We start from the raw sequence: 57,460 nt of genomic DNA, 5'->3' as shown, positions 1-57,460 counted from the left end.
GAGGTGGTCCATCTGCCGAACCGGGTCGGCCACCACCCCGAACTGCGGTCCGCCGTGGACCTGTTGGCCCAGGAGCTGGACGAACGGCGGCCGGGGGCCTGCCTGGCGCTGCCGAGCCTGCTCGATCTGCTGCTGATCTACATGGTGCGGGCGTGGATGAGCGAGGCGGAGACGGGCAGTTGGCCGTCGGTCCTGAACGACCCGGTGACGACCGCCGCGCTACGGGCCCTGCACTCCGACCCGGCCGCGCCCTGGACCAACGACCGGCTGGCCGCGGCCGCGGGCGTGTCCCGGGCCACGCTGGCCCGCCGGTTCACCGCGCTGGTGGGGCGGGCGCCGATGGCGTATCTGACGTGGTGGCGGCTGACGTTGGCGGCGACCCGGCTGCGGGACACGGACGCCTCGCTGGCGACGGTGGCCCGGGAGGCGGGGTACGGCAGTCCGTACGCGCTGTCGCACGCGTTCAGCCGGGAGTTCGGGGTGACTCCGGGGAAGTATCGGGGGGCGGTGCGGGAAGACGCCCCCGCCTAGCCGTCGTCCGTTCCTTTTCGCCGCCCGTACCTATTCGCCGTCCGGGTCGTCGTACTCCTCCGCGAGCCGCAGCCCGAGGTCCGACTCCCATTCCAGGGCCCACAGCCGCAGTTCCGCGATCTCCGCCGCGCCGAGCCCATGGGCGGCGAACTCCTCGTCGCTCACCCAGACCACGCTCTCCAGCCGGTCCCGCAGCCCGAAGAGGTCGAAGTCCGTTCCCTCGTCCGCGAGCGCCAACTGCTCCAGCTCGATCACGGAGTAGTGGCGGCCGGCGGCGTACACGTCGATCACATCGCCCGGCAGACCCCGGTCGCCGAGCGCGCGCACGCTCAGGAGCGCGAGGCCGGCGTCCGTAACGTCGCTCACAGCCGGTCGACGTCCAGGTTCGCCATCGCCGCCTTCGCCACCTCGCGGCCGCGGGCCGTGAAGTCTCCATCGCCGGGGTAGGTGATCGTGAGGCGGTACATGTCACCGGCGGTGGTCTTGTAGTAGAAGATCTGCACCTCACAGGGCAGGGGATTCTGGCTGTCGTCGGTCACACAGGTGATCGTGTTCGTGGCGGAGGGCTTGCCCCGGTACGTGCCGGTCGGCTTCGGGGCGGTCTTCGCGCCCTTCGCGATATCGAGGTCGCTGCTGCCGCTCTCCTTGAACTCGCCGTTGTCGTCGTACATCTGGGCGGCGGCCGAGTCCTTGATCTCGCCGAGGGTGTCCTCGGACTTCTTGTCGAGGGCCAGCCCGATCGAGATGCTGCCGCTCGGGTCGGTGTACGTGATCCAGTGGCCCTTGTCGGTCTTGCGGTCGGGCAGCCCGGGCCGGTATTTGGCGGGGACCGCGAGCGTCGCCTCGACGTCCGCCACGTGATGCTTCTTCCAGCCGTCCGGGAGCGTCCCCGACCCGGCGAAGGGGTTGGCCATCACCAGGTACGCCGCCACCGCCGCCGCGACGAGCCCCGCACCGAACCCGATCCACACCTTGCGGCCGGGCCGGCGCGCGCCGCCGGGTCTCTCGACGTAACGCACCTCCTGCGTCGGCACCGGTGCCGGCGGGTTCGCCACCGATTCGAGTACGGCGCGTACCTGGACGGCGTTCGGGCGGTGCGCCGCGTCCTTGGCCAGGAGGCCGGTGATGAGGTCGGCGAGCGGGCCCGGCGCCGAAGCCGGCGGCGCGGGCGTGGCGTTGAGGACCGACTGCAGGGTGGCGGGGGTGTTGCTGCGGCGGAACGGGGAGACGCCCTCCGTCGCCGCGTACAGGACCACGCCGAGGGACCACAGGTCGGAGGCGGGGCCGGGGCGTTGGCCCAACACCCGCTCCGGCGCGATGTATTCGGGCGAGCCGACGAAGCCGCCGGTGTCGGTCAGGTTGGTCTCGCCCTCGATCTGGGCGATGCCGAAGTCGGTCAGCACGACCCGGTCGTAGCGGCCGAGCAGCACGTTGTCCGGCTTGACGTCACGGTGCAGGACGCCCGCCGCGTGCGCGGCTTCGAGAGCGCCGAGCACCTGGAGTCCGATCCGGGCCGCGTCCCGCGCGTCGAGGGTGCCCTCCTGCAACACATCGCCCAGCGAACGGCCGGTCACCAGCTCCATCACGATCCACGGGCGGCCGTCTACGACGGCCACATCGTGCACGTTCACCACGGCCGGGTGGTCGAGCCGGGCCGCCGCGCGGGCCTCGCGGCGCATCCGCTCGAACGCGTTGTCACGTTCGCGTTCGGGAAGGTGGTCCGGCACACGGGGTTCCTTGACGGCGACCTCGCGGTCCACCGTCTCGTCCTTGGCGCGCCACACCGTGCCCATACCGCCGTGCCCGAGCTTGCCGAGCAGGCGGTAGCGCCCGGCGATCAGGCGTCCGGTGCCGGGTTCCGTAGCGGGCCCCGGGATCTGCGGCTGCTGCTGCGGCGGCTGCGGTCGCGATGACTGCGGCGGTTGCGGTCGCGGCGGTTGCAGAACAAAACTCGTCGTGTCGTCGGACTGGCCGCCCTGTCCCCCATTGCTGCTCATGGGTCCATCCATATCGCGACGACCACTCCCGCATCCACCTTTACATCGGTTATTGGGTCGGTCCGAAGGTGTCCAGCGCGACGTCGAAGTACTCCTTCGCCTCCCGCACCTTCCCGACCGGCGCCGACACCCACACGTCGTACATCCGCCCGTCCTGCTCCCAGCACATGTCGTACGTGTGCCGGGGTCCCTCCGCCGCGCTGAAGCCGTTCCAGGTGAACTCCCAGAGCGCGGCGGGGTGTCCGTAGTGGGTGGTGTCGGTGACCTTGCCGTCGTGGTAACCGGGGTTCGTGGCCGCGCCCTTGGCCGCCGCGCTCTTCATCACCGCGAGCGGGCCGCCCGTCTCGGGGTCGGACATCTTGATGCCGAGGCGGAAGGTCTGCCCCGGTGACATGTAGAAGATGCGCTCGCCCTGCGGTACGCGCACGAAGTCCTCCGGTACGGCGAGCGAGAAGCCGTCGGGGTCGCGGGCGACACGGTAACCGGAGGGCGCGGAGGGGGTGTTGGCGGTCGCCGAAGGCGTAGGGGTGGATGACGGTGTGTCTGCGCTCGTCGAGGTCAACGGCGCCGAACTCACCGGCGAGGCGCCCCCCGTGCCCCCGTCCCCATCCCCCCGCATCAACAGCGCCGCCGCCGACACCCCCGCCCCCGCCATCGCCGCGACCAGCAACGCGGCCACGAGCACACCGCGCGTGGACCGCCGGGGGGACTGCTGCTCCGCCGTAGGGGAAGGCGAGGGGGTCGGTGGTGACGTCAACTTCGGCCGGGGGACGTCCTGTTGGGTCGGCGTGTAGCCGGGCGCCGGCCGCCCCTCATGGCCGGACTCCGCGCTCGGTGTGCGCCCGGTGTCCAGGAAGGCGCGCAGCATCCGCTCCGCCTCCGCCGCCTCCAGCCGCCGTTCCGGATCGCGTTCGAGCAGTCCTCGTACGACGGGAAGCAGTGGCCGGGCCTGCTCGGGCGGGCGGATCTCGTCGAAGACGACCGCGTGCAGGATGCCGCCCAACGAGTCGCGGCGGAACGGCGATTCACCGCTCAGCACCGTGCACAGCAGCGCGCCCAGAGACCACAGGTCGGAGGCCGGGCCGGTCCGCGCGCCCGACATCCGCTCCGGCGCGGTGTACTCGGGCGAGCCGACGAACGCCCCGTTCTCGGTGAGTGTGGTGGCGCCCGCGACCTGCGCGATACCGAAGTCGGTGAGGACCACGCGCTCTCCGGCCGCCTCCAGCAGGACGTTGGCGGGCTTGATGTCACGGTGCAGGACGCCCGCCGCGTGCGCCGTACGCAGCGCGCCGAGCAGGGCGACCCCGATCCGGGCCGCCTCGGTGGCGTCGACCGGGCCACGGCCGGCGATCCGGTCGGCGAGGGAGCCGCCGTCGAGCAACTCCATGACGATGTACGGCTGTTCGTCCTGTTCGACGACGTCGTGCACGACGATGATGTGCGGGTGCGTCAACTGCGCGACCGCCCGCGCCTCGCGCAGGGTGCGGTCCCGCTGCCGGCGGGCCTCCTCCTCGGAGAGGGAGTCGTCCTGGGCGATCTCCTTCACGGCCACCTGCCGCCCGAGGAGTTGATCGGTCGCCCGCCACACGATGCCCATGCCACCGCGCCCGAGCCGCTTCTCCAGCCGGTAACGCCCGGCGATCACCCGGACGTTGTCCCCCTCGGTCCCCATGCGCACCATCATGACGCACCCGGAAGCGGTCAGCCCGAGTCCGGACTCCAGCTCTGCAGGACCGACTTGAACTGTTTGCTCGTCGTCGCCCAGTCCGCGGCCGGACTGGACATGTAGATCGCGTACTCGATCCCGTCACGGGACATGTACGTCTCCTCGATGGCCCGGCGCGGCCCCGGGTAGGGCGTGTCCTTCGCCTGCGCGGTCCAGGTGTAGTCCCACAGGGAGCCCGGACGGTCGCGGTAGGTGTTCGTCTCCAGGGTCACCCGGTTGTAGGCGACGAGGCGTTGGAGCTGCACTTCGAGGTCGAGCTGGTGGGCGTTCGCGGTGGGGAAGTCCGGGGAGGTGTCGATGGCTATCCGGATGAAGTGCTTCTCGTTGTCCGGCGAGTAGTCGACCTGCTTGATGCCGTCGGAGTCGCCGTAGACCTTCCGCACCCAGCCCTTGGGGAGCGATACGTCGAAGCCCCACGGGTCGTGGTAGACCCGCCAGTTGGCGGGATCCGAGTCCTGTGGTGTGGCGGCGTTCGAAGTGGGGGTCGGCGAGGAGGACGCGGACGAGGCGCTGCCCTGGCCCTGAACCTGGTCCCGGTCCTGGTTCCACTTCTGCAGCCCCAGCGCCGTACCGCCGCCGACCAGCGCCGCGAGGACGACCACCAGGACGACCGAACGGAACCGGCGGCGCTTCGGCGGAGCCGGCGCGAGGGCCGAGAGGGAGACGGGCGGTGTGTTCTGGTACGTGGACCCCGTCGCCGACGGGTACGGCGTCGCACCCGTGCCGGGTGTGTCCTGGGTGAACCCGCCCTGGCGCGAACCCACTTGCTGGGTCGGCAGCCACTCCTCCGCCGACCGCGGACGCCGCCCCTCGGCCGCCTGCGCGAGCATGTGCTCGGCCTGGTCCACGTCCGGCCGCAGGGCCGGGTCCTTGTTCAGCAGCGCGGAGATGACGGGCGCGAGCGCACCGGCGTACCGAGGTTCGCCGGCGTCCTCCTCGACCACGGCCTGCATGGTGGACAGCGGCGAGGTGCGGCGGAACGGCGAGCGGCCCTCGACGGCCGTGAAGAGCGTGGCGCCCAGCGCCCACAGGTCCGAGGACGGACCCGGGTCGGCGCCTCGGACGCGCTCGGGAGCGAGGTAGTCGACGGAGCCGACGACCTCTCCGGTGCGCGTGATGGTCGAGTCGCCCTCGATCTGCGCGATGCCGAAGTCGGTGAGCAGCACCCGCCCGTCCTGCCCGAGCAGTACGTTGCCGGGCTTGACGTCACGGTGCAGGACGCCGGCGGCGTGCGCGGCGCGCAGCGCACGCAGCACCCACAGGCCGATGCGGGCGGCCTCGGCCGGCTCGACGCGGCCACGCTCCTTGACCTCGTCGGCCAGCGAGTTGCCCTCGACCAGCTCCATGACGATCCATGGGCGGCCGTCGTGTTCGAGTACGTCGTGGACGGTGACGACGGCGGAGTGGTTGATCCGCGCGGCGGCGCGCGCCTCGGCGCGGGTGCGCGCCAGGAGTCTCGGCTGGTCGCTCTCGGACACGTAGAGCGCGGCGGTCAACTCCTTGATGGCGACGACCCGGTGGAGCACCTCGTCGTGCGCACGCCACACTCGGCCCATGCCGCCGCTGCCGATCGATTCGGCCAGCCGATAGCGCCCCGCCAGGAGCAGGCCCTGCATCTGATTCACGTTTCCCCGCAATGCTCTTGACAGGCTCAGCGTAAGGAACGGGCCTCCGGCAGGGAACCATCGGGGTACCACGGAGACAGCACTGTGACTGTTGTCGCTTTTACGGCCAAACATGAACCGCCGGACTCCGGCGCGCCGCCTGTACGGGTCACCCGGTGTACTGATAGGTCGACGACGCCTGCTCGTACAGCCGTGTCACCTCGTCCCGTTGGGCCTCCGGGCCGCGTACCTGCACGATGTGGTACCGGCCGTCGATGAGGAACGCCATGTTGCGTACGAACAGGTCACCGCCCGAGCTGTCCGTCCAGGTGAACTGCCCCTCGGCCATGGTCTTTCCGCCGACCGTGATGGTCCGCAGCCCGGTGGCCGTGGCCCAACTGGAGGCGCGGTAGGGCGCCAACTCGCGCTCCTTGTCCCGCTGGTACACCATCGGATCGCTGCCATTGGTCGAGGCGCTGTCCCGCCCCGGCACGACGATCAGCTCGAAACCGCCGTGCGAGTAGACGACTTGGCCGCTGCCGTTCTTCGGCGTACGGGTCCAGCCCTTGGCCACGGCGATCCGGAACCCTTCGGGGTCCTTGCGCAGCACGAAGCCGTCGGCGACGTCCGAGCCGGTCGAGCCGGTCTGCGTAGCGGTCGAACCAGCGGGCTTGGAAGGGGTGTTGGAGGCGGCGGGCGAGGTCTGGTCGGGCTGCGGCTGACTGCTCGCCTCGGCCGAGGACTGGCTGGGCGCGGGACTGACGTCCCCCGCGGCCCCCGTCCGGTCCCCCTGCCCCGCGCCGGTGTCCTGACCGGACTTGGGCAGGAAGAGCATCGCGTACGCGACCGCCCCGGCCAGCAGGAGCAGGATGAGGATCAGCAGGGTCCGGCCCAGTCGGCGCGGGGACCCGGTGACCTCCTGCTTGGCCCGCTTGTGCCGCCCGTGCGGACTGGTCGCGGGCAGCCCGGCCCGCCGCCTGCGCACCAGCTCGCCGCGCCGCCGGACGATCGGCAGCCGCCTCGGGTCGGTCGGCGGGGTGGCGACGACATGGGCACCGGCCTCGGGCTCGGGCGCCGAGCGCACCAACGAGCGCAGCCAGCCCCGCAGTTCCTCGAAGTTGAGCCGCTCGGTCGGGTCCTGCCGCAACAGCGACTCCACGACCGGCCGCAGCGGCCCGCACTCCTCCGCGAAGGCGGGCGGCTCCGCGCACACGAGCTGCACCAGCTCGGCGGTCGACTCCTCGGGATAGGGCGCGTGCCCCTGTACGGCCCGGAAGAGCAGCGCGCCGAGCGCCCACAGGTCGGTGGCCGGCCCGATCGGCGCGGCCAACTGCCAGTTCTCGTGCACCGGTACGGCCTGCTCGGGCGACCAGCGCTCGGTGACGGGCCCCACTACCGTCATCCGCACCTGGCGCGCCCGCTCGGCGGCCAACGCGGTGGCGGGCCCACGGCGCACAGGAGCACCGGCGGCGGCCAGCTCGTCCCAACGGGCGGGCGGATGCGGAGAGTTACCGGCAACCGGGGTGGGCGGCACCGGCCCGTCGAGGCGAGGGGTGACGACGGGCGGCACGACCGGCTGACCCGCGGTCGTGAACGCGCCGTAGGCCGGGGCACCCGGGCCGGCCTGCGACGGTACGGCGCCGCCGCCCGCCGGCTGAGGAGCCGTCCGGTCGCCCTGCGCCGCCGGAATCGCGCCAGGGACACCGGGGCGCGGCGCCGCCCCGTGCCAGGCGGCGGTGTTGCGGACGCCGTAGGGGTCGGCGATCTGCCCCGGAGGCGTACTGCTGGAGGTGTGCTCCACACCGTTGCCCGCGTACGGCAGCTCGGCCGTGCCGTGCTCGCCCTCGGCGGCGGGCCGGGCACCGGGCAGCGCCGGACGCCCCGTCTGCTGGGCCTCCTGCACTCGGGCGGCGGCTCGCGCACCCGCCCGGTACGCGGCGATCGCACCGGCCCGCGCGGCCCGGATGTCACCGCCGCCGTCCGGCTCCCTGCGGGCCAGCGCGGCGGAGGCCCCGCCCCCGCCCGCGTTCTCCACACCGACCCCGGGCAGCCCTCCGGCGGCCCGCGCCTCGATCGCGGCCCGCCGAGCGGCCTCGGGGTCCGCCCCGGTCGGGCCTACGGCAGCGGCGGCCGCACCGGCACCGGGTCCGCCCCGCGCACCGCCGAACCCGATCGCCCCGCCACCGGCTCCACCGCCACGGGAATCACCGGGGACGGCGGGAACCGTGGAACCGCCGGGGGCGATGGAACCGCCCGGAGCCGGAGAGACCGCGGGGACGGCGGCCCCGTCCTCGCCGTCCTGGGCCGGCACCGGGTCGTAGCCGCACAGTGCCTCCTCGGCCGCGCCCACCGCGAGCCCGGTCAGCATCACCCGGCCGTCGTCGCAGACCAGTACCGTGCGCGCGGTGATGTTCCGGTGCACCCAGCCGTGCGCGTGCAGCACCCGCAGCGCCGTCAGCACATCGGCGGCGACCTCGGCCGCCCGGTACGGCGACAACGGCTTCTCGGCGAGCAGCGCGGACAACGGCTGGGCGGACACCAGTTCGCTCACTATCCACAGCGAACCGCCCTCGGCGAACACGTCGAAGACCTGGTCCAGCCGGGGATGGTCGGGGATCCGCGCCGCGGCCTGCGCGGCCTCGACCGCACGCCGTACCGCCGGATCGCTCGGCCGCCGGGTCGCCGTCCGCGCGGCGGCCGGCCGCCGCGCCCCGCGGTCGCGCGCCGTGAACCCGTCGGGCAGTCCGTCCTCGCCGAGCACCTCCGCCTCGACGACCTCCGGCAACGGCACCTGGCGTACCAGGACTTCCTGTCCGCTGTAGGTGTCGAAGGCCCGGGTCTCGGTGAGTTCGTACTCGTCGGACGGCGGCAGCGGCAGGCGGTAGCGGTCGGCGAGTACCCGACCCGCATAGTCGTCCACGTTGCCTCCCCCGGCCGCCCGGTTGGTCAATTCCGTTCGCCTTGCGGCCCGTTCCGCCCACATACCTGGATGCGTACGGTCCGCGACCATTCACGATACGTGCCGGAGGCAACCCGCAAAGAGGGGTTGACGGATCTGGCACGTCAAACCCGAACCCGCTCGCCCTACGACTTCGGTTCGAACGTCTTTGTCAGTGTCGCCCAGGTGTCCTTGCGCAGTTCGGTGCCCCAATTGGCAGCTTTCGCGGTGTACATGAGCGCATATCCGAGATGACTGTTGACGACGAACCCGCGGTCGATCGTGCGGTACTTCGTCCCGCCGTCCTCATAGGTGAACTCCCAGTCGGCCGCGTTCCAGCCCCGGTAGTCCACCCCCGCTATTCGGATCCGCGTGTACCCGGAGCGCGTCATGTACTGCTCCTGGTTCTTCCAGTCCGCCACCGGATCACCCTTCGGCGTACTGGTCCAGGCGATCAGCAGCTTCTGCCCGTCGGGGCCGGCCAGCCGGACTCCCGCGGAGTCCGTCGACTGGTACGACCATCCGGCGGGCAGGCCTATGGAGAACCCCTGACTCCCCTGGTACGTCTTCACGACCGCGGCACCGTCCGAGGAACCGTCCGTCTCGTCACCGCTCCCGCCGGACGCGTTCGTCCCGGACGACGAGGTGTTGCCCGAAGCCGAAGCCGACGCCGACGCCTTCGTCGAGGAGTCGGCCTGCGCACCGCCGGTACTCGCCGTGTCGCCGTCGTCCTTCTTGGTGTCGGTCCCGGCACTCGCGCTCGCGCTGGCACTGGCGACCGCCTTGCCGCCACTGTCCTTCTTCGACCCCTTCGAGCCGCTGTCGTCGTCGCCGAGCGTGAACGCCAGCACGACACCGAGCACCGCGAGCACGACGACGACCGCGATGATCACCAGCGTCCGCTTCGGCACCACGTCGGTGAGCGGCGCCCTCGGCACGGGCCGCGGCGGCAGATCCGGCGGCGTCATCACGGGCCACCCGGAACTCCGCCCACCGGCGGCCGATTTGGCCTCCCGCGCACCCACCTCGTGCGTCGCACCCAGGTCCTTGGTCCCCGAGTCCTTGCTCCCCGAATCCCGCACACCCAGATCGCGCGTACCCGCGTCCGCCGCACCGGCCTTCGCCCCCGAGGCGGCCGGCGTCCCGGCCCGGGTCGCCGCACCGGCAGCCGCACCCGACCTGGCCGAAGGCACCCCCGGCGTCCGAGGCTCGGCAACAGGCGCGGAACCCGCCGCGCCCTTCTTGCTGCCGGAGCCACCGGCCCCGGCAGCGCCCGCGCCCGTGCCACCAGGCTTGGCGGGAGCGGAAGTTGAGGCCGCCGCACCGGACCCGGAGGCTGCCCCGGAAACCGAACCCGAATCCGCAGCCGTTCCCGCGGCCGCCGAAGCGGCCGCACCGGCCGCCCCCGCACTGCCCGCGGCCTTCCGCATGGACCGCAGCGCCCCGCGCAACCGCTCGGCTCCCGCCGAACTCCCCGCGCTCGCGCCACCACTTCCACTGCCGCTCTTCTTGCCGCCGCCCCCGCCGGAACCCGGCTGCGCGGGCAACGGCACAACCCGGGTCGCGTCCGCCGGCGGCTCCGGCTCGGCCGCCTTCGGCTCGGGCGCGTGGATCACCGCGTTGAGCATCGCCCGGGCACCCGCGTCGTCGAGCCGCTGGGCGGGGTCCTTGTTCAGCAGGCCGTAGATGACGTCCTTCAACGGCCCGGCGTTCTTCGGCTCCTCCAACGGCTCGGTCATCACCGCGGTGAGCGTGGCGATCGCGGAACCCTTGTCGTACGGCGGCGCTCCCTCGACCGCCGCGTACAACAACCCGCCGAGCGACCACAGGTCGGCCGCCGGACCCGGCTTGTGCCCGCGGGCCCGCTCCGGGGAGATGTACGAGGGCGCGCCGACGAGCATGCCGGTGGAGGTGATCGACGGGTCGCCCTCGACCTGCGCGATACCGAAGTCGGTGAGCACGACCCGGCCGTCCTCGGCGATCAGCACGTTCGACGGCTTCACGTCGCGGTGCAGGATGCCCTCGCGGTGCGCGGACCGCAGGACGTCGAGGATCGCGAGCCCGACCTCGGCCGCGCGCCGGGGTTCGAGCAGACCGTCCTCCCGGATGGCCTCGGCGAGCGACTTGCCCTCGACCAACTCCATGACGATCCACGGCCGGTCGTCCTCGTCGACGACGTCGTAGACCGTGACCGCGCTGGTGTTACGGATCCGCGCGATGGCCTTGGCCTCGCGCAGGGTCCGGGTGATCAGCCGCCGTTTCTCGTCGTCGTCGATGCTGGACGGGAACCGCAGTTCCTTGACGGCGACCGTCCGGCCCAGGGTTTCGTCCTCGGCACGCCACACCGTGCCCATGCCGCCGCGGCCGAGCACTTCTCCCAACCGGTACCGCCCGGCGAGAAGACGCTCGTTCTTGTCCTGACGAGTGTCCTGACGGGATGTCCCCGCCCGCTCCGCCTCCGACATGCGTCCCCTCATGCAACCCGCCCTGACAGAGCCTCCATTGTCCCCCACCGAACAAGTGCCCAACGCCCAGGGGGCCTCTCCCCGGGCACCGAGGTCACATCCCCTCGTATATCCGCCGCAGGTCACACAGCCAACTCCGGCAGGATGATCCGCGAGAACGGAGGACCGCGATGCCCACTCCTCGGACACTCCTGGCGATTCCGGTGTCCCTGGCCCTCCTCTGCCTGTCGCCGACCGCCTCCCACGCCCGCCCGGCGCGAGCCACGAACGCCCTGGTCACGCTGCTGGTCACCCGGGGCAGAGCCCCCGGAGCGGCACTACTGGCCCGCGACGGGACGGGCCCCGGCACCGCGCGGGCCTGGACGGACCGTGCACCGGACCGGACGGACTACGCACAGGCCGGGACGGGCATCGGCCGGGCCGACCACTTCCGCGCCGGCAGCATCACGAAGACCTTCATCGCGACGGTGATCCTCCAACTGGCCGCCGAACACCGGCTGTCCCTGTCCGACACGGTGGAACAGCACCTGCCGGGCCTGGTGCGCGGAGCGGGCAACGACGGGCGCGCGCTGACCCTCCGCTCCCTGCTCACCCACACCAGCGGCCTGTACGACTTCACCGCGGTCACCCGGGGCACGATCCCCGTCTCTCCCCTTCAAGCCGTCCGTATCGCCCTCACCCACCCTCCGGCCGATCGCGGCCGCTTCTCCTACTCGAACACCAACTACGTCCTGCTCGGCCTGGTCATCCGGCAGGTCACCGGCCACTCGTACGCCACCGAGGCCGAGCGCCGCATCCTCGCTCCGCTGCGTCTGACGGGCACCTCCTTCCCGGGCTCCCGCACCACACTTCCCGCACCGCACGGCCGCGCCTACGCCGCCGACGGCTCCGACGTCACCGATCTCGACCCGCGGGTGGCCGGGGCCGCGGGCGAGTTGGTGACCACGCTCGCCGATCTGGACCGCTTCTACTCGGCCCTGCTCAGCGGTGAACTCCTGCCCCCGCGCTGGCTGCGCGAGATGCTCGACACCCGGACCGCACACGGCTCGTACGGCATGGGTCTGTTTCCGGTGAAGCTCCCGTGCGGCACCACGGTGTGGGGGCACAACGGCCGGATCTCCGGCAGCTACGTGCGCACCGCGGCCACCGTCGACGGTCGTCATGTCCTCACCTTCCGGGTGAACACGAGCGAGCTGGCAGACCCCGGTCTCGAACCCGCGCTGCTCTCCGCCGAGTTCTGCCCCCGCACCTCGTAGAACGGCCGGGTTCCGGACAAAGATCCCAGCTCACGACACTCGTTCGAGTGAAGCCGACCGGGATGCGCGGCGGAACCCGGGGCGGAACCCGGGGCGGCTTACAGCGGCGCGATGTCCGGCGCCCCCAACCGCGCCGCGTCCGCCGTCAGGTCGTCGGGCTGGAGCTGCGACTCCCGCTCGGCCTCCACGCGCTTCTCGTAGTGCTCGACCTCGCGCTCGATCTGGTCCTTGTCCCAGCCGAGTACCGGCGCCATCAACTCGGCGGCCTCACGGGCGCTGCGCGTGCCCCGGTCGAAGGTCTCGATCGAGATGCGGGTGCGGCGGGTCAGCACGTCGTCCAGGTGCCGTGCGCCCTCGTGCGAGGCGGCGTAGACGATCTCGGCGCGCAGATAGTCGTCGGCGGCCTGGAGAGGTTCGCCCAGCGTCGGGTCCTTGGCGATGAGGTCGAGTACCTCCTCCGCCATCGACCCGAAGCGGTTCAACAGGTGCTCCACGCGCACCACATGAATGCCGGTCCGGGCGGCGATCCGCGCTCGCGCGTTCCACAGCGCCCGGTAGCCCTCCGCGCCGAGCAGCGGGACGTCCTCGGTCACGCACTCGGCGACCCGCATGTCGAGCCCGTGCACCGCCTCGTCCACGGCGTCCTTGGCCATCACCCGGTACGTCGTGTACTTGCCGCCCGCCACGACGACGAGCCCCGGCACCGGATGCGCGACGGTGTGCTCGCGGGACAGCTTGCTGGTGGCGTCCGACTCACCGGCCAGCAGCGGGCGCAGCCCCGCGTACACGCCCTGCACGTCGTCCCTGGTCAACGGCACCGCGAGCACCGAGTTCACATGCTCCAGCAGATAGTCGATGTCGGCGCTGGACGCGGCCGGGTGAGCCTTGTCGAGGTCCCAGTCGGTGTCGGTGGTGCCGACGATCCAGTGCCGGCCCCAGGGGATGACGAACAGCACGGACTTCTCGGTGCGCAGGATCAGCCCGCTGGAGGAGTTGATGCGGTCCTTGGGGACGACCAGGTGGATGCCCTTGGAGGCCCTGACGTGGAACTGTCCGCGCTCCCCGACCAAAGCCTGGGTGTCGTCGGTCCACACACCCGTGGCGTTCACGATCTGCTTGGCGCGGACCTCGTACTCGCCGCCCGCCGCGACGTCCTCCACCCGGGCGCCGACCACCCGCTCGCCCTCGCGCAGGAAGCCGGTCACGCGCGCGCGGTTGGCGACTTTCGCGCCGTACGACGACGCCGTGCGCACCAGGGTCGCCACATAACGGGCGTCGTCCATCTGGGCGTCGTAGTACTGCAACGCCCCGACCAGGGCGTCCTTCTTCAACGCGGGTGCCACGCGCAGGGCGTGACGGCGGCTCAGGTGACGGTGGGTGGGCAGGCCCCGGCCATGGGCGCGGGCCATGGACATCGCGTCGTAGAGCGCGACGCCCGAGCCGGCGTACAGGCGCTCCCAGCCCTTGTGCTGGAGCGGGTACAGGAACGCCACCGGCTTCACCAGGTGCGGGGCGAGCCGCTCCAGGAGCAGGCCGCGCTCCTTGAGGGCCTCGCGGACGAGGGCGAAGTCGAGCATCTCCAGATAGCGCAGGCCGCCATGGATGAGCTTGCTCGACCTGCTCGATGTGCCGGACGCCCAGTCGCGTGCCTCGACCAGTCCCGTGGACAGGCCGCGTGTCACGGCGTCCAGGGCGGTGCCCGCGCCGACCACGCCACCGCCCACGACGAGCACGTCCAGCTCGCGCTCGGCCATTCCCGCCAGTGCCTCGGCTCGCTGCGCCGGACCCAGTGTCGCTGTCCTCACCGCTGCCTCCCGCTATCGGTAGCGCCGGCCGCACCCGTTCGGCGAAGCCCGGTTCGATTCCCTCCTGCCCAAATTCTGACCGGGTTGCCCGACTTCAGCCACCACTCGCCCCCAGCCTGTGGACAACAATCACAGGACTGCCGAAAAACGCAGCCGTCCAATCCCGCATAACGGTCATATTTACTCCTAGTCTGACATTGCGCTCGCTCGTTCTGTCCACAGGGCTTGCGCACCTGTCCCGCTTCGGTTACTGGGAAGGACGGCCCACGCCATGCCCGCAGATCTCGCCGTCATCGGACTCGGTCCTCTCGGCCTGCCCCTGGCCCAGGCCGCTGTCGCCGCCGGCATCGCCACGGCCGGCTTCAAGACCGGCCCTGAGGCCGGCTCCCTCAGCCCCGCCGAACTGCGCCGGATGCTCTCGGGGGGTTTCCGGCCGGCCACGAACCCCGCCGAGCTGGGCCGCGTACGCACCGCCGTGATCTGCGCGCCGACGCCCAGGGACGCGGACGGCGGCCTCGACCTCAGCCAGGTGGAGACAGCCGCCCGCACCCTCGCGACGCACCTGCGCCCGCACACCACGGTGATCCTGGAGTCACCGGTGCACCCCGGCACCACGGAGGACTTCCTCCGCCCGCTCCTCGAAGAGGGATCGGGCCTCCGCGCGGGCCGCGATTTCCACCTCGCCTACTCCCCCAGCCGAGTCGACCCCGGCAACCGCGACTTCACCCCGGCCAGCACCCCGAAGGTGATCGGCGGCCTGACCCCGGCCTGCACCGAGTCCGCCGCCGCCTTCTACGGCCGTCTCACCGACAAGGTGGTACGCGCGCGTGGCCTGCGCGAAGCGGAGACCGTGCAGCTCCTGGAGACCAACTTCCGGCACGTCAACATCGCCCTCGTCAACGAAATGGCCGTCCTGTGCCACGACTTGGGCGTCGACCTCTGGGACGTCATCCGCTGCGCGGAGACCAAGCCGTTCGGCTTCCAGGCCTTCCGCCCCGGCCCCGGCGTCGGCGGCCACGCCGTCCCCCAGGACCTGTCGGCCCACGGCGGCCGCCCGCTCCGCATGGTCGAACTCGCCCAGCAGGTCAACAACCAGATGCCCCGCTACGTCATCCAGCGCGCCGCCACGCTCCTCAACGAACACGGCAAGTCCGCCCGCGGGGCCCGCGTCCTCCTCCTCGGCGTCACCTACAAGGCCGACCTCGCCGACCAACAGGCCACCCCCGCCCAGGAGATCGCGATCCGCCTGATGGAACTCGGCGCCTCCGTCAGCTACCACGACCCCCACATCCCGTCCTGGAGCGTCCTCGACCGCCCGGTCCCCCGCGCGGACTCCCTCTACGAGGCGGCGGCCGACGCCGACCTGACGATCCTGCTCCAGCAGCACCGGACGTACGACCTCCAGGGCCTGTCGGTGAAGGCACAGTTGCTGCTGGACACGCGGGGGGCTACGCCTACGGGGGCGGCGCACCGGTTGTGAAAGGGGGCGCGCGGGGTGGGTGAGCCTCGGGAGCTGGTGGCGTGGGGCATTCCGCGCCGGTACCTTTGGAACAGGTGGGACCCACCGCAGGGGTCACTGCGGCGGGCTCGTGGATGGACGATGGACTGCCTGCCCCTGGTTGGTGCAGGGACGACCGCTCACCTTCCCGCCAACAAGGTGGAGCCCGCCACAGTGGTCGCTGCAGCGGGCTCCGAGCTGGTTCACGGGTGTCCGCCCCTAATCCTTCTGGGGGCGGCCGCTCACCAGCTGTTGATCCACAAGATGCACCTCCTCCGGAACTTCACCAGCCGAAGCCAAGTTCGATCCCAGCGGGTGGGCTTGCGGTGACGACCCATGGGTGCGCCCCCTTCCACGACGCCACCCATTGACCCGGTAGGCAGCACGTCGGAACTCGGGCCGGGCCCCGAGAGCCCGGGTCCGGAACCTTGTCCCTGGAAGGGGGCGACCCAGAGGACTGGGCCGCCGATCAAGGACACTATCGGCCCGACACGGCCATCGGACGCGCATTCGCCCCGAACGCAACCGTGCGCCCCGCAGTCTCAACACGCGCCCCACCAGCCCCACTTGGGCACATGAAAAGGCCCGGACCACCCAGGTCCGGGCCCTTCGAGAAGTCGTACGCCTACCGCTTGTGCTGTGAGTCCGCCACCGTCACCTCGACGCGCTGGAACTCCTTCAGCTCGCTGTAACCGGTCGTCGCCATCGCGCGGCGCAGGGCGCCGAAGATGTTCATCGAGCCGTCGGGGATGTGGGACGGGCCGGTGAGGATCTCCTCGATGGTGCCGACCGTGCCGAGGTCGACCTTCTTGCCGCGCGGGAGTTCCTCGTTGACCGCTTCCATGCCCCAGTGGTGGCCCTTGCCGGGGCCGTCCGTGGCGCGGGCCAGCGGGGAGCCCATCATCACGGCGTCCGCGCCGCAGGCGATCGCCTTGGGGAGGTCGCCGGACCAGCCGACACCGCCGTCGGCGATCACGTGGACGTAGCGGCCGCCGGACTCGTCCATGTAGTCGCGGCGGGCCGCCGCCACGTCCGCGACCGCGGTCGCCATCGGGACCTGGATGCCCAGCACGTTGCGCGTGGTGTGCGCCGCGCCGCCGCCGAAGCCGACGAGCACGCCGGCCGCGCCCGTGCGCATCAGGTGCAGGGCCGCGGTGTACGTGGCGCAGCCGCCGACGATCACCGGGACGTCCAGCTCGTAGATGAACTGCTTCAGGTTCAGCGGCTCGTGCGAGCCGGAGACGTGCTCGGCCGAGACCGTCGTACCGCGGATGACGAAGATGTCCACGCCCGCGTCGACGACGGCCTTGGAGAACTGGGCCGTGCGCTGCGGCGAGAGCGCGGCGGCGGTGACCACGCCCGAGTCGCGCACCTCCTTGATGCGCTGGCCGATCAGCTCCTCCTTGATGGGAGCCGCGTAGATCTCCTGGAGGCGGCGGGTCGCGGCGTCCGCGTCCAGCTCGGTGATCTCGTCGAGCAGCGGCTGCGGGTCCTCGTACCGCGTCCAGAGGCCTTCGAGGTTGAGCACGCCGAGGCCGCCCAGCTCTCCGATGCGGATCGCGGTGGCCGGGGAGACGACCGAGTCCATGGGGGCGGCCAGGAAGGGCAGCTCGAAGCGGTAGGCGTCGATCTGCCAGGCGATCGAGACCTCCTTCGGGTCCCGCGTACGGCGGCTGGGGACGACGGCGATGTCGTCGAAGGCGTACGCCCGGCGGCCGCGCTTGCCGCGCCCGATCTCGATCTCAGTCACGTGTGTGGCCTTTCCTTCTGCGTCTCAGCGTCTACCAGTATCGCCGACGAGCACGACGAGGGCGGCCCCGGTGCACCCGGGGCCGCCCTCGTGCAGACCTCGTGACTACTTGTTGCGGCTGTAGTTCGGCGCCTCGACCGTCATCTGGATGTCGTGCGGGTGGCTCTCCTTGAGGCCCGCGGAGGTGATCCGTACGAAGCGGCCCTTGGTCTCCATCTCCTCGATGGTGGCCGCGCCCACATAGCCCATGGTCTGGCGCAGACCGCCGACGAGCTGGTGCAGCACGTTGGCCAGCGGGCCGCGGTAGGGCACCTGGCCCTCGATGCCCTCGGGCACGAGCTTGTCGTCGGAGGCGACCTCGGCCTGGAAGTAGCGGTCCTTCGAGTACGACCGCCCCTGGCCGCGGGACTGCATCGCGCCGAGCGAGCCCATGCCGCGGTACGACTTGAACTGCTTGCCGTTGATGAACTGCAGCTCGCCCGGCGACTCCTCGCAGCCCGCGAGCAGGCTGCCCAGCATCACGGTGTCGGCGCCGGCGGCGAGCGCCTTGCCGATGTCGCCGGAGTACTGGAGGCCGCCGTCACCGATCAGCGGGACGCCGACCGCGCGGGCGGCGAGGGACGCCTCGTAGATGGCGGTGACCTGCGGGACACCGATACCGGCGACCACGCGGGTGGTGCAGATCGAGCCGGGGCCGACGCCGACCTTGATGCCGTCGACACCGGCGTCGATCAGGGCCTGGGCGCCGTCGCGGGTGGCTACGTTGCCGCCGATGATGTCGACGCCGACGCTCGACTTGATCTTCGCCATCCAGTTGAGGGCGTTGCTGTTGTGGCCGTGCGAGGTGTCGACGACCAGGAAGTCCACCCCTGCCTCGGCGAGGGCCTGGGCGCGCTCCAGCGCCTCGGGGCTGGCGCCGACGGCGGCGCCGACGATGAGGCGGCCCTCGCCGTCCTTGGCGGCGTTCGGGTACTGCTCGGCCTTGACGAAGTCCTTGACCGTGATGAGGCCCTTGAGGACGCCCGCGTCGTCGACCAGGGGCAGCTTCTCGATCTTGTGGCGGCGCAGCAGCTGCATGGCGTCGGCGCCGGAGATGCCGACCTTGCCGGTGACCAGGGGCATCGGGGTCATGACCTCGCGCACCTGACGGGAGCGGTCGGTCTCGAAGGCCATGTCGCGGTTGGTGACGATGCCGAGCAGCTTGCCGTTGCCGTCCGTCACCGGGACGCCGCTGATGCGGAACTTGGCGCACAGCGCGTCGGCCTCGGCGAGCGTGGCGTCCGGGTGCACGGTGATCGGGTCGGTGACCATGCCGGACTCGGAGCGCTTCACGAGGTCGACCTGGTTGACCTGGTCCTCGACGGACAGGTTGCGGTGCAGGACACCGACACCGCCCTGGCGGGCCATCGCGATCGCCATCCGGGACTCGGTCACCTTGTCCATCGCCGCGGAGAGCAGCGGGATGTTGACCCGGACGTTGCGCGAGATGCGGGACGAGGTGTCGACCGCGTTCGGAAGCACGTCGGACGCGCCCGGCAGCAGCAGCACGTCGTCGTAGGTCAGCCCTAGTGTCGCGAATTTGGCGGGCACTCCGTCGACGTTGGCAGTCATGACACCTTCCCCAAATGGCCTTGATCGGTGCGGATGTCCATGCTAACGGGAAGCAGGGGTCGCGAATTCCACGATTCGACGGCCATGCCCGGCTCCGGGCTTCGTATGTTCGTACGGAACCGGGCGCGGCTGTTCAAAAGAGGCGCGGCGCGTACAGCCGTTACTGCTCGGCCAGTGCCCGCAGGCGGCTCAGCGCCCGGTGTTGGGCGACCCGGACCGCGCCGGGTGACATTCCCAACATCTGGCCGGTCTCCTCCGCCGTAAGGCCCACGGCGATGCGCAGCAGAAGCAGTTCGCGCTGGTTCTCCGGCAGGTTGGCCATGAGTTTCTTGGCCCATTCGGCGTCGCTGCTGAGCAGGGCGCGCTCCTCGGGGCCTAGGGAGTCGTCCGGCCGCTCGGGCATCTCGTCGGACGGCACCGCCGTGGAACCCGGATGGCGCATCGCGGCCCGCTGGAGGTCGGCGACCTTGTGGGCGGCGATGGCGAAGACGAACGCCTCGAAGGGGCGGCCGGTGTCCTTGTAGCGGGGCAGCGCGAGGAGGACGGCGACGCAGACCTCCTGGGCCAGGTCCTCCACGAAGTGCCGCGCGTCGCCCGGGAGTCGGGACAGCCGGGTGCGGCAGTAGCGCAGCGCAAGTGGGTGTACGTGTGCGAGCAGGTCGTGCGTGGCCTGCTCGTCTCCGTCGACCGCGCGAAGGACGAGCCCACCAATCGCCCCTTGGGCACTGGTCCCCTCGTCGTCACGCATCGGTCCATGGTGCCTTGCGGCCGTGTGGTCCGTGGCACCGCGTCCGTTGTTGTGCACCGAAGCGTTATGAGCAGGTGCGCCGGAACTCATCTCCTGCGCCCTCCCCTCCCGCTCGACCGACTCGTCCCCGAGGAACTCCACACCTCAAGGATGCGGCATCCGCGGCGAAACGAGCAGCGGGCACCCGATGGATCCGTGTGCCGTCCCCGCCCGCCCTGCGACAGGCGGGGATTGTCGTACCGCCGCCACGACCCACTGACCTGGGGCCTAGCGGACCAGGCCCCACCGGAAACCGAGCGCCACCGCGTGCGCGCGGTCCGAGGCGCCGAGTTTCTTGAAGAGCCGCCGGGCGTGGGTCTTGACGGTGTCCTCGGAGAGGAACAGCTCACGGCCGATCTCCGCGTTGGAGCGGCCGTGGCTCATGCCCTCCAGGACCTGGATCTCGCGCGCGGTGAGCGTCGGCGCGGCGCCCATCTCGGCGGACCGCAGCCGGCGCGGGGCCAGTCGCCAGGTCGGGTCGGCGAGGGCCTGGGTGACCGTGGCCCGCAGTTCGGCGCGCGAGGCGTCCTTGTGCAGATAGCCGCGGGCACCGGCGGCGACCGCGAGGGCCACGCCGTCCAGGTCCTCGGCGACGGTGAGCATGATGATGCGGGCACCCGGGTCGGCGGACAGCAGCCGGCGGACGGTCTCGACACCGCCGAGTCCGGGCATGCGTACGTCCATCAGAATGAGGTCCGAGCGGTCGGCGCCCCAGCGGCGGAGGACTTCCTCCCCGTTGGCCGCGGTCGTCACGCGCTCGACACCGGGCACGGTCGCGACCGCGCGGCGAAGCGCCTCTCGGGCAAGCGGGGAGTCGTCACAGACGAGGACGGATGTCATGGCCGCCCTCCGCAACTGATGCGCGTCACCTTGAGCCTCCAGGCTGGTACGAAATCGTCACCTGTGCGGTCGACCGTCTCGGACGCCTGCCCGAGCTCTTGTGTTCTCAACCGCCTCGCACTCTCAACGACGGTCACTCGAAAGAGTTACGGGGCCGTGTGTCGTCTTCGGCACTCTACGTGAGGGTGCGGACACGGTGGAGGTGCGCGCGGCCGACCCACAAGCTTTCATCACAACCGGTGCCCCATTCAGCCCTATTTCTTCCCTTTTGCTGGTGTCTGAGGCTAGATTCGCAATGAGTCATATTTTCATCTCCTTAGATCGTAGATGTACGGTCGTGGACACCGTATCCGCCCAGAACGGCTACAAGGGGTCACGCAATGGCAGATTTCTCCCGCCTTCCCGGACCGAACGCGGACCTGTGGGACTGGCAGCTCCTGGCTGCCTGCCGAGGGGTCGACAGCTCGCTCTTCTTTCATCCCGAGGGCGAGCGCGGTGCGGCACGAAGCGCTCGTGAGAACTCGGCCAAAGAGGTCTGCATGAGGTGCCCGGTCCGCGCACAGTGCGCGGCGCACGCGCTGGCGGTGCGCGAGCCGTACGGCGTCTGGGGCGGCCTGACCGAGGACGAGCGCGAGGAGCTCATGGGGCGTGCCCGCAACCGGCTGGTGTCGGCTTCCGCCGCCGGGGACATGGCTTCCAACAACTGAAGGAACGTTTCTCCAACAAGTTCCCGACAGGGGCACGCGTACGCGTGCCCCTCTATTTTTCCGCGGACCCGCGACCGCTACTTGTCGCGCGCCGCCCGCTCCAGTTGGTCCAGCGTCGCCGCCACGGCCGGCACCTGTGCCAGGTCGGGCAGGGTGAGCGCGACGATCTCCCGCCGCACCGCCGGTTCCAGGGTCACCGTCCGCGCGCCCCGGGGCCGTACGGACTCGATGGCGAGCTGGGGCAGTACGGCGACGCCCAGGCCCGCGCTCACCAGGCCGACGACCGCCGGATAGTCGTCGGTCGCGAAGTCGATGCGCGGGGTGAAGCCCGCGCTCTCGCACACCTCGACCAACTGCCCACGGCAGCGCGGGCATCCGGCGATCCAGGGCTCCCCGGCGAGTTCACCGATGGCGACCGACCCCGCGCGCGCGAGCCGGTGTCGCTCCGGGACCAGGGCGACCAGGCGGTCGCCGAGCAGGGGTCGTACCACCAGGTCGGACCAGTCCTCGGCGCCCGCCGCTGCCTCATAGCGGAAGGCGAGTGCCACATCGCAGTCGCCCTCGCGGAGCAGTTCGACGGAGTTCGGCGGCTCGGCCTCCTCCAGGGAGACGCGGGTGCCGGGGTGGGCGGCGCGCAGGGCGGCGAGTGCGGTGGGGACGAGCGTCGAGCTGCCGCTGGGGAAGGAGACCAGGCGGACCCGGCCGGCCCGCAGGCCCGCGATGGCGGCGACCTCCTCCTCGGCGGCCGTCAGACCGGCGAGGATGCCCGCGCCGTGCCGGACCAGGGCCTCGCCCGCCTGGGTCAGGCGCATCTCGCGGCCGGTGCGGATCAGCAGCGGGGTGCCGACCGAGGTCTCCAGGGCCTTCATCTGCTGGCTGACGGCGGGCTGGGTGCAGCCCAGTTCGCGCCCGGCCGCCGAGAAGGAGCCGGAGGCGGCGACGGCGCGCAGCACACGGAGATGACGGGCCTCGATCATGCGCCGAGCATAAGCCAACCTTGGAGGGCGGGGTGAATAATGCCTCGCGTCTTTGGGGCGATCTCGCCTACCGTGCCGTCATGAAGCTTCTCTCGCTGAATCTGGGCCGCGCCACGGCCGTGCCGTACACGGAACAGCCGGAGGGCGTGACCGGCATCGACAAGCGGCCGGTCGACGGGCCCGTCCGGGTGAGCGCGCCCGGCCCCAAGGGCGTCGCCGGCAGCGGACTCGCCGGGGACGCGGTGTGCCACCGGCGCCACCACGGCGGTGACGACCAGGCGGTGTACGCGGTCGCGCGCGAGGATCTCGACGGCTGGGAGCGGGAGTTGGGGCGCCCGCTGAGCAACGGCTCCTTCGGGGAGAACCTGACGACCCAGGGAATCGACGTGTCCGGCGCGCGGATCGGCGAGCGCTGGCGCATCGGTTCCGAGGTGGTTCTGGAGGTCACCAGCGGGCGGATTCCCTGCCTCGTCTTCCAGGCCCATCTGGGCGAGAAGGGGTGGGTGCGGCGGTTCACCCAGCAGGGGTCGCCGGGCGCCTATCTGCGAGTGATCGAACCCGGTGAGATCAGGGCGGGGGACGCGATCGAGATCGTGCACCGGCCCGCCCACGAGGTGACGGTGGCCCTGCAGTTCCGTGCCGTGACGACTCGGCGGGAGCTGCTGCCGCAGTTGCTTCCGGCCGGCGAGGCGCTGCATCCGGAGGCTCTCGCGCAGGCCCGGAAGTATGTCGCGGAGTACGCGGGCTGACCTGCTGTCACGGCCCGTTCGACGCCTTGTTCGACACGTGTTCGTCACGGATCGGGAGGGCCTGTGCAGAGATCGGACCCGCCTGCCCCGGGTCACTAATCTTGCGCCATGACAACGGCATTGATTACGGGATCGACCGCGGGGATCGGTGCCGCGTTCGCGCGGCGGCTCGCGGCGGACGGACACAACCTCGTGCTGGTGGCGCGGAACACCGAGCGGCTCGGGGACCAGGCGACCGAACTGCACGACCGGCACGGCATCGAGGCGGAGGTGCTCACCGCCGACCTGGCCACGGACCAGGGCATCGAGACCGTGGCCGCCCGCCTCGCCGATCGCAAGAACCCCGTCGACCTGCTGGTCAACAACGCGGGCTTCGGCAACAAGGGCCGCTATCTCGACGTACCGATGGCCGACGAGCTGAAGATGCTCAAGGTGCACTGCGAGGCGGTGCTGCGGCTGACCAGCGCGGCGACCGGGGCGATGCGCGAGCGCGGGCGCGGCGGTGTCGTCAACGTGGCGTCGGTGGCGGCCTTCGTGCCGCGCGGGACGTACGGCGCCTCGAAGGCCTGGGTCGTGCAGTTCACGCAGGGCGCGGCGAAGGACCTCGCCGGCACCGGCGTACGGCTGATGGCGCTGGCGCCCGGGTTCGTGCGGACCGAGTTCCACGAGCGGGCCGGGATGGGCACGGACAACATCCCGAACTGGATGTGGCTGGACGCCGACAAGCTGGTCGCGGCGGCGCTCGCGGATCTGTCACGCGGGAAGTCGCTGTCGATTCCCGATCCGCGGTACAAGGCCCTCATGGGTCTGGTGAAGGTGGCTCCGCGGGGGCTGCTGGGCGGGGTCTCGTCCAGGACCGGGCGGAAGTACGGGCCGCAGTGACCGGGTGACGCCGCTGCTCCGGTGGGACAATGGGCACATCCAACCGAACCCAGGGGGTCGGGAGGCGGCGTCATGACGTTCGTACAGCTCATCGACTGCAAGACCAGCCGGTACGCGGAGGTGGACCGGCTGATGGACAGGTGGGTCGAACAGACCAAGGGGAAGCGGACCGCGACACACGACCTGGTCGGCAAGGACCGGTCGGACGGCACGCACTTCATCCAGATCGTGGAGTTCCCGTCGTACGAAGAGGCGATGCGGAACTCGAACCTGCCGGAGACGGACCGGATCTTCCGGGAGATGGTCGCCCTCTGCGACGAGATGCCGACGTTCACGGACCTGGACGTCGTACGGGACGACCAGTTGTACGCGGCGAACGTACGGCGGTTCTTCGAGACGGTGGCCGCCGAGGGCGAACTGCCGCCGCTGGACGACCTGATCGCGGAGAACTACCACGACCACGATCCCGGCAACCCGCAGGACACCCTCGGCATGGACGGGATGCGCCGCGACATCGGGATGTGGCGGGGCGGCTTCGACTTCACGTTCGCCGTCGAGGACCAGATCTCCGAGGGCGACCGGGTGTGCACGCGGTGGACCTGGAGCGGCACCCACACGGGTGACTTCCTCGGGATCGCGGCCACCGGGAAGAAGGTCGTCATGACCGGTACGACCATCTTCCGCTGCGACGAGGACGGGAAGATCGTCGAGGGCTGGTGGCAGTACGACCGTCTGGGGCTGATGGCACAACTGGGCGTGCTGGACGGGCTGGAGCGCTGAGAGCGCAGGCCCACAAGTCCTCGGAACCCCGGACCACAGGACCGCCCGCGAAGGGAGAAGCCCCCGTTCCGCAACCGGAACGGGGGCTTCTTCGTGCGACGGCGTGCGTCAGTGGGAGTGGCCGTGACCAGCGGCGGCCGGCTCCTCCTCTTCCTTCTTCTCGACGACCAGGGTCTCGGTCGTGAGGAGGAGGGAGGCGATGGAGGCGGCGTTCTCCAGGGCGGAGCGGGTGACCTTGACCGGGTCGATGACGCCGGCCTTGACCAGGTCACCGTACTCGCCGGTCGCGGCGTTGAAGCCCTGGCCCTTTTCGAGCTCGGCGACCTTGGCGGTGATGACGTAACCCTCCAGGCCGGCGTTCTCGGCGATCCAGCGCAGCGGCTCGACGACCGCGCGGCGCACGACCGCGACACCCGTGGCCTCGTCGCCGGTCTTGTCGAGGTTGCCCTCCAGGACCTTGGCGGCGTGCACCAGAGCGGAGCCACCACCGGAGACGATGCCCTCCTCGACCGCGGCGCGGGTCGCGGAGATGGCGTCCTCCAGACGGTGCTTCTTCTCCTTCAGCTCCACCTCGGTGGCGGCGCCGACCTTGATCACGCACACGCCGCCGGCCAGCTTCGCGAGGCGCTCCTGGAGCTTCTCGCGGTCCCAGTCGGAGTCCGTGTTCTCGATCTCGGCCTTGATCTGGTTGACGCGGCCCGCGACCTCGGAGGCGTCACCGGCACCGTCGACGACGGTCGTGTCGTCCTTGGTGACGGTCACGCGACGGGCGGAGCCCAGCACGTCCAGGCCGACCTGGTCGAGCTTGAGGCCGACCTCCTCGGCGATGACCTGACCGCCGGTGAGGGTGGCGAGGTCGCCGAGCATCGCCTTGCGGCGGTCGCCGAAGCCGGGGGCCTTGACCGCGACCGCGTTGAACGTGCCGCGGATCTTGTTCACGACCAGGGTCGACAGGGCCTCGCCCTCGACGTCCTCGGCGATGATCAGCAGCGGCTTGGAGGCGTTGGCCTGGATGACCTTCTCCAGCAGCGGCAGCAGGTCCTGGATGGAGCTGATCTTGCCCTGGTGGATGAGGATGTACGGGTCTTCGAGGACCGCTTCCATCCGCTCCTGGTCCGTCACGAAGTACGGCGACAGGTAGCCCTTGTCGAAGGCCATGCCCTCGGTGAAGTCCAGCTCCAGACCGAAGGTGTTGGACTCCTCGACGGTGATGACACCGTCCTTGCCGACCTTGTCCATCGCCTCGGCGATGAGCTCGCCGACCTGGCTGTCCTGCGCGGACAGACCGGCGACGGCGGCGATGTCGGCCTTGTCGTCGATCGGCCGCGCGGTGGCGAGCAGCTCGTCGGAGATGGCCTTGACGGCGGCGTCGATGCCCTTCTTCAGGGCGGCCGGGGAGGCACCCGCGGCGACGTTGCGCAGGCCCTCGCGCACGAGCGCCTGGGCGAGCACGGTGGCGGTGGTGGTGCCGTCACCCGCGATGTCGTTGGTCTTGGTCGCCACCTCCTTCACGAGCTGCGCGCCGAGGTTCTCGTACGGGTCCTCGACCTCGACCTCGCGGGCGATGGTGACACCGTCGTTGGTGATGGTGGGGGCGCCGAACTTCTTGTCGATGACGACGTTGCGGCCCTTGGGGCCGATCGTCACCTTCACCGTGTCGGCAAGCTTGTTGACGCCGCGCTCGAGGGCGCGACGGGCGTCCTCGTCGAACTTCAGGATCTTCGCCATGGGAGCGGTTCAGCCCTCTCGGAAAACGTGGGTGAAACGAACTACGCCCCCGACGCCCGGCTTCATAAGGTCGCGGGGGCCAGGGGCGCAGCTCACATACTGAATGTGCGTGAAGTGAATTACTTCTCGATGATCGCGAGCACGTCGCGGGCCGAGAGGACGAGGTACTCCTCGCCGCTGTACTTCACTTCGGTGCCGCCGTACTTGCTGTACAGCACGATGTCGCCGGTCTTCACGTCGAGCGGAAGACGCTCGCCGTTCTCGAAGCGGCCCGGGCCCACGGCCAGGACGACGCCCTCCTGGGGCTTCTCCTTGGCCGTGTCCGGGATGACCAGGCCAGAGGCCGTGGTCTGCTCGGCGTCGAGCGGCTGGACCACAATGCGGTCCTCAAGCGGCTTGATGGCAACCTTGGAGCTGGTGGTCGTCACGATCCGACCTCCCCCTTCGGAGATCTCACGGGGTTAACTGTCTGAGGTGGCGACCAGGTGGATCCGTCGTCGCGGGTGCCGGACCTGCCCGTCGCTATTGGCACTCTCCAGGGGGGAGTGCCAGACCTGAGACTATGACTGCGATTAGCACTCGGTCAAGCGGAGTGCCAATGCCTGCGGCGCTTGGGCGGGATTTTTGACACCGTTCGCTGCAGTGGCCGTCCCTGGGGGCTGCGCCCCCGGACCCCCGCATCGGCCTTCGGCCTCGTCCTCAAGCGCCGGACGGGCTGAAGTTGCTGGAGTCAGAGGTAGTCCTCCAGGTTGCCCACCGTCAGGCCCTGTCCCTGGATCGTTCGCAGTAGGCGTGCCGTAGTGACGGCCCGGTCCACCTGGACGATGTCTCCGGGGGTGAGGTGATGGTCGCCCCGGGTGTAGGTCAGGGTTCCGGTCGTGGTGGAGGCCCTCCATAGGACCAGGGCGGAGACACCGCAGTCGGCCGCGGCACGGCGGGTCGTCAGGTCGTAGGCGGCGGGCCGGAGGAGGCGGGCCCGGGTGGCGCAGATTCGGGTCCGCTGGGCGGTGTACGGGCGGCCGGTCAGGGTCGGGCGGGTGCGGAACACCGTGACGGGAAGCCGTAGTTCGCGGATCAGGTCGGCGAGGTTCGGGTCGTGGTCGTCGTCGTGGGTCAGGAAGACGACCTTGTCGTGGGTGCGGACGTGGTCCACGACGGGCGGGAGGCCCGGGCCCGCCGAGCGGGCGGCGGGCCGGGAGGCCGGCTTCGGGGCGGGGGCGAGCGGGGCGGTCAAACCCCAGTGGCGGTACGGCTGTTCGTGGGTCGGGCCGTGCTGGTGTACGCGTTGGGCCGCCTTCTTGCCCAGCCGTTCGATGGGGTCGACGGACTGGGCGCAGCCGGTGAGGAGGGTGGCCGCCAACGCGACGGCCACCGGCGCCCGCAGCCTCACAGGTAGTCCTCCAGGCGGGCCACCGCGTACCCCTCGGCCGTGACCTTGCCCAGGAAGCGGCGCATGTCGTCGACCATCGTGCCCTTCCAGTCCTCGCGGCCCCGGAAGTGGGTCAGGACGATGTCGCCGGGGTGCAGCTCCCGGTCGTCCTCGCGGTACTCCCAGTGGTCGACGTAGACCTCCTCGTCCCAGATCGGGGCGTACTTGATGCCGCAGGACTTGGCGGCGACGAGGGTGTCGTGGTTGTAGTTCCCGTACGGCGGCCGGAAGACCGTCGGGGCCTTGCCGAACTGCTTCTTCATGATGTCCTGCATGCCGCAGATCTCGCGCTTCTGCTCGGCGTAGGACAGGCCCGGCAGGTAGGGGTGCGTGAGGGTGTGGTTGTTGATCGTGTGCCCCTGGGCCTGCATCTTCCTGAAGTAGCCGTAGTCGTCCTTGACCAGGTAGTTGCTGAGGAAGGCCGTGTACGGGATCTTCAGGTCGCTCATCATCCGCAGGAACGCGGGGTCCTTGTTCTCCCCGTCGTCGATCGTGAGGAACACGATCTTCTTCTTGGTGGGGATGGTGGTGAAGACCGGCGGGAGGTTCAACTCCTCCTGGTCGTCCACCTCGAAGCCCTTGCGCGCGGTGATCTCCGGCTTGTGCGCGGGGGCCGGCGGGGCCTGGAGGGGCACCTTCGCCAGTCCCCAGCGCTTCGCGGCGGCGACCCTGGCCGCGTAGGCGGCGCGCAGCTTGGTCGCGTAGGAGTCGAGCGCGCGGGCCGGGGGCGCGTGCAGGGGCTGCGCGCCGTGGGCCGGGGGGACCGCCGTGCCGGAGCCTGACTGGGTGCAGCCGGAGACCACGGCGGCGAGCGCGAGGACGGCGAGCGCACCGCGGACGCCCGTCCTCCGACCCCGGGTCCCCTGACTCCCGTACGCCCGATTGATGTCATTTTGTACGACTACTCGCATGACGTCGGATCTTTCCAAACCCCGGCCCCGATCCCGCGCCGACACCGCGAGGACACCACCGCCGGAGGCACACCGTCCACCGACTGGCCCACAATGAGCCGGTGAACGACCCCGTACTCGCCTTCGCCGCCCTGCTCACCCCCGAGGGCAGTGCCCTCCTCGACGAGGTCCGCGGCACCGACCCGGCCAAGGAACTCGCCGTCGCGACCCGGCTGCGCCGCGAGCACCCCGCCGACCTCGTCTCGGCGGCCCTCGGCCAGGCCCGGTTGCGGCAGCGGGCGGCAGCGGCGAAGTTCTCGGCCGAGGACGCCGACCGGATGTTCTTCACCCCGAACGGCTTCGAACAGTCGACCCGGACGACGGTCGCGAGGTACCGCGCGGAGCGGATGCGCGAGCTCGGCGTGACGTCCGTGGCCGACCTGTGCTGCGGCATCGGCGGCGACGCGATCGCGCTGGCGCGGGCGGGGGTGCGGGTGCTGGCCGTGGACCGCGACCCGCTGACGGTCGCGGTGGCGCGGGCGAACGCGGAGGCGCTCGGCCTGGCCGAGCTGATCGAGGTGCGCGAGGCGGATGTCACGGACGTGGACACCTCCGCGTACGACGCCGTGTTCGTCGATCCCGCGCGCCGGGGCGGGCGGGGCCGGATCTTCGACCCCGAGGCGTACTCGCCCCCACTGTCCTGGGCCGTGTCCGCCGCTACGACGGCCCGGCTCGCCGCCCTGAAGATCGCACCCGGGGTACCGCACGAGGCGATCCCGGAGACGGCCGAGGCGGAGTGGATCTCGGACGGCGGGGATGTGAAGGAGGCGGTGCTGTGGTTCGGCACCGGGCGGCAGGGCTCGGTACGGGCAACTCTCCTTCCCGGCCCGCGAGTTCTGCACGGGCGCGGCCTGCCCGACCCCGAAGTCCGTTCCGTGGGACGGTACTTGTACGAGCCCGACGGCGCCGTCATCCGCGCCCATCTCGTCGCCGAGGTGGCGGAGCAGGTCGGCGGCGGCCTCGTCGACGAGACCATCGCGTACGTCACGGCGGACGGGCTACGGCCGACTCCGTACGCCTCCGCCTACGAGATCACCGATCAACTCCCCTTCGGCGTCAAGAAGTTGAAGGCGCTGCTGCGGGAGCGGGAGGTGGGCGTCCTCACCGTGAAGAAACGGGGGTCGGCGGTCGAGCCGGAGGAACTGCGGAAGAAGGTGCTGCCCAAGCCTCAGGGGGGCAACTCGGTGACCGTGTTTCTTACTCGGGTCGCGGGGGCGCCGGCGATGTTGATCGGGGGGCCGGCCTAGGGAGCCTCTTCGGCCCGGCGCAGCAGGAGTCGGCGTTCCCGTTCGTTGCGGGCCAGCCCCGCCGCCCGTTCGAACTCCGCCTTCGCCTCCGTCGTACGGCCGAGGCGCAGCAGCAGATCCCCGCGCACGCTCGGGAGCAAGTGGTAGTCCCGCAGGGCGGGTTCGGTGGCGAGGGTGTCGACGAGTTCCAGGGCCTGGGCCGGGCCCTCCGTCATCGAGACAGCTACCGCTCGGTTCAACTCGACCACCGGGGACGGGAATCGGGCCGCGAGCAGGCCGTACAGGGTCGCGATCGTCGGCCAGTCGGTCTCGGCGTACGTGTACGCGTGGGCGTGGCAGGCGGCGATGGTGGCCTGGAGGGCGTAGGGGCCGGGGGCTCCGGTGGCCACGGCGTCCGCGCGGCCGAGGGCGGTGATGCCGCGGGCGATGAGCAGGCGGTTCCAGCGGCGGCGGTTCTGGTCCTTGAGGAGGACGGGGTCACCGTCCGGGCCGGTGCGGGCGGCCGAGCGGGAGGCCTGGAACTCCAACAGGGAGGCCAGGGCGTGCACTTCGGGTTCCTTCGGCATCAGGCCGGCGAGGAGGCGGGCCAGCCGCAGCGCGTCCTCGCAGAGGCTCGGGCGGAGCCAGTCGTCGCCCGCCGTCGCCGCGTAGCCCTCGTTGAAGATGAGGTAGATGACGTCGAGGACAGAGCCGAGGCGGGCCTCGCGGTCGGGGCCGTAGGGGACCTCGAAGGCGATGTTCTTCGTGGCCAGGGTGCGTTTGGCGCGGACGATGCGCTGGGCGATCGTCGCCTCGGGGGCGAGGAAGGCGCGGGCGATCTCGGGGGTGGTCAGGCCGCCGAGGAGGCGGAGGGTGAGGGCGGTGCGGGCCTCGGGGGACAGGACCGGGTGGCAGGTCGTGAAGACGAGGCGGAGGAGGTCGTCGTCGATGTCGTCGGGAGCGGACGGTTCCTCGGGCGGGGCCGTCGTCTCCAGGGTGCGGCCGATCTCCTGGAGCTTGCGGGCGTAGTTCTCGCGGCGGCGGATCAGGTCGACGGCGCGGTGCCTGGCCGTCGCCATGAGCCAGGCGCCCGGGTTGTCGGGCACACCGTCCCTCGGCCACTGCTCCAGCGCGGCGACCAGCGCGTCCTGCGCGAGTTCCTCGGCGATGCCGACGTCGCGGACTATGCGGGCGACGGCGGCGATGATGCGCGGGGACTCGATACGGAAGACGGTTTCGAGGGCGGTCACGGGAGAGGCGGCGGGCTGTGATTGCGGTTCCACAGCCCACCATCGAACACCTCTGACGCCCTCAGGCCAAGGAAGGCCGGGAAAGGCTCAGCCCTCCGCGATCTCCCGCACCTCGCAGGTCACCGTCCAGAACTCCTCGTGCACCTTCAGGAACCGCTTGGTCCACTCGATCGCCTCGGCCATGTCCTTGCACTGCATGAGCGCGTAGCCGCCGACGACCTCCTTGGACTCGGTGAACGGGCCGTCGGTCACGGAGATCTTGCCGCCCTCCCAGTGGACCCGGGCGCCCTGCGCGCTCGGGGTGAGGCCGGCGGTGTCGAGCATCACTCCGGCCTTGGTGATCTCCTCGATCAACTCGCCCATCCGCTGCATCAGTTCGGGGCTGGGGCCCTCGGCGGGGGCGGTCTTCTCGTCGATCTGCACGAGGGAGAGGTAGCGGGGCATGGTGACTCCTCGGGTCGAATGGTCGAACAGTTCGGAGGCCGGGGCTTTCCGGCCTCTCACACCATGCGTCGAACGAGGGGCGGCCGGATCGACACACGCGCCGGAATTCCCCGAAGAAATTCTCCGGGTTCCTGTTTCCGCAGGTCACATGCCATGCAGCAGCACACCGGCCCTAGTCGACCTCGTACCCGAACCGCGCCTTCGCGTACGCCGCCCCCAGCCCCTTCGGTCCGAAGGCGAGGGCCGCGTCCGTCACCAGGCCCGTCGGGCGGCCCCGGAGTTCCCACACCGCTCCGTCGCCGGAGTTCTCGTTGGCGGCCGCGGCCGCGAGGTCGGCGTAGCCGTTGCCGTTGATGTCCAGGAGCTGGACGGAGTCGCCGAAGTCGTCGTTGCGTTCCGCGGTGCCCGGGACGCCGGGGGTGTTCTGGGTGAAGCCCTGGGCGCCGGTGCCGGTCAGGCCGGTGCGGCTGCCGCGGAGGATGTTGACCATGCCCGCCCGCAGGCCCGTGCCGAGGCCCTCGGAGGAGGCGCCCACGGCCACGTCGTCGATGCCGTCGCCCGTGATGTCACCGACGGCCACCGACCCCCCGAAGTTGTCGCCGGACTCCTTCGCGCCCGGCACACCGGGGGTGTTCTGCGAGTAGAACTTCCAGGTGGAGGAAGGGGTCAGACCGGTCTTCGAGCCGTACGCCACCGCGATCCGTTCGTTGGCGCCGTCCCCGGTGACCAGGTCCGCGTAGCCGTCGCCGTTGACGTCGCCCAGGGCCGTGACCGAGCCCCAGAGCGGCTCGTCGATGGGTACCAGGCCCGAGGGCGAGCTGACGTACAACTGGACGCAGTAGTAGCCCTCGCCGCAGTACGCCTCCAGCGCCAGGTCGTCGCGGCCGTCGCCGTTGACGTCGCCGGCGCTGCCGTCCCAGATGTCGATGACCTTGAGGTATCCGTCGGGGTCGAGGGCGGTCGTGCCGGACGATGTGCCGGTGCGGGTGACCGGGCCCTTCCAGATCGTGCCCGTCGTACCGGACGGGTCGTCGACCTGGCTGTATCCGGTGCGGAACAGGACCAGGTCCAGCTTGCCGTCGCCGTCGAAGTCGCCGGTCTGGGTGTTGGAGGCGGGGATCGAGGTGCCCGTGCCGGACAGGCCCTTCGGGCCGCCCCAGACGATCACCGAGTCGGTCCCCGCCCATCCCACACCGATCACCAGGTCCGCGTAGCCGTCGCCGTTCAGGTCGCCCTTGGACACCTGCTGCCCGAAGCTCTGGTTCTTCACGGGACTGCCCGGAATGCCGCTGGTGGCACGGGTGATGACGGTCCGTCGGGTGGTCGAGAGGCCGTGCGGGCCGCCGTACATCACCGCCACCTCGCCCGCTCTGTCCAGGCCTCCGACGGTGGCCCAGGGGGCGCCCACGACGAGGTCCTGGTAGCCGTCGCCGTTGAAGTCGTCGTGGACGGGGGCCGCCGCCGCGTGTGCGGGAGACGGCCCGACTCCCAGCAGTACCAGGCCCATTGCGAGCGGTCCCGCCCAACGGACGTACCAACGCGTGGTGAACACCGGCCAACCCCCTCGTTACGGTGATGCTTCACCGCACGAGACCGCTCAGAGCGCGCAGAGGTTGTACGGGCCCCTCACTTCAGTGACGCCCACAGGTCGCTCGCCGCCGGTTCCTTCGCGATCACCCGGTTGGGATCGGACGGTGCCGTGACGACCGGCATCGTGATCGTCTTCACCGCGTCCGCCGACAGGCCCTTCAGACTCTCGCCGAGGCTGATCAGTTCGCTCAGGGAGTCGAGGCCGGTGTCGGTGGTGAGGCTGTCGGTCACCGCGTCGGTGACCTCGTAGAGCTTGGTGGGGTCGGTGAGGAGGTCGTGGGAGGAGATCTGTTCCAACAGGGCCTTCACCAGCATCTGTTGGAGGCCTATTCGGCCGAGGTCGCTGCCGTCGCCGATGCCGTGCCGGGTGCGGGCGAGTGCCAGTGCCTGCTTGCCGTCGAGGTGATGGGTGCCCTTCTTGAGGTGGAGGTGGCTGTCGTCGTCGTCGATGTCCTGGGTCGTGGTGACCGTGACACCGCCGAGCGCGTCGACCAGTTTCGCGAAGCCGGCGAAGTCGATCTCTATGTAGTGGTCCATGCGGACGTCCGTGATCGACTCGACCGTCTTCACCGCGCACACCGGCCCGCCCACCGAATAGGCGCTGTTGAACATCGCGTTGTACGCGACCGAGGTCGAACCCCCGGAGGACAGCGGGCAGGAGGGGCGGGTGACGAGCGTGTCGCGCGGGATGCTGACGATCGTGGCCTTCTTGCGGCCCGCGTCGAGGTGGATGACCATCGCCGTGTCGGAGCGGGCACCGGAGCTGTTGCCGCCACCGAGGGCTTTGTTCTCCGTACCGCTGCGCGAGTCCGAGCCCAGGACCAGGATGTTCACGGAGCCGGTCGGCACAGGGGTGGCGGACGCGGAGGCGGAGGCCGAGGGGGTGGTCACCGCCTTCGCGGGGCGGTCGGTGCCGAGCGCGCTGTCGATGTCGACGCTCTTGATGTTGTTGTTCAGGTGCCAGTAGGCCCAGCCGGCCGTGGCGACTCCCAGGACGAGGGCGCCCGCCAGAGTGAGGCCGGCGATCTTCAGCACTCTCGATCGCCGGCCCACTCGTCTGTCCTCGTCGACGTTCTCTTTGTCCGTCACGGGGAGGAACGTAAGTCCGAATTATTAGGGGAAAGTTAGGGGAGGCGCCTCAAGACGGTTTTCTGCGGAAAATCTCACGGTTCTCAGTCCCGCTTCACTCCCCTGACCTCCCTCATCCCAGGGTCACCACCGGTACCGGGTTGCTTCCGGACCAGGAGGCGTTGAACCCGAACGTCACCGAACCGCCGTCCGGGACCGTCCCGTTGTAGCTCGCGTTCGTACAACTCACCGCCGTGCCCGACTGGGTGCAGGTCGCGTTCCAGGCCTGGGTGATCTGCTGGCCGGCGCCGTACGTCCAACTCGCCTTCCAGAACGACAGCGAGGCCCCGGAGCAGGCGATCGTCACCTGCCCGGTGAACCCGGCGCTCCACTGACTCGTCACGCTGTACGCCGCCGAGCAGGCCCCGTTCGTCGGCGGCGGGGTCGTGGTCGTGCCGCCTAGCGCCTCCGCGATGCCGTAATAGGCCGGTTTCGGCGCGTAGTTCTCGTCGTACGGTGTCGCCGCCCCGTAGCCCGGGAAGGTGCTCGGCACCCAGGAGTCGGAGTCGGTGAAGCCCCAGACGGTGACGTTCACACAGCGGGTCACCGCGACGCACGCGGCCACGACCGACTTGTAGTCGGCCTTCTGCTGGGCGAGTTTGGTGGTGTCGGCCGGGAGGGCCATCCGTACGTCGAGTTCGGTGATCGCCACGTCCACGCCGAGGTCGGCGAAGCGCTGGATGTTCTGCTGGAGGGTGGCCGGGACCTGTCCGAGGATCAGGTGGGCCTGGAGGCCGACGCCGTCGATCGGGACGCCCGCCGCCTTCAGGGACTTGACCAGGTTGTAGAGGGCGGTGGACTTCGCGTTGACGCCCTCGACGTTGTAGTCGTTGATGTACAGCTTGGCGGCCGGGTCGGCGGCGTGTGCCCAAGTCAGGGCGTTGGCTATGTAGTTGGAGCCGAGGCCGTTGTACCAGAGGGTCGAGCGGTAGGTGCCGTCCTCGTTGAACGCCTCGTTGACCACGTCCCAGGCGGCGATCTTGCCCTTGTAGCGGCCGACCTCGGTGTTGATGTGGTTCTGGAGGAGGGTACTGAGCTGGGCGGAGGTCCAGCTGCCGTTCGTCAGCCAGCTCGGGTTCTGGCTGTGCCAGACCAGGGTGTGGCCGCGCACCTGCTGGTTGTGGGCCTGCGCGAAGGCGACGATCTGGTCGGCCTCGGTCCAGTTGAAGCTGCCCTGCGTCGGCTCGACGCTCCCCCACTTCATGGCGTTGCCGGGGGTGAGCGAGCTGAACTGGGCGCCGGCGATGTCGCCGTAGCTGCCGGTGAGCTTGGAGCCGGTGACCGCGGTGCCGATGACTTTGCCCTTCGCGGCGGCGAGGTCGCGCAGCGGGGTGTCGGCGGCGTGCGCGGCGGGTGCCGCGAAGAGCATGACGGCGCCGGTGAACAGGGCCGCCAGGGATAAGCCGGTTCTCAGAGATCTCATGCGGGTGCCTCCGAAAGTTTCGGTTGTGCAACCGATTGGCTTCGGAGGAGTGTGGGGCGAGTCACCCCACTCGTCAATACGTCACCTTCCGGCCATCCTCGCCGCCCGTGTCACGGAACCAAGGACGCCGGCGCCGCCGTACTGCTCCGCACCACCAGGCTCGTCGCCAGCTCCACCCGGCGCGCCACCGACGAGTCCTCCTCGCGTCCGAGGTCCAGCACCAGCTTCGCCGCCGCCTCGGCCATCTCGGTGAGCGGCTGTCGTACGGTCGTCAGCGGCGGCCCCACCCAGCGGGCGACCGGCAGATCGTCGAAGCCGACCACGCTCAGGTCCTCCGGGATGCGCAGCCCCAGTTCGCGCGCGGCCTCGTACAGGCCGAGGGCCTGGAGGTCGTTGCCCGCGAAGACGGCGGTGGGCCGGTCCGGGCGGCGCAGCAGGTCGAGGCCGAGCCGGTAGCCGGCCTCGTGGTGGAAGTCGCCGGTGACGATGAGCGAGCCGTCGACCGGCAGTTCGGCCGTCTCCAGCGCGGCCCGGTATCCGTCGACCCGGGCGCGGCTGCACATCATCCGGGACGGTCCGCTGATCGCGCCGATCCGGGTGTGGCCGAGTTCGACCAGGTGCCGGGTGGCGGCGAGCCCGCCCTGCCAGTTGGTCGCGCCGATGGACGGCACGTCCGCGCCCGGGTCGCCGGCCGGGTCCATCACCACGAACGGGATGGAACGGCTGGTCAGCAGTGCGCGCTGGGACTCGTCGAGCCCGGAGAGGACGAGGATCACGCCGTGCGGGCGGCGGGCGGCGACCTGGTCGGCCCAGGTGCGGCCGGGGATCAGCCGGCCCGCGCTCTCGCTCAGCACCACGCTCAGCCCGGCGTCGCGCGCCACGTTCTCCACGCCCCGGATGACCTCAAGGGCCCAGGCGCTCTCCAGCTCGTGGAAGACCAGGTCGATCAGCGGCGAGCGGGTCGCCTCGGCGCGGCGGCGCCGGTAGCCGTAGGCGCGCAGGAGGTCCTCGACGCGGGTGCGGGTGGCGGGGGCGACATCGGCGCGGCCGTTGAGGACCTTCGAAACAGTCGGAGCCGACACTCCGGCCTCGCGGGCGATCTCGGCGAGTGTCGCCGTCTGCGTCGGTCGACGTGCCGTCTGGGTTTCGGCGGATTCCGGGGCTGTCATGGCGGCGATCGTATCCCTGCGCGACCTCTTGACGAACCCTTTCGCGCGCCTTACGTTCCCGGAACATTCGTAGAACGGCTCGAAACATTCGCACGAGAGGTGCTGTCCATGCTGTCCAAGGAGCCCAACACGTCCAACGGCGGGCGTACGTTCAGCAGGCGCTGGGTGCTCGGCGCCGGTGCCACCACCCTGCTCACCACCGGACTCACGGCCTGCGGCTCCAGTGACAGCACCGGCGGCAGCAGCACGGTGACCGCCTTCACCTACGGCGACGACGCGGTGAAGGTGCAGGTCAAAGCCGTCACCCGGTTCAACGCGTCGGCGGCGGCCAAGAAGGCCAAGGGCAAGATCAAGCTGGAGAAGGTGCCCGGCACCGACTACCCGGCCAAGCTGCGCACCGCGATGGGCTCGCCGAACGCGCCGGACGTGTTCTTCAACTGGGGCGGCGGCTCGATCAAGGCGTACCAGGAGGCGAACCAGCTGGTCGACCTCACCGACACCATCAAGTCCGACCCGGTCCTCAAGAGCGGCTTCCTGCCCTCCGTCCTCGCGGCGGGCGCCCTCAAGGGCAAGAACTACGGCATACCGATGCGCGGCATGCAGCCCGTGATCCTCTTCTACAACAAGACGGTCTTCGCCGCGCACAAGATCCAACCGCCCACCACCTGGGCCGAGTTGCTCGACATCAACAAGAAGCTCAAGGCGGCGAACATCACCCCGTTCGCGCTCGGCGGGTCGGACATCTGGCCCGAGCTGATGTGGCTGGAGTACCTGGTCGACCGGATCGGCGGCCCCGATGTCTTCGACAGGATCAAGAACGGCGACGCGTCCGGCTGGGGCGACCCGGCCGTCCTCAAGGCCGCCGAGACGGTCAAGCAGCTCATCGACGACGGCGCCTTCGGCAAGGGCTTCAGCTCGGTGTCGTACGTCAACGGCGGGGCGCCCGCGGTCTTCGCCAAGGGCAAGGCGGCGATGCATCTGATGGGCTCGTGGGAGTACTCGACGCAGCTCGGCAAGTTCCCCGACTTCGCCAAGAAGAACCTCGGCTGGTTCGCCTTCCCGAAGTACGAGGGCGGCGCCGGCGACATCCGCAACGTGGTCGGCAACCCCACCAACTACTGGTCCGTGAACGCCCGTACGGGCAACAAGGACGCGGCGATCGCCTTCCTCCGCGACTGCGCGTCGGAGGCGTACGCCAAGGACCTGGTCGCCAACGGGGACATCCCGACGACCGCCAACGCCGAGAAGCTGCTCGACTCCTCCCCCAACCCCGAGTTCGCCAAGTTCCAGTACCAGATGGTCCAGCAGGCCCCCGCGTTCACGCTGAGCTGGGACCAGGCTGTCGACCCGGCCGTGTCGACACCGATGCTCACCGAGATCAACAAGCTGTTCGTGGGCAAGAGTTCGCCGAGCCAGTTCGTGTCCGCGCTCAAGGGGCTGAAGTGAGCGCTAGTTCCCTGCCGAAAGCCAGGCCGGGCGCCGCCGCGAAGGCCGGTCGCCCGCACGCCGTGTGGGCGATACCCGGGGTGCTGTTCTTCGCCTTCTTCGCCGTCGCCCCGATGGTCCTGGCCTTCTATCTCTCCTTCACCCAGTGGAACGGCCTCGGCGACCCGAAGCCGGTCGGCCTCGCCAACTGGCGCAAGCTCCTGAACGACGACCGCCTCACCCAATCCCTCACCGTCACCGTCCTGTTGACGGTGACGAGCTGGGTCTTCCAGACCGTCGTATCGCTCCTGCTGGGTGTCTGGGCGGCGGGCCGCCAGCGCAACCGGGCGGTCCTCTCCGCGATCTTCTTCGTGCCGTTCCTGCTCTCCTCGACGGCGATCGCGCTGCTCTTCTACGCCCTGCTCGACCCGAACTTCGGCGTCATCCACCAGGACACGCTGGGCTCGACCAGCGGCGCGTTCCTCGCGATCGTGTTCGTCGGCGGCTGGCAGTTCATCCCCTTCCACACCCTGATCTACCAGGGCGGGGCCCGCCAGATCCCCGAAGTCCTCTACCAGGCAGCGGCAATCGACGGCGCCGGCCGCTACCGCCAGTTCTTCTCGATCACGCTGCCCCAGCTCCGCAACACGGCCACGACCTCCAGCGTGCTGATGATCGTCGGCTCGCTCACCTACTTCGAGACCGTCCTGATCCTCACCCAGGGCGGCCCCGGCACGGACACGGCGATCCTGCCGTACCTGATGTACGAGGCCGGCTTCAAGAGCTACGACTTCGGCTACGCGAGCGCGATCGCGACCTTCCTGGTCGTGGCCGCCACCGCACTGTCCCTGGTCATGGTCAGGCTCACCGGTTTCGGCGCCATGCGCAGTACCCGCGAAGGGATGTGACGGAGTGTCACATGACACGTTGCCGCGTCCGGCGAAGACGGCGGAGGAGCCGGTGGAACTCCCGCGCACCCGAAGGCGCCGCCACTGGACGAGGCGCGCGAACCCGGTGGCGGGTCTCGGCTCCCTCCTCTGGCTCGCGGTCGTCATCGTCCCGATCTACGCGATGATCTCGGCCTCCCTCACCCGCCAGGACAAGGCCCTGGGCAGCAACGCCCTGAAGCCGCCCACCGATCCGACCTTCGCCAACTACAACACCGTCCTGCACAACGGCTTCGGCCACTTCCTCGCCAACACCGCACTCGTGGCGGCGGCGGTCGTAGGCATCGTCCTCGTCCTGTGCGTCCCGCTCGCCTACGTCGCCGTACGCACCCGCACGGTCTGGTCGAGCGCGGCCTTCCGCCTGTTCCTGCTGGGCGTGGCGATCCCGGCCCAGGCGGTCGTGGTCCCCCTCTACCTGATGATCGCCAAACTCAACCTCTACGACAGCCTGTTGGCGGTCATCCTCCCCACGGCGGCCTTCGCGATGCCGGTCTCCGTGCTGATCCTTACCGGCACCCTGCGGGACATCTCGGAGGACCTGTACGAGGCGATGGCGCTCGACGGTGCCTCGGCGACCCGGATGCTCTTCCAACTGGTCATCCCGATGACCAAGGGCGGCATCAGCACCGTCGTCATCTACACGGCGCTCCAGGCCTGGAACGGCTTCCTCTTCCCGCTGATCTTCACCCAGTCCGACGGCCCGCGGGTCCTCACCCTCGGACTCTTCAACTACGTCAGCCAGTTCGGCGTGAACATCCCGGCCCTGCTCGCCTCGGTCGTCCTCTCCGGCATCCCGATCTTCGCCGTCTATCTGGTGGCCCGGCGCGCCCTGGTGGGCGGTCTGATGGGCGTGGGCGGCAAATGATCCCGGCGGACATCCGGCAGCCGAACGCCCTTTCTCTGACAGGAGTTTCATGACCACCGCCCCCTGGCGCGACCCCGCCCTGCCCACCGCCGCCCGCGTCGACGACCTGCTCGCGCGGATGACCCTGGAGGAGAAGACCGCCCAGCTCTACGGCGTGTGGGTGGGCGCCGCCACGGACGGCGACGGAGTCGCCCCGCTGCAGCGGGAGATGACCTCGGACTACGACTGGGACGAGCTGATCACGCACGGCCTTGGCCAGCTCACCCGTTCCTTCGGTACGGCCCCGGTGGACCCGGCGCTGGGCGCGCAGGCGTTGGCCCGCGCCCAGCGCCGGATCGCCGCGGCGGGCCGCTTCGGCATCCCGGCGGTCGCCCACGAGGAGTGCCTGGCGGGCTTCACCGCCTGGGGCGCGACCGCGTACCCGGTGCCACTCGCCTGGGGTGCGAGCTTCGACCCTTCGCTGGTCGAGGAGATGGCCCGGCACATCGGCGCCGACCTGCGGGCGGCCGGTGTCCACCAGGGCCTGGCCCCCGTTCTGGACGTCGTCCGCGACCCGCGCTGGGGACGGGTCGAGGAGACGATCGGCGAGGACCCGTACCTGGTGGGCACGATCGGTGCCGCCTATGTGCGGGGCCTGGAGTCGGCCGGGGTCGTCGCGACGCTGAAGCACTTCGCCGGGTACGCCTCCTCGGTGGGGGCGCGGAACCTGGCGCCGGTGCGGGCCGGGGTGCGGGAGTTCGCGGACGTCACGCTGCCGCCGTTCGAGATGGCGCTGCGGGAGGGCGGCGCGCGCTCGGTGATGGCCGCGTACAACGAGACGGACGGCGTCCCGGCGTCGGCGGACCCACAGCTATTGACCCAACTCCTGCGCGAGGACTGGGGGTTCACCGGGACGGTGGTCGCCGACTACTTCGGCATCGGCTTCCTGGAGACGCTCCACCGGGTCGCGGGCAGCCCGGCACAGGCCGCGCACGCGGCGCTGGAGGCGGGCATCGACGTAGAACTCCCGACCCTCAAGTGCTACGGCAAACCGCTGGTGGAGGCGGTGCGGGCGGGTGAGGTACCGGAGTCGCTGATCGACCGGGCGGCGCGGCGGGTGCTGCTCCAGAAGTGCGAACTGGGCCTGCTGGACGAGGACTGGTCACCGGAACCGACCGAGCGGATCGACCTCGACTCACCGGCGAACCGCGCCCTGGCCCGCCAACTGGCCGAGGAGTCCGTGGTGTTGCTGGACAACCCGGACGGGCTGCTGCCGCTCGCGCCGGATGCCCGGATCGCGGTGGTGGGCCCGAGGGCGGCGGACGCTCTCGCCATGCTCGGCTGCTACTCCTTCCCGTCCCATGTGGGCACGCACCACCCCGAGGTGCCGATGGGCATCGACATCCCCACCGTGCTGGAGTCGCTGCGGGCCGAACTCCCGGACGCCAAGGTGACGTTCGCGGAGGGCTGCGACGTGTCCGACCCGGACACCTCCGGTTTCGAGGAGGCGGTGGCCCGGACGGCGGAGGCGGATGTGTGCGTGGCGGTGCTCGGCGACCGCGCGGGCCTGTTCGGACGCGGCACGTCGGGCGAGGGCTGCGATGTGGCGGACCTCCAACTGCCCGGTGTCCAGGCCGCGTTGCTGGACGCACTGGTGTCGACGGGCGTCCCGGTGATCCTGGTCCTGCTCACCGGCCGCCCCTACGCGCTCGGCCGCTGGCACGGCCAACTCGGTGCGGTGGTCCAGGCGTTCTTCCCCGGCGAGGAGGGCGGCCCCGCGGTGGCGGGCATCCTCTCGGGCCGCGTCAACCCGTCCGGCCGCCTCCCGGTGAGCGTCCCGCATGTGCCGGGCGGCCAGCCCTGGACGTACTTGCAACCCCCACTGGGCCTGGCCGACGAGGTCAGCAGCCTCGACCCGACCCCGCTGTACGCCTTCGGCCACGGCCGCTCGTACACGAGCTTCGCGTGGGAGTTCTTGGAGTCCCCGGCGTCGGAGATCGACACGAACGGTTCCTACGACCTGACCCTCACCGTCCGCAACACGGGCACCCGCGCCGGCACGGAGGTGGTCCAGCTCTACCTCCACGACCCGGTCGCCTCGGTGACCCGCCCAGACGTCCGCCTGATCGCCTACCAGCGCCTGGAGTTGGCCCCCGGCGAGGCCTCCCGCGTGACCTTCCACTTCCACCCGGACCTGTCGGCGTTCACCGACCGGTCGGGGCGTCGGGTGGTGGAGCCGGGGGCGCTGGAACTACGGTTGGCGGCATCCAGCACGGACGTACGACACACGGTTCGCCTCCAACTGACGGGGTCTGTACGGGTACTTGGAGCTGAGCGGCGGTTGTTGTGCGGGGCGGAGGTGTCGGAGCTTCCGGTTCAGAGCTGACGGTCAGCTCGCGTGCCGCTTCTCGCCGTCTGGTTGCTCCCCGCCATGGGCCATGAAAACGAAGGCCGAGTCGTCGCCGTCGAGGTCGATGGTGAGTGACGCGTCCAGCGCCTTGGCCAAGCGGGTGAGCAGCGGCAGGGTGGGCACCGAGTCACCACCCTCGATGTTGCTGATCTGCGGCTGGGTCATACCGGCCCGGCCTGCCAGCTCGGACTGCGACAGACCGAGTTCCTTACGGCGGTCGTGGACAGCCTGGCCGAGAGCGAACGCATACCCTGCCTCCACGTAGGCCGGGGATTCCTCGACCTTGTCGCCCAGGAGCTTCCGGGCCTGACGGGTCTTCCACTGGGAGTGGTTCACAGCTGCTCCTTGGTCCGCTCGTAACTGTGCTCAGCCGCACCGTGTTCCGCCTCGCAGACCTTCTGCGCCTGCTGCGCGCGTTCGACTTCGGCTTCCTCGCGCTGCCGCGTCTTACGGAACACGGTCAGAAGCACGATCCGCCGCTCGGGAGCGAGCCAGTGAGTGACGCGCACCGCGCTCCCGTCCATCGAGAAACGCAGCTCGCGAACCTTGCCGCCGAGGTGACGGGAGAACGGTTCCCCCAAGGTCATCGGCTGAGCCGCGAGCATGTCGGCCGCACGCTCGGCCTTGTCGTAGTGCCGACTCGACAGGAGCTCCAGCCACTGGCGGACCTCCGGCTCGACCTCGATCTGTCACGGATGGTTCACGCCGCCAGGATATACAGAAATCTGCATACCCGGGTCAGGGCGTTCGTCACCCGACCGGGGACGGCTACTCCCCCACCGCCTCGAACCGCCACCGATGCACCGCCCGAGTGACCAACTCACCGTCCGGCTCGGGTAGTTCAGGCAGCTCAGCCTCGTACTCCGCATCCCACCACGTGATGACAAGGACCCGGTCCTGAGGCGCCCGCAGGACCTCCCGGCGCAACGGCTCGACCGACAGTCGCTGCCCCCGCACCCACGCGAGCAGCTCCTCCCCCCGCCCCGCGACCGCCCGCGCCTCCCACATCAGCGCGACCGTCACGAGTACAGGTTCTCCTTGCCGACCTCGTGCACGTGGTCGTGGGAGTGGCCCGGTACATGCGGGTCCGTCACCGGCAGGGAGGAGTCCGCGGACAGGTCCCAGTCCGAGGGTGCCCGGTTCCGGGCCACCATCTCCGCGCCGAGCGCGGCGACCATCGCGCCGTTGTCCGTGCACAGCTTGGGGCGCGGGACGCGCAGCCGGATGCCGGCGGCCTCGCAGCGCTCCTGGGCGAGTGCCCGCAGGCGGGAGTTGGCGGCGACGCCGCCGCCGATCATCAGGTGGTCGACGCCCTCGTCCTTGCAGGCGCGGACCGCCTTGCGGGTCAGGACGTCGACGACCGCCTCCTGGAAGGACGCCGACACATCGCGCACCGGCACGTCCTCCCCTGCCGCCCGCTTCGCCTCGATCCAGCGGGCCACGGACGTCTTCAGCCCGGAGAAGGAGAAGTCGTACGCCGGGTCGCGCGGGCCGGTGAGCCCCCGGGGGAAGGCGATGGCGCGCGGGTCGCCCTCCTTGGCGTAGCGGTCGATGACCGGTCCGCCGGGGAAGCCGAGGTTCAGCACACGGGCGATCTTGTCGAAGGCCTCGCCCGCCGCGTCGTCGATCGTCGCGCCCAGCGGCCGTACGTCCGAGGTGATGTCCGAGGACAGGAGGAGGGAGGAGTGGCCGCCGGACACCAGCAGCGCCATCGTCGGCTCCGGCAGCGCGCCGTGCTCCAACTGGTCCACGCAGATGTGGGAGGCGAGGTGGTTGACGCCGTAGAGCGGCTTGCCGAGCGCGTACGCGTAGGCCTTGGCCGCGGAGACGCCGACGAGCAGCGCGCCCGCGAGCCCCGGGCCTGCGGTGACCGCGATGCCGTCGAGGTCACTCGCGCTCACCCCCGCGTCCTTGAGCGCGCGCTGGATCGTCGGGACCATCGCCTCCAGGTGGGCGCGGGACGCCACCTCGGGGACGACCCCGCCGAAGCGGGCGTGCTCGTCGACGCTGGAGGCGACGGCGTCCGCCAGCAGGGTGTGGCCGCGGACGATGCCGACGCCGGTCTCGTCGCAGGAGGTCTCGATGCCGAGTACGAGAGGCTCGTCGCGTGGGTCAGCCATGGATCTCGGTTCCTTGTACGGAAGTTGACGGGTCGGACAGGCGCATCACCAGGGCGTCGACATTGCCCGGCTGGTAGTAGCCCCGCCGGAAGCCGATGGGCTCGAAGCCGAAGCGCTCGTACAGCTTCTGCGCGCGGACGTTGTCGACGCGGCATTCGAGCATCACCTCGCCGCACTCGAACTCGCTTGCCGCGCTGAGGAGTTCGGTGAGCAGGGTGGCGCCGAGGCCGGTGCCCCAGTGGTCGCGGGCGACCGCGATGGTCTGGATGTCGGCCCCCGCCGCGGAGCCGCCGTCGGAGGCGGTGCCGGCGATGGCGAGGCCGGCGTATCCGACGACCCGGACACCGCCGTCGGCGCTCTTCTCGTCGGGGGACTCGGCGACCAGGTACCGGCGGGTCGCCTCGGCGCCCCGCGCGTGCGCCAGCTCGGACCAGAACATGCCCCGGGACCAGGCGTCCTCGGGGAAGAGGTCCTTCTCCAGCTCCAGCACGGGATCGATGTCCCACCAGCGCATCTCGCGCAGTCGAGGGCTCGCTGATTCGGTCACTTGGGGGTGACCACCTTGTAGTTCTTGGGCACCTGGGCGTCGGGGCGGCGCAGGTACAGCGGCCTGGGCGCCGGGAGTTCGACGCCCGCCGCCAGCCGCTCGGCGGCCAGCGAGGCGAGTGCGGCGGCGGACACGTGCTCCGGCTCGTGGACGCTCGGGAAGGTGTCCGGGTAGAGCAGCGCACCGGCGCCGACGGCGGGCAGCCCCGCGACCTGGTCGGCGAGGTCGGCGGGCCGGTCCACGGCCGGGTCGGTGACCCGGGTGCGGGAGTCGGCGTAGCGCGCCCAGTAGACCTCCTTGCGCCGCGCGTCCGTGGCCACGACGAAGGGGCCGTCGAGGTCGGTGGCGTAGGCGAGGCCGTCCAGCGTGCACACACCGTGCACGGGCACCCCGAGCGCGAGCCCGAAGGTGTCCGCGGTCATCAGGCCGACGCGCAGCCCGGTGTAGGGGCCGGGGCCGGTGCCGACGACGACACCGGTGACGGCGTCGAGCGCGAGCCCCGCTTCGGTGAGCACACGGTCGACGGCCGGGAGCAGCAGCTCACCGTGGCGGCGCGCGTCCACCTGACTCGACGAGGCGATGACGGCCTCGCCGTCGTGCAGGGCGACGGTGACGGCGGGGGTGGCGGTATCCAGAGCGAGCAAGAGCACGCAAACAGCCTACGGCTCCGACGCCGTGGGCACGGCCGCCCCGGTCGGCCCGGCCCCGACTGCTACCGTCACCTAGGGTTACGACAGTTACCGGTTATGTGACACGTACGAGACACGGAGGTGGGCGCCGATGGCCGGCAGCAGCTCGGGAATCGTGGCCGGGCTCACCGTGGCGGCCCTCGCCACGGTCGGCTTCCTCGCCTATCAGGCCTCGGCGAACGCCCCAGCCGGGCTGGGAAGCGCGGCCCACGCGAGCGCCGCGCCCGTGGCCACCTCGAAGGCACCCCGGGACAAGAAGAACCCCGCCGCGCTGCCCGCCGGCTCCGGCCGGGGCGAGCGGGTCGTGTACTCGGTGGACGACGACCGGGTATGGCTGGTCGCCGGGAACGACAAAGTCAACCGCACGTTCAAGGTCACCCCCGGCACGGTGGACCCGACCTTGGGTACCTACGCGGTCACCTCACGCTCGAACGCGATCATCGGCACCGACGGCACCCCCATCCAGCACGTCGTCCGCTTCACCAACGCCAACGGGGTCGCGATCGGCTTCAGCGCGGCGGTGAGCGGCACCACGGAGGAGCCCGACCCGACCGCGAAGTCGGGCGGCATCCGCGAGTCGCTGGAGGACGGCGCGGCGATGTGGGAGTTCGCGACGATCGGGCAGCCGGTCGTGGTGATCCACTGAAGCTTTCGCTACGGGTCTAAGCGGCTTCTCGCCGCTCGGCCGGTGTTTCCACGGGCTCCGGTGCGCGCGGGGGCGTCGAGACCGCCTTCGCCGCGGCACCCGCCGCCAGCAGCTCCCGCATCGAGACCCCGGCAGGCACATACGGCTGTGGACGGTCCTGGTGCTCTGAAGCCGGCATGGACGCCTCCTGGGGCCTGGGGCAGACGTAGTTAGGTAGACCTAACTACGTACTGGATACCATGTGACCACGCGCGAGACCCGGAACGCAACATCTTGCCGACACCTTGTCGGAACCCACACGCCCCGCACCACCGGGTCAGGCGCCGAGCACGCCCAGTTCGACCTCGGCCCAGCGCTCACCGAGCCCGGTGACGGTGACGTGCCGTACCTCGTCCGTGGTGTCTCCGACGGCGCGGTGGATCACGACGGACAGCCGGTCGTCGGTCAGCTCCTCGACCTTGCCCTCGCCCCACTCCACGACGATCACCGACTCGGGCAGGGAGACATCGAGGTCGAGGTCCTCCATGTCGTCGAGCCCGCCGGCCAGCCGGTACGCGTCGACGTGGACGAGCGGCGGCCCCTCGCCGAGCGCGGGATGCACGCGCGCGATGACGAACGTCGGCGAGGTGACCGCGCCGCGCACGCCGAGCCCCTCCCCGAGGCCCCGGGTCAGGGTCGTCTTGCCGGCGCCCAGCTCGCCCGTGAGCATCACGAGGTCGCCCGCGCGCAGCAGTTTGGCCAGGCGGCGCCCCAACTCCCGCATCTGCTCGGGGGAGTTGACGGTGATCGCTACGGACAGGGGCTCAGCCGCGTCGTGCGGTGCTGCTGGTGCTTCCATAGCCACTTACGGTAGCCCCTGCGGGCACGGCACCCGCGCGGGTGAGCAGGTCGGCGAGGCGGTCGGTGACCACCTCCGGGTGCTCCAGCATGACCAGGTGCCCGGCGTCCGGCACGAGCACCAGCTCGGCATCCGGCAGCAGGTCGGCGATGGCCTCGCTGTGCTCGCTGGGGGTGACGAGATCCCCGATCCCGGCCAGCACGAGCACCGGCATGTCCTTGAAGTGGGTGAGGGCCGCGGTCTTGTCGTGGTCGGTGAAGGCCGGGTAGAACTCGGCGACCACGTCGATCGGGGTGCCCTCGATCATCCGCTCGGCGAACCGCGCGACCGCCGGATCGACGTCCCGCGAGGCGAACGAGTACCGCTTGATGATCCCGGCGAACAGATCGGCGGTGGCCCGCCGCCCCCGCTCCACCAGCGCGGCCTGCTGTCCGAGCGCCTTCAGCACCCCGGGCAGCACCCGCCGTACCGCGTTGACCCCGGCGACGGGCAGCCCGAAGTTGACCTCGCCGAGCCGCCCGGAGGACGTACCGACGAAGGCGGTGGCCACGACCCGGTCGCGGATCAGCTCCGGGTACTGGTCGGCGAGCGCCATCATCGTCATGCCGCCCATGGAGTGCCCGACGAGCACGATCGGCCCCTCGGGCACGGCCGCGTCGATCACGGCCTTCAGGTCGCGGCCCAACTGGTCGATGGTGAGCGGCATGTCGTCTTCGAGCTGCGCGACCCCGCGCGCGGAACGGCCGTGGCTGCGCTGGTCCCAGTGCACGGTCCGCACCACCCCGCGCAGGGCCGCCCGCTGGAAGTGCCAGGAGTCCTGGTTGAGGCAGTAGCCATGGCTGAAGACGACGGTGACCTGGGCCGGGGCCTTGCGTCCGAAGAGCCGTCGGCGCTTGGGGGTGACGGTGAGGTCCGGCTCGATGTCGTCGACCTCGTAGTACAGCTCGGTGCCGTCGTCGGCCCGGGCCGTGCCGGGGGTGCCGCGCAGCGAGCCGTACGGTCCGGTCGAGTCGAGCGCCAGCCGGGCCCGCTCGCGCATGCCGCGTCCGACGGTCATCCGCTCTATGGCGACACCGGCCGCGGCCCCGGCGGCGATCACACCTATCGCGGCGCCCGCGATACCGGTCGCCTTGCGCCAGTTCCCGGCCGCCCCCGTGGCGGCGGAGGCGACCGCGGCGACCGCCTCCGCACTGCTCTCGCTCACGTGCCGCTCCTCTTCGCGTCTCGGCCCTGCGCTGCGTCGTCGGTCTCATACCCGGCGACGGCCTTGTCCACGAGGCCGACCTCAGTGACGTGGGCGACCTCATGGACGTAGACGCGGGGAACGCGTGTTCCGATGCGGGTCACGATCTCGTACGCGATGGTGCCGGCGGCCTGTGCCCAGTCCTCGGCGGTGGGCTCGCCGCGGTCGCCGGGCCCGAAGAGGATCGCCTCCGCGCCCGCCTCGGGCTCGTCCCCGCCCAGATCCACGACGAACTGGTCCATGGCGATCCGCCCCGCGACCGTCCGCCACTTGTCGCCGACCAGCACCGGGCCGGTGCCGGAGGCGTGCCGCGGGATGCCGTCCGCGTAGCCGACGGGGATCAGGCCGAGGGTCGTGGTGCCCGGGGTGACGTAGTGATGGCCGTAACTCACGCCGTGTCCGCCCGGCACCTGCTTGACCAGGGCGACGGACGCCATGAGGGTCATCACCGGCCGCAGCCCGAAGTCGGCCGGGGAACCCAGGTCGGGGCTGGGCGAGACGCCGTAGACGGCGATGCCGGTGCGGACGAGGTCGAAGTGGGAGTCGGGACGGGTGAGGGTGGCGGGCGAGTTGGCGATGTGCCGCACCTCGGGCCGCACGCCCCGCGCTTCCGCCTCCGAGACCATCTCGCGGAAGAGGGCGAGCTGGGCGTCGACGGAGGGATGGCCGGGCTCGTCGGCACAGGCGAAGTGCGACCAGAGCCCGGTGACGCGGACCAGCCCCTCGGCCTCCGCGCGCAGGGCGGCGCCGACGAGTTCGGCCCAGTCGGCGCCGGGCTGGCATCCGTTGCGCCCGAGCCCGGTGTCGGCCTTGAGCTGCACGCGCGCGGGCCGGCCCGCCGCGCGGGCGGCGGCGACGACCTCCTCCAGGGCCCACATACCGCTCAGCGACACATCGAGACCGGCCTCGATGGCCTCCCGCCAGGGCCCGCCCGGGGTCCACAGCCAGCACATGATCCGCACCCCGTCCGGCAGCCCGGCGCGGGCCCGCAGGTCGAGGGCCTCCTCGGGCGTGGCCGTACCGAGCCAGGTCGCCCCCGCCTCCACGGCCGCGCGGGCGCAGGGCACGGCCCCGTGGCCGTACGCGTCGGACTTCACGACGGCCATGAGGGCCGCGCCCGGCGCGAGGGCGCGCAGGGCACGCACATTGGCCCGCAGGGCACCGAGGTCGATCTCGGCACGGGCGCGCAGGGGCGCGGTCGGCTGAAGTGCTGCTGTCTCGTTCATGACGCCCCCAGTCTCTCAGAGGGGACTGACGGCCCCGGAAGCCCGCCTAGTTTCCGGGCCGGTGCCCCCACACGTACACGCGGTCGCCCTTCTTGAGGACGCTCCACAGCTTGCGGGCGTCGGCCAGCCGCAGATTGACGCAGCCCCAGGAGCCGACGGTGGTGTAGATGCTGCCGTAGACGGCGTGGAAGGCGATGCCGCCGTCGAAGAACTGGGCATACGGCATAGGGCTGTTGTAGAGCGTCGACCAGTGGTTCTTGTGCTTCCAGTAGATCTTGTGCCAGCCGCCCCGGGTCACATGCCCGTTGCGCCCGCTGCGCATCGGCACCGGCCCGAAGACGACCTTCCTGCCCTTCTGCACCCAGGTGAGCTGCCGGTTGAGATCGACACAGGCGACCCGGTACGAGCGCACCGGGCACTTCCCGGCGGCGTTCGGATTCTTCCTCGCGCCGATCAACTGCATGCGCGCCCAGGTGACAGGCCCCGCGAACCCGATGGCCGGCTTGATCCCCTGCTTCTTCTGAAACGCCCGGATGGCCTTGCAGTCGGCGCCCGACTGCCTCCCGTCCACCCGCAGCTTCAGCCACCGTTCCACGCTCCGCTGATACGGCCCGGTCTGCTTGCTGCACGTCACCTTCGCGACGGCGTCCCCGATCGGCACGTACTCGACGAGCGCGTACGTCCCCGCCGCCGCGTCCCGCGGCTCGACCCGGTCCTCCTCGGCGGTCGGCGTGTACACCTTCGGCGCGAGCGCCTGATCGGGCGTGTCGATCTGCCACGGCTGATACGGCCCCGGCGGCACCCCGGGGACAAGCTCGGTCTCACTGGGCCCGGCCGCCGGCACCGGCCCGTCGGCCTGGGCGACCCCGGTCCCGACGGGGAGGGCGACCACCGCGGTGAGCAGCACCGCGATGCTTCTGTGCGCGATTCGTGTACTGATCATGCGATCAGAGAATCGCGGGGGTACGGCAGGGGACGGGCGCCGCGCGGGAGGGGTCACCCTTATTGACGAGCCCGCCGGGGAGCCCGGAGGCGTTCAGCCCGGGGCCGGCCAGTCAGTCCCGCACATCGCGCCAGGCCACCCGCACCGCCTCCGCGACATCAGCCGAGCCCGCCGAGAAACCCAGACACGTTCACCTCAGGGCCGACCAGTCAGTCCCGCACATCGCGCCAGGCCACCCGCACCGCCTCCACAACATCAGCCGAGCCCGCCGAGAAACCCAGACACGTTCACCTCAGGGCCGACCAGTCAGTCCCGCACATCGCGCCAGGCCACCCGCACCGCCTCCGCGACATCATGTGCCCCCACCGGCGCCCCGTCCGAGGCCAGCCTCCCCGCCAGCCCATGCAGATACGCGCCCACACTCCCCGCGTCGAACGCCGACAACCCCGCCGCCAGCAACGACCCCGCGAGCCCCGACAACACGTCACCGCTCCCGGCCGTGGCGAGCCATCCGGTCCCCGTCGGATTCACCCGCACCGCCCCACCCCCCGAGTCGGCCACCAGCGTCGTCGACCCCTTGAGCAGCACGGTCGCCCCGTACCGCCCCGCCAACTCCCGTACGGAATCCAGCCGAGCCCCCTCGACCTCCTCCCGGGCCACCCCGAGCAACGCGGCGGCCTCGCCCGAGTGCGGAGTCATCAGCGTCGGCGCCGTACGAGCCCGCACGGCGTCGGGATCGGCCAGCCGCAACCCGTCCGCGTCGATGAGCACCGGCACCTCGGCCGTCACCACCTCCGCCACGGTGCCCGCGTCGTCCCCCGCCCCCGGACCGACGACCCACGCCTGCACCCGCCCCGCCTTCCGCGGCCCCCCGTCCGACACCAGCGTCTCCGGGAAGCGGGCGATCACCGCGTCCGCGGCCGGCCCGACGTACCGCACGGCCCCCGCGCCGCCCCGCAACGCCCCGGCGACAGCGAGCACGGCCGCCCCCGGATACCGCCCGGACCCGGCGGCGATCCCCACGACCCCACGCCGGTACTTGTCGCTCTCGGCCCCCGGCACGGGCAACAGCCGTGCCACATCGACGTGTTGAAGCGCCTCCAGCACGGGCTCGACAGGAAGTCCAAGCCCGATGTCGACAAGCCGCACGGCCCCGGCGTACTCCCGCGCGGGATCGATCAGCAGCCCCGGCTTGTGGACCCCGAACGTGACAGTGACGTCGGCCCGAACAGCCGCCCCCCGCACCTCCCCGCTGTCCGCCTCGACCCCGCTCGGCAGATCGACGGCGACGACGACACCCCGGGAGTCCCCGGCAAGGGCGGCCAACCGCGCGGCATCCGGCCGCAGTCCGCCCTTGCCACCGATCCCGACGATCCCGTCGAGGACGAGGTCGGCGCGGAGCACCGGCTCCTCGGCCGCGTCCGGCGCGACGGTACGACCACCCGCGCGCAGCAGCGCCGCGAGCCCGCCCGCATGAGTCCGCTCGGGCGCCAGCAGCACAGCGGTGACGGCGGCCCCGCGCCGGGCCAGCCGCGCCCCCGCGTACAACGCGTCCCCGCCGTTGTCCCCGCTCCCCACCAGCAGCACGACCCGGCTGCCGTAGACCCGCCCCAGCAACTGGGCGCAGGCGACGGCCAGTCCGGCCGCCGCGCGCTGCATGAGGGTGCCCTCCGGCAGCCGTGCCATCAGCTTCTGCTCGGCTGCCCTGACCGTCTCGACGCTGTACGCGGTACGCATACGCCCGAGTCTCTCGCGAAACTACTTCTTCTGCTGGAAGAGCCAGTCCCGGATGCCCTCGACGGTGTAGGCCGCCCGCCAGGTGCAGATGTGGTTGTCGACGCTGGACTCCGCGAGCCCGGGCCACACCACGGTCCCCTTCTTCAGCGGGGTGAAGTTGATCGGCGTGTTCTTGGCCCGGACCTCGGCGGCGAGCGGGGCGAACTCCGAGGGGGTGAGCTGGCCGTCCCACACGGCCCGGCTGATCTTCGCGCCCTGCTTCGCCAGCGTGTCCATGATCCCGGTCATGCCCGGGTACGCGGTCTCGTCGCCCTGGGAGACCACGGCCCAGATGTTCTGCTTGGCCAGCGGCTTGACCTTGTCCAGGTCGCCCCACTGCCCGGCGACGAGGAACGACGCCGCGAACAGGTCGGGGTAGGTGAAGTCGAGCGCGATCGAGGTCATCGCACCGCCGGACTGACCGGTGGTGTAGAGCCGGTCGGTGTCGATCCCGGCGTACTTGCCGGTGACGGAGTCGACCAGGCCCTTGATGGTCTTCAGCGCCGTCGCGTTGCCGTCGCTGCCCTCGTCGCTCTCGCCGGTGAACTGCGGTGCGAGCACGAAGCATTCGCGCTTGGCCTGCTCGCTCGGCATCGCCCAGATCACGGCCCCGAGCCCTTGGGTGAGCGTGATGAGCGGGTTGGAGCTGACGGTGCCGGCGTCGTGCATGAACAGGACCATCGGATACGACTTGTTCGCGTCGTAGTCCTTCGGCACGAAGAGGTTGTACTGGATGGACTGCCCGGTGTCGGCGTCCTTGTACTTCAGCCCCTGATGGAAGTCGTCGACGACCAGGTTCACGACCTTGCTGGTCTTCACGCTGCCACTGCTCGCCGCGTACGCGGTACCGCCGGTCGTGGTCACCGTCCCGGTCTGCGTCACCGTGGCCACGGCCTTCTTCAGGGTGGCCCCCGAGGACATGCCGCCGCCCTTCTTCCCGGAGGCGGATCCGGACGGGGGCCCGGACGGCTGGCCGGAGGGCTGCTGCTGGGAGGACGACGATGAGGTGGTCGGATTCGTGAACGAATCCTCGTACACCGCGGCGGCCTTGTCGGCCGGCGAGAGCTCGATGATGACGTACTCACCGTCCGTCCCGTGCCCGGCCTTCGCGGCAGACGTGTTGGTGTAGACGTTGGTGACGGTCCGATCGGCGACCTTGAAGGAGGACATCGACACCTTCGACCGGTCGATGGTCGTGTCGTACTTCAGCGCTACGGCGGTGAGCCGCTGCCCGTTGCCGAACACCTCGGTGATCGCCGTGCCCTCCTTGATGTGGCCGCTGCTCTCACTCAGCCCCGCCGCATTCGCCTGCGCCGTGTCCGACCCGGAGGAACACGAGGCGACGACCGGCACCGCACCGGCCGCGGCGATGCCCATCAGGATGCTCCTGCGCTTCACTGGTCGTACTCCCTGTCGCAGACGACGAACGTTTCTCGAACGCTAACCAGCTTGAACGCCTGCCGGCCGCCCCAGCCATCGACTGCGCCTTATTCATTGGCCCGTCCGGGCCCTTTCGCAGCGACCGCACAGCCTCCTAAGAAAATTCTCACCAGCAAACAGGAACCCACCGTCACCCCTCAGCGATGACCACCGCCGAGGCCACCCCCGCGTCATGGCTCAAGGAGACATGCCAGGACCGGACCCCCAGTACGGCCGCCCGCGCCGCGACCGTCCCCGTCACCTTCAGCCGGGGCTGCCCGCTGTCCTCGACATACACCTCGGCATCCGTCCAGAGCAGCCCGGCCGGCGCCCCCAACGCCTTGGCCAACGCCTCCTTGGCGGCGAACCGGGCGGCCAGCGAGGCGACCCCCCGGCGTTCCCCGCTCGGCAGCAGCAACTCGCTCTCCAGAAACAGCCGTTGGGCCATCCCGGGCGTACGCGCGAGGGACGCCGCGAACCGGTCGATCTCGGCCACATCGATACCAACCCCGATGATGCTCATGCGGAGCACCCTACGGCTGTCGGTCCTGCAGTCCGGTGAGGTGTTGGACGACGCCGATCACCAGGACGGCCGCGCCAAGAGAGAGACCCTCCGCCACCACCAGGACCGGCACCGCCACCCCCTTGCCCACCGAGAACGCCACCACGCTCACCGCGGAGTGCGCGACCCAGACCGTCCACCAGGCGTTCACCAGAGCCTCTTTGCGCGGCCTCCCCGACACATCGGCGCTCACGCGCTCGACCTCCAGCACGAACCGCCGCGGAACCCACCAGTTGACCACGGGTATGAACCACGCCACGACGGTCCACACACCCGAGGCACTTACAGCTCCGGGGGCGAGGGCCTCCGCGTTGCGCCGGCATCGGCCGAGCCACAGGAGGAAGAGCACGGCTGCCGCTGTCGTCGCGTAGACGAAGACCATCGACGCGGTACCCGACGCGCTGAGCGAGGCGTCGGTGCGGTGCGTGGCATCGGCCCTGAGCTCCACCGCCCGGTACACGTCCGCGAGGGCCGCCACCGCTATCGCTCCCTGCGCCCAACGCGCGTGTGCCCAGGGAGCCTTCAACTCGGGTCTCTTCAGTTCGGGTCTCTTCATGGCGGGAGACCCTATCCGCGACGGGCTACTCCACCGTCACCGACTTCGCCAGGTTCCGGGGCTGGTCCACCTCGTTGCCCCGTGCCGTGGCCAGCTCGCAGGCGAACACCTGCAACGGCACGGTCGCGACCAGGGGCTGCAGCAGCGTCGGGGTGACCGGGATCCGGATCAGGTGATCGGCGTACGGGACGACCGTCTCGTCGCCCTCCTCCGCGATCACGATGGTCAGCGCGCCCCTGGCCCGGATCTCCTGGATGTTGGACACGATCTTGTCGTGGAGCACGGAGCGCCCGCGCGGGGAGGGAACCACGACGACCACCGGCATGCCCTCCTCGATCAACGCGATCGGCCCGTGCTTCAACTCGCCCGCCGCGAAGCCCTCGGCGTGCATGTACGCCAACTCCTTGAGTTTCAGGGCGCCTTCGAGGGCGACCGGATACCCGACGTGCCGCCCCAGGAACAGCACGGTGTTCTTGGAGGCCACCGACCGCGCCAACTCCCGTACCGGCTCCATGGTTTCCAGCACCCGCTCGACCTCACCGGAGATCTGCGACAGGTCCCGGATGACGGCCTGGATCTCGTCGCCCCACTTGGTGCCCCGCACCTGACCGAGATACAGCGCGACCAGATAGCACGCCACGAGCTGCGTCAGAAACGCCTTCGTCGACGCCACGGCGACCTCCGGGCCGGCGTGCGTGTAGAGCACCGCGTCCGACTCCCGGGGAATCGTCGACCCGTTGGTGTTGCAGATCGCCAGCACCTTCGAACCCTGCTCGCGGGCGTGCCGTAGCGCCATCAGCGTGTCCATGGTCTCCCCGGACTGCGAGATGGCGATGACCAGCGACCGCGCGCCCAGGATCGGATCCCGGTACCGGAACTCGCTCGCGAGTTCCACCTCGCACGGGATCCGGGTCCAGTGCTCGATGGCGTACTTGGCGATGAGGCCGGCGTGGAAGGCCGTACCGCAGGCGACGATGACGACCTTGTCGATCTCCCGCAGCTCATGGACCGGAATGCGGACCTCGTCCAGCGTGAGCAGGCCATCCACGTCGATGCGACCCAGCAGGGTGTCGGCGACGGCCTTCGGCTGCTCGGCGATCTCCTTGAGCATGAAGTAGTCGTAGCCGCCCTTCTCGGCGGCGGAGGCGTCCCAGTCGACGTGGTACGAGCGGACCTCGGCCGGAGCGCCGTCGAAACCGGTGACCGTCACACCGTCCCGGCGCAGCTCGACCACCTGGTCCTGGCCCAGCTCGATCGCGGACCGGGTGTGGGCGATGAACGCGGCGACGTCGGAGGCGAGGAAGGCCTCGCCCTCGCCGACGCCGACCACGAGCGGCGAGTTCCGGCGCGCGCCGACAACCACGTCCGGCTCGTCCGCGTGCACCGCGACCAGCGTGAACGCGCCCTCCAGCCGCCGGCACACCTGCCGCATCGACTCCGCGAGGTCCGCGCACGCCGAGAACTCCTCGGCCAGCAGATGCGCGACCACCTCGGTGTCCGTGTCGGAGGCGAGATCGTGCCCGCGCTCGGCCAACTCGGCCCGCAGACAGGCGAAGTTCTCGATGATGCCGTTGTGCACGACGGCGACCCGCCCCGCGTTGTCGAGATGCGGATGCGCGTTGGCATCCGTCGGCCCGCCGTGCGTGGCCCAGCGCGTGTGCCCGATGCCCGTCGACCCGGCCGGCAGCGGCCGGTCGACCAGTTCCTTCTCCAGGTTGACGAGTTTCCCGGCCTTCTTGGCCCCCGCCAGCCCGCCGTCCGCGAGCACGGCGACACCCGCCGAGTCGTATCCCCGGTACTCCAGCCGCTTCAGCCCGGCCATCACCACATCAAGCGCCGACTGCGACCCCACGTATCCCACGATTCCGCACATGCGCGGCAGCCTAGGCGCCGAGGGCCGCCGGAACACGGCACTTCGTGCCCGATTTCGGAAATTCCGGCCATGATCGAGAACGCGCGAAGCGCGGGTGGACGGTCCCCATGACCGCCCACGTGACCCACCCCACCCCCCACCTCGTTCAAACTCCGT

General features: G+C 70.7%; 51 protein-coding genes (1 of these 51 only partly in view). 13 read left to right on the top strand and 38 right to left on the bottom strand.

The window, feature by feature from the left end:
• On the top strand, positions 1–531 hold the 3' portion of the coding sequence (locus AB0M63_RS01960) for an AraC family transcriptional regulator (protein ID WP_366018034.1). Its footprint begins 375 nt before the window's first position; the window shows 531 of its 906 coding nt (coding positions 376–906); the start codon falls outside the window, past its left edge; its stop codon occupies positions 529–531.
• Between the two features lie 30 nt (positions 532–561).
• Here the strand turns inward: AB0M63_RS01960 and AB0M63_RS01955 are convergent, their stop codons facing one another.
• The 6 genes from AB0M63_RS01955 to AB0M63_RS01930 all read right to left on the bottom strand — a co-directional run bounded on the left by AB0M63_RS01955 (position 562) and on the right by AB0M63_RS01930 (position 11,261).
• Positions 562–897 carry a hypothetical protein gene (locus AB0M63_RS01955; RefSeq protein ID WP_366018032.1) on the bottom strand — a complete coding sequence of 112 codons (336 nt, stop codon included), beginning with the start codon at positions 895–897 and terminating at the stop codon, positions 562–564.
• Positions 894–2,528, bottom strand: a complete 1,635-nt coding sequence (locus tag AB0M63_RS01950; RefSeq protein ID WP_366018031.1) for a serine/threonine-protein kinase — start codon at positions 2,526–2,528, stop codon at positions 894–896. The genes AB0M63_RS01955 and AB0M63_RS01950 overlap by 4 nt, the downstream gene beginning before the upstream one ends.
• Positions 2,529–2,577: 49 nt before the next feature.
• Positions 2,578–4,200, bottom strand: a complete 1,623-nt coding sequence (locus tag AB0M63_RS01945; protein ID WP_366018030.1) for a serine/threonine-protein kinase — start codon at positions 4,198–4,200, stop codon at positions 2,578–2,580.
• A gap of 29 nt (positions 4,201–4,229) precedes the next feature.
• A complete protein-coding gene (locus tag AB0M63_RS01940; RefSeq protein WP_366018514.1) occupies positions 4,230–5,870 on the bottom strand; it encodes a serine/threonine-protein kinase in 1,641 nt (546 codons plus the stop codon).
• 157 nt (positions 5,871–6,027) lie between these two features.
• Positions 6,028–8,778 (bottom strand): protein kinase, encoded by a 2,751-nt coding sequence (locus tag AB0M63_RS01935; RefSeq protein ID WP_366018029.1) that lies wholly within the window; start codon positions 8,776–8,778, stop codon positions 6,028–6,030.
• A 164-nt stretch (positions 8,779–8,942) separates the two neighbouring features.
• A complete protein-coding gene (locus tag AB0M63_RS01930) occupies positions 8,943–11,261 on the bottom strand; it encodes a serine/threonine-protein kinase (RefSeq protein WP_366018513.1) in 2,319 nt (772 codons plus the stop codon).
• 170 nt (positions 11,262–11,431) lie between these two features.
• On the opposite strand from AB0M63_RS01930, the gene AB0M63_RS01925 reads away from it, so the two are divergent.
• Positions 11,432–12,517: a serine hydrolase domain-containing protein gene (locus AB0M63_RS01925; protein WP_366018028.1), complete on the top strand. Its 1,086-nt coding sequence runs from the start codon at positions 11,432–11,434 to the stop codon at positions 12,515–12,517.
• A gap of 98 nt (positions 12,518–12,615) precedes the next feature.
• Here AB0M63_RS01925 and AB0M63_RS01920 read toward each other — a convergent pair whose 3' ends face one another.
• Complete coding sequence (locus AB0M63_RS01920) at positions 12,616–14,322, bottom strand: glycerol-3-phosphate dehydrogenase/oxidase (RefSeq protein ID WP_355923074.1); 1,707 nt, start codon at positions 14,320–14,322, stop codon at positions 12,616–12,618.
• Between the two features lie 271 nt (positions 14,323–14,593).
• Between AB0M63_RS01920 and AB0M63_RS01915 the strand changes: the two genes are divergently transcribed.
• Complete coding sequence (locus AB0M63_RS01915) at positions 14,594–15,802, top strand: nucleotide sugar dehydrogenase (RefSeq protein WP_366018027.1); 1,209 nt, start codon at positions 14,594–14,596, stop codon at positions 15,800–15,802.
• A 643-nt stretch (positions 15,803–16,445) separates the two neighbouring features.
• Here AB0M63_RS01915 and AB0M63_RS01910 read toward each other — a convergent pair.
• From AB0M63_RS01910 to AB0M63_RS01895, 4 genes are all read right to left on the bottom strand, one after another.
• Positions 16,446–17,570: a GuaB3 family IMP dehydrogenase-related protein gene (locus tag AB0M63_RS01910; RefSeq protein WP_355923078.1), complete on the bottom strand. Its 1,125-nt coding sequence runs from the start codon at positions 17,568–17,570 to the stop codon at positions 16,446–16,448.
• Positions 17,571–17,675: 105 nt separating this feature from the next.
• On the bottom strand, positions 17,676–19,181 hold the full coding sequence (guaB, locus tag AB0M63_RS01905) for an IMP dehydrogenase (protein ID WP_366018026.1): 1,506 nt from the start codon (positions 19,179–19,181) through the stop codon (positions 17,676–17,678).
• A gap of 160 nt (positions 19,182–19,341) precedes the next feature.
• On the bottom strand, positions 19,342–19,929 hold the full coding sequence (locus AB0M63_RS01900) for a sigma-70 family RNA polymerase sigma factor (RefSeq protein WP_355923082.1): 588 nt from the start codon (positions 19,927–19,929) through the stop codon (positions 19,342–19,344).
• Between the two features lie 267 nt (positions 19,930–20,196).
• On the bottom strand, positions 20,197–20,808 hold the full coding sequence (locus AB0M63_RS01895) for a response regulator transcription factor (protein WP_003948568.1): 612 nt from the start codon (positions 20,806–20,808) through the stop codon (positions 20,197–20,199).
• 380 nt (positions 20,809–21,188) lie between these two features.
• Here AB0M63_RS01895 and AB0M63_RS01890 point away from each other — a divergent pair, with 380 nt between their 5' ends.
• Positions 21,189–21,515, top strand: coding sequence for a WhiB family transcriptional regulator (locus tag AB0M63_RS01890; RefSeq protein ID WP_019055584.1), 327 nt, complete (start codon positions 21,189–21,191; stop codon positions 21,513–21,515).
• A 77-nt stretch (positions 21,516–21,592) separates the two neighbouring features.
• Here AB0M63_RS01890 and AB0M63_RS01885 read toward each other — a convergent pair whose 3' ends face one another.
• Positions 21,593–22,492: a LysR family transcriptional regulator gene (locus AB0M63_RS01885; protein WP_355923085.1), complete on the bottom strand. Its 900-nt coding sequence runs from the start codon at positions 22,490–22,492 to the stop codon at positions 21,593–21,595.
• Positions 22,493–22,572: 80 nt separating this feature from the next.
• Here AB0M63_RS01885 and AB0M63_RS01880 point away from each other — a divergent pair, with 80 nt between their 5' ends.
• From AB0M63_RS01880 to AB0M63_RS01870, 3 genes are all read left to right on the top strand, one after another.
• Entirely contained in the window at positions 22,573–23,241 is a 669-nt protein-coding gene (locus AB0M63_RS01880; RefSeq protein ID WP_366018025.1) for an MOSC domain-containing protein, read from the top strand.
• Positions 23,242–23,349: 108 nt separating this feature from the next.
• Positions 23,350–24,123 (top strand): SDR family oxidoreductase, encoded by a 774-nt coding sequence (locus tag AB0M63_RS01875; RefSeq protein WP_355923089.1) that lies wholly within the window; start codon positions 23,350–23,352, stop codon positions 24,121–24,123.
• 72 nt (positions 24,124–24,195) lie between these two features.
• Positions 24,196–24,903, top strand: coding sequence for an ester cyclase (locus AB0M63_RS01870; protein ID WP_366018024.1), 708 nt, complete (start codon positions 24,196–24,198; stop codon positions 24,901–24,903).
• A 108-nt stretch (positions 24,904–25,011) separates the two neighbouring features.
• Here AB0M63_RS01870 and groL read toward each other — a convergent pair whose 3' ends face one another.
• From groL to AB0M63_RS01850, 4 genes are all read right to left on the bottom strand, one after another.
• On the bottom strand, positions 25,012–26,631 hold the full coding sequence (gene groL / locus AB0M63_RS01865) for a chaperonin GroEL (protein WP_355923093.1): 1,620 nt from the start codon (positions 26,629–26,631) through the stop codon (positions 25,012–25,014).
• 119 nt (positions 26,632–26,750) lie between these two features.
• Positions 26,751–27,059: a co-chaperone GroES gene (groES, locus tag AB0M63_RS01860; RefSeq protein WP_019066754.1), complete on the bottom strand. Its 309-nt coding sequence runs from the start codon at positions 27,057–27,059 to the stop codon at positions 26,751–26,753.
• Between the two features lie 302 nt (positions 27,060–27,361).
• On the bottom strand, positions 27,362–28,021 hold the full coding sequence (locus AB0M63_RS01855; protein WP_366018023.1) for a hypothetical protein: 660 nt from the start codon (positions 28,019–28,021) through the stop codon (positions 27,362–27,364).
• Positions 28,018–28,971 (bottom strand): polysaccharide deacetylase family protein, encoded by a 954-nt coding sequence (locus tag AB0M63_RS01850; RefSeq protein ID WP_355923097.1) that lies wholly within the window; start codon positions 28,969–28,971, stop codon positions 28,018–28,020. Before AB0M63_RS01850 ends, AB0M63_RS01855 begins: the two co-directional genes overlap by 4 nt.
• Before the next feature lie 101 nt (positions 28,972–29,072).
• On the opposite strand from AB0M63_RS01850, the gene AB0M63_RS01845 reads away from it, so the two are divergent.
• Positions 29,073–30,257 (top strand): class I SAM-dependent methyltransferase, encoded by a 1,185-nt coding sequence (locus AB0M63_RS01845; protein WP_366018022.1) that lies wholly within the window; start codon positions 29,073–29,075, stop codon positions 30,255–30,257.
• On the opposite strand, the gene AB0M63_RS01840 is transcribed toward AB0M63_RS01845, so the two are convergent.
• The 6 genes from AB0M63_RS01840 to AB0M63_RS01815 all read right to left on the bottom strand — a co-directional run bounded on the left by AB0M63_RS01840 (position 30,254) and on the right by AB0M63_RS01815 (position 37,240).
• Positions 30,254–31,486: a sigma-70 family RNA polymerase sigma factor gene (locus AB0M63_RS01840; RefSeq protein WP_366018021.1), complete on the bottom strand. Its 1,233-nt coding sequence runs from the start codon at positions 31,484–31,486 to the stop codon at positions 30,254–30,256. The genes AB0M63_RS01845 and AB0M63_RS01840 overlap by 4 nt on opposite strands.
• Positions 31,487–31,573: 87 nt before the next feature.
• On the bottom strand, positions 31,574–31,930 hold the full coding sequence (locus AB0M63_RS01835; RefSeq protein ID WP_355923103.1) for a YciI family protein: 357 nt from the start codon (positions 31,928–31,930) through the stop codon (positions 31,574–31,576).
• Between the two features lie 172 nt (positions 31,931–32,102).
• Positions 32,103–33,482, bottom strand: a complete 1,380-nt coding sequence (locus AB0M63_RS01830) for an FG-GAP-like repeat-containing protein (RefSeq protein ID WP_366018019.1) — start codon at positions 33,480–33,482, stop codon at positions 32,103–32,105.
• A 74-nt stretch (positions 33,483–33,556) separates the two neighbouring features.
• The gene (locus AB0M63_RS01825; protein ID WP_366018018.1) at positions 33,557–34,609 is read right to left on the bottom strand and encodes an LCP family protein; all 1,053 of its coding nucleotides are present in this window, start codon (positions 34,607–34,609) and stop codon (positions 33,557–33,559) included.
• Between the two features lie 112 nt (positions 34,610–34,721).
• Positions 34,722–36,071, bottom strand: coding sequence for an endo-1,4-beta-xylanase (locus AB0M63_RS01820; RefSeq protein ID WP_366018017.1), 1,350 nt, complete (start codon positions 36,069–36,071; stop codon positions 34,722–34,724).
• A 110-nt stretch (positions 36,072–36,181) separates the two neighbouring features.
• Entirely contained in the window at positions 36,182–37,240 is a 1,059-nt protein-coding gene (locus tag AB0M63_RS01815; RefSeq protein ID WP_366018016.1) for a LacI family DNA-binding transcriptional regulator, read from the bottom strand.
• 108 nt (positions 37,241–37,348) lie between these two features.
• On the opposite strand from AB0M63_RS01815, the gene AB0M63_RS01810 reads away from it, so the two are divergent.
• From AB0M63_RS01810 to AB0M63_RS01795, 4 genes are read left to right on the top strand one after another with little or no spacing between them, the layout of a single operon-like run.
• The gene (locus AB0M63_RS01810; RefSeq protein ID WP_366018015.1) at positions 37,349–38,686 is read left to right on the top strand and encodes an extracellular solute-binding protein; all 1,338 of its coding nucleotides are present in this window, start codon (positions 37,349–37,351) and stop codon (positions 38,684–38,686) included.
• Positions 38,683–39,573: a sugar ABC transporter permease gene (locus AB0M63_RS01805; RefSeq protein WP_355923115.1), complete on the top strand. Its 891-nt coding sequence runs from the start codon at positions 38,683–38,685 to the stop codon at positions 39,571–39,573. Before AB0M63_RS01810 ends, AB0M63_RS01805 begins: the two co-directional genes overlap by 4 nt.
• Positions 39,574–39,625: 52 nt before the next feature.
• Positions 39,626–40,477 (top strand): carbohydrate ABC transporter permease, encoded by an 852-nt coding sequence (locus tag AB0M63_RS01800; protein WP_355923121.1) that lies wholly within the window; start codon positions 39,626–39,628, stop codon positions 40,475–40,477.
• Between the two features lie 49 nt (positions 40,478–40,526).
• Complete coding sequence (locus AB0M63_RS01795; RefSeq protein ID WP_366018014.1) at positions 40,527–42,842, top strand: glycoside hydrolase family 3 N-terminal domain-containing protein; 2,316 nt, start codon at positions 40,527–40,529, stop codon at positions 42,840–42,842.
• Between the two features lie 3 nt (positions 42,843–42,845).
• Here AB0M63_RS01795 and AB0M63_RS01790 read toward each other — a convergent pair whose 3' ends face one another.
• The 6 genes from AB0M63_RS01790 to tsaB form a co-directional block, all read right to left on the bottom strand.
• Positions 42,846–43,202 (bottom strand): helix-turn-helix transcriptional regulator, encoded by a 357-nt coding sequence (locus AB0M63_RS01790; protein ID WP_366018013.1) that lies wholly within the window; start codon positions 43,200–43,202, stop codon positions 42,846–42,848.
• Positions 43,199–43,552, bottom strand: coding sequence for a type II toxin-antitoxin system RelE/ParE family toxin (locus AB0M63_RS01785; RefSeq protein ID WP_366018512.1), 354 nt, complete (start codon positions 43,550–43,552; stop codon positions 43,199–43,201). Before AB0M63_RS01785 ends, AB0M63_RS01790 begins: the two co-directional genes overlap by 4 nt.
• An 82-nt stretch (positions 43,553–43,634) precedes the next feature.
• Positions 43,635–43,889, bottom strand: coding sequence for a hypothetical protein (locus AB0M63_RS01780; protein ID WP_366018012.1), 255 nt, complete (start codon positions 43,887–43,889; stop codon positions 43,635–43,637).
• Positions 43,886–44,986, bottom strand: coding sequence for a tRNA (adenosine(37)-N6)-threonylcarbamoyltransferase complex transferase subunit TsaD (gene tsaD, locus AB0M63_RS01775; RefSeq protein ID WP_355905257.1), 1,101 nt, complete (start codon positions 44,984–44,986; stop codon positions 43,886–43,888). Before tsaD ends, AB0M63_RS01780 begins: the two co-directional genes overlap by 4 nt.
• Positions 44,979–45,500, bottom strand: a complete 522-nt coding sequence (locus AB0M63_RS01770; protein ID WP_355905300.1) for a GNAT family N-acetyltransferase — start codon at positions 45,498–45,500, stop codon at positions 44,979–44,981. Before AB0M63_RS01770 ends, tsaD begins: the two co-directional genes overlap by 8 nt.
• Before the next feature lie 29 nt (positions 45,501–45,529).
• Positions 45,530–46,183 (bottom strand): tRNA (adenosine(37)-N6)-threonylcarbamoyltransferase complex dimerization subunit type 1 TsaB, encoded by a 654-nt coding sequence (tsaB, locus tag AB0M63_RS01765; RefSeq protein WP_366018011.1) that lies wholly within the window; start codon positions 46,181–46,183, stop codon positions 45,530–45,532.
• 130 nt (positions 46,184–46,313) lie between these two features.
• Between tsaB and AB0M63_RS01760 the strand changes: the two genes are divergently transcribed.
• Positions 46,314–46,868, top strand: a complete 555-nt coding sequence (locus AB0M63_RS01760; protein WP_355905250.1) for a hypothetical protein — start codon at positions 46,314–46,316, stop codon at positions 46,866–46,868.
• Positions 46,869–46,884: 16 nt separating this feature from the next.
• Here the strand turns inward: AB0M63_RS01760 and AB0M63_RS01755 are convergent, their stop codons facing one another.
• The 10 genes from AB0M63_RS01755 to glmS form a co-directional block, all read right to left on the bottom strand.
• Complete coding sequence (locus AB0M63_RS01755) at positions 46,885–47,046, bottom strand: hypothetical protein (RefSeq protein WP_355905247.1); 162 nt, start codon at positions 47,044–47,046, stop codon at positions 46,885–46,887.
• Positions 47,047–47,184: 138 nt separating this feature from the next.
• On the bottom strand, positions 47,185–47,706 hold the full coding sequence (gene tsaE / locus AB0M63_RS01750) for a tRNA (adenosine(37)-N6)-threonylcarbamoyltransferase complex ATPase subunit type 1 TsaE (protein WP_355905244.1): 522 nt from the start codon (positions 47,704–47,706) through the stop codon (positions 47,185–47,187).
• Positions 47,672–48,910, bottom strand: a complete 1,239-nt coding sequence (locus AB0M63_RS01745; protein WP_355905241.1) for an alpha/beta hydrolase — start codon at positions 48,908–48,910, stop codon at positions 47,672–47,674. The genes tsaE and AB0M63_RS01745 overlap by 35 nt, the downstream gene beginning before the upstream one ends.
• Entirely contained in the window at positions 48,907–50,175 is a 1,269-nt protein-coding gene (gene alr / locus AB0M63_RS01740) for an alanine racemase (RefSeq protein ID WP_366018010.1), read from the bottom strand. The genes AB0M63_RS01745 and alr overlap by 4 nt, the downstream gene beginning before the upstream one ends.
• A gap of 46 nt (positions 50,176–50,221) precedes the next feature.
• Positions 50,222–51,118, bottom strand: a complete 897-nt coding sequence (locus AB0M63_RS01735) for a L,D-transpeptidase family protein (RefSeq protein ID WP_355905236.1) — start codon at positions 51,116–51,118, stop codon at positions 50,222–50,224.
• Positions 51,119–51,424: 306 nt separating this feature from the next.
• Complete coding sequence (locus AB0M63_RS01730; protein WP_366018009.1) at positions 51,425–52,855, bottom strand: NAD(P)H-hydrate dehydratase; 1,431 nt, start codon at positions 52,853–52,855, stop codon at positions 51,425–51,427.
• Positions 52,856–52,876: 21 nt separating this feature from the next.
• The gene (locus AB0M63_RS01725) at positions 52,877–54,292 is read right to left on the bottom strand and encodes a hypothetical protein (RefSeq protein ID WP_366018008.1); all 1,416 of its coding nucleotides are present in this window, start codon (positions 54,290–54,292) and stop codon (positions 52,877–52,879) included.
• A 172-nt stretch (positions 54,293–54,464) separates the two neighbouring features.
• The gene (locus tag AB0M63_RS01720) at positions 54,465–54,836 is read right to left on the bottom strand and encodes a holo-ACP synthase (protein ID WP_355905227.1); all 372 of its coding nucleotides are present in this window, start codon (positions 54,834–54,836) and stop codon (positions 54,465–54,467) included.
• A gap of 10 nt (positions 54,837–54,846) precedes the next feature.
• A complete protein-coding gene (locus AB0M63_RS01715) occupies positions 54,847–55,431 on the bottom strand; it encodes a DUF4328 domain-containing protein (protein ID WP_366018007.1) in 585 nt (194 codons plus the stop codon).
• A gap of 25 nt (positions 55,432–55,456) precedes the next feature.
• Positions 55,457–57,304 (bottom strand): glutamine--fructose-6-phosphate transaminase (isomerizing), encoded by a 1,848-nt coding sequence (gene glmS, locus AB0M63_RS01710; RefSeq protein ID WP_355905221.1) that lies wholly within the window; start codon positions 57,302–57,304, stop codon positions 55,457–55,459.
• Between the last annotated feature and the right edge of the window lie 156 nt (positions 57,305–57,460).

Origin of the sequence: Streptomyces sp. NPDC051576 (genome assembly GCF_040681835.1) — a bacterium.
GTDB lineage: Bacteria > Actinomycetota > Actinomycetes > Streptomycetales > Streptomycetaceae > Streptomyces.
This window is presented reverse-complemented; position numbering and strand designations above follow the sequence as displayed.

Coding starts and splice junctions, on each gene's coding strand:
- AB0M63_RS01950 (WP_366018031.1), bottom strand. CDS start 2,528: ATGAGCAGCAATGGGGGACAGGGCGGCCAGTCCGACGACACGACGAGT.
- AB0M63_RS01945 (WP_366018030.1), bottom strand. CDS start 4,200: ATGGGGACCGAGGGGGACAACGTCCGGGTGATCGCCGGGCGTTACCGG.
- AB0M63_RS01940 (WP_366018514.1), bottom strand. CDS start 5,870: ATGCAGGGCCTGCTCCTGGCGGGGCGCTATCGGCTGGCCGAATCGATC.
- AB0M63_RS01930 (WP_366018513.1), bottom strand. CDS start 11,261: ATGTCGGAGGCGGAGCGGGCGGGGACATCCCGTCAGGACACTCGTCAG.
- AB0M63_RS01925 (WP_366018028.1), top strand. CDS start 11,432: ATGCCCACTCCTCGGACACTCCTGGCGATTCCGGTGTCCCTGGCCCTC.
- AB0M63_RS01915 (WP_366018027.1), top strand. CDS start 14,594: ATGCCCGCAGATCTCGCCGTCATCGGACTCGGTCCTCTCGGCCTGCCC.
- guaB (WP_366018026.1), bottom strand. CDS start 19,181: ATGACTGCCAACGTCGACGGAGTGCCCGCCAAATTCGCGACACTAGGG.
- AB0M63_RS01900 (WP_355923082.1), bottom strand. CDS start 19,929: ATGCGTGACGACGAGGGGACCAGTGCCCAAGGGGCGATTGGTGGGCTC.
- AB0M63_RS01895 (WP_003948568.1), bottom strand. CDS start 20,808: ATGACATCCGTCCTCGTCTGTGACGACTCCCCGCTTGCCCGAGAGGCG.
- AB0M63_RS01890 (WP_019055584.1), top strand. CDS start 21,189: ATGGCAGATTTCTCCCGCCTTCCCGGACCGAACGCGGACCTGTGGGAC.
- AB0M63_RS01885 (WP_355923085.1), bottom strand. CDS start 22,492: ATGATCGAGGCCCGTCATCTCCGTGTGCTGCGCGCCGTCGCCGCCTCC.
- AB0M63_RS01880 (WP_366018025.1), top strand. CDS start 22,573: ATGAAGCTTCTCTCGCTGAATCTGGGCCGCGCCACGGCCGTGCCGTAC.
- AB0M63_RS01875 (WP_355923089.1), top strand. CDS start 23,350: ATGACAACGGCATTGATTACGGGATCGACCGCGGGGATCGGTGCCGCG.
- AB0M63_RS01870 (WP_366018024.1), top strand. CDS start 24,196: ATGACGTTCGTACAGCTCATCGACTGCAAGACCAGCCGGTACGCGGAG.
- groL (WP_355923093.1), bottom strand. CDS start 26,631: ATGGCGAAGATCCTGAAGTTCGACGAGGACGCCCGTCGCGCCCTCGAG.
- AB0M63_RS01850 (WP_355923097.1), bottom strand. CDS start 28,971: ATGCGAGTAGTCGTACAAAATGACATCAATCGGGCGTACGGGAGTCAG.
- AB0M63_RS01835 (WP_355923103.1), bottom strand. CDS start 31,930: ATGCCCCGCTACCTCTCCCTCGTGCAGATCGACGAGAAGACCGCCCCC.
- AB0M63_RS01820 (WP_366018017.1), bottom strand. CDS start 36,071: ATGAGATCTCTGAGAACCGGCTTATCCCTGGCGGCCCTGTTCACCGGC.
- AB0M63_RS01815 (WP_366018016.1), bottom strand. CDS start 37,240: ATGACAGCCCCGGAATCCGCCGAAACCCAGACGGCACGTCGACCGACG.
- AB0M63_RS01810 (WP_366018015.1), top strand. CDS start 37,349: ATGCTGTCCAAGGAGCCCAACACGTCCAACGGCGGGCGTACGTTCAGC.
- AB0M63_RS01795 (WP_366018014.1), top strand. CDS start 40,527: ATGACCACCGCCCCCTGGCGCGACCCCGCCCTGCCCACCGCCGCCCGC.
- tsaD (WP_355905257.1), bottom strand. CDS start 44,986: ATGGCTGACCCACGCGACGAGCCTCTCGTACTCGGCATCGAGACCTCC.
- AB0M63_RS01770 (WP_355905300.1), bottom strand. CDS start 45,500: ATGCGCTGGTGGGACATCGATCCCGTGCTGGAGCTGGAGAAGGACCTC.
- AB0M63_RS01760 (WP_355905250.1), top strand. CDS start 46,314: ATGGCCGGCAGCAGCTCGGGAATCGTGGCCGGGCTCACCGTGGCGGCC.
- AB0M63_RS01755 (WP_355905247.1), bottom strand. CDS start 47,046: ATGCCGGCTTCAGAGCACCAGGACCGTCCACAGCCGTATGTGCCTGCC.
- tsaE (WP_355905244.1), bottom strand. CDS start 47,706: ATGGAAGCACCAGCAGCACCGCACGACGCGGCTGAGCCCCTGTCCGTA.
- alr (WP_366018010.1), bottom strand. CDS start 50,175: ATGAACGAGACAGCAGCACTTCAGCCGACCGCGCCCCTGCGCGCCCGT.
- AB0M63_RS01735 (WP_355905236.1), bottom strand. CDS start 51,118: ATGATCAGTACACGAATCGCGCACAGAAGCATCGCGGTGCTGCTCACC.
- AB0M63_RS01730 (WP_366018009.1), bottom strand. CDS start 52,855: ATGCGTACCGCGTACAGCGTCGAGACGGTCAGGGCAGCCGAGCAGAAG.
- AB0M63_RS01720 (WP_355905227.1), bottom strand. CDS start 54,836: ATGAGCATCATCGGGGTTGGTATCGATGTGGCCGAGATCGACCGGTTC.
- AB0M63_RS01715 (WP_366018007.1), bottom strand. CDS start 55,431: ATGAAGAGACCCGAACTGAAGAGACCCGAGTTGAAGGCTCCCTGGGCA.
- glmS (WP_355905221.1), bottom strand. CDS start 57,304: ATGTGCGGAATCGTGGGATACGTGGGGTCGCAGTCGGCGCTTGATGTG.